General features: G+C 26.7%; 57 protein-coding genes and 1 riboswitch (1 of these 58 running past the window's edge). Of the genes, 6 read left to right on the plus strand and 51 right to left on the minus strand.

Annotated features, from left to right (window positions below; all coding sequences use genetic code 11):
• Positions 1–570: 570 nt before the first annotated feature.
• Both I2H23_RS04910 and I2H23_RS04915 read right to left on the minus strand, forming a co-directional pair.
• Positions 571–1,257, minus strand: a complete 687-nt coding sequence (locus I2H23_RS04910) for a GntR family transcriptional regulator (protein ID WP_092925126.1) — start codon at positions 1,255–1,257, stop codon at positions 571–573.
• Positions 1,258–1,575: 318 nt separating this feature from the next.
• Positions 1,576–3,423, minus strand: coding sequence for a sensor histidine kinase (locus I2H23_RS04915; RefSeq protein ID WP_195581191.1), 1,848 nt, complete (start codon positions 3,421–3,423; stop codon positions 1,576–1,578).
• Between the two features lie 160 nt (positions 3,424–3,583).
• Here I2H23_RS04915 and I2H23_RS04920 point away from each other — a divergent pair, with 160 nt between their 5' ends.
• Positions 3,584–3,772, plus strand: a complete 189-nt coding sequence (locus I2H23_RS04920) for a hypothetical protein (protein ID WP_092925122.1) — start codon at positions 3,584–3,586, stop codon at positions 3,770–3,772.
• Positions 3,773–3,874: 102 nt separating this feature from the next.
• Here the strand turns inward: I2H23_RS04920 and I2H23_RS04925 are convergent, their stop codons facing one another.
• From I2H23_RS04925 to I2H23_RS04965, 9 genes are all read right to left on the minus strand, one after another.
• Positions 3,875–4,429: an NAD(P)H-dependent oxidoreductase gene (locus tag I2H23_RS04925; RefSeq protein WP_195581193.1), complete on the minus strand. Its 555-nt coding sequence runs from the start codon at positions 4,427–4,429 to the stop codon at positions 3,875–3,877.
• Between the two features lie 145 nt (positions 4,430–4,574).
• Positions 4,575–7,022, minus strand: coding sequence for a cell wall-binding repeat-containing protein (locus I2H23_RS04930; protein WP_195581195.1), 2,448 nt, complete (start codon positions 7,020–7,022; stop codon positions 4,575–4,577).
• A 119-nt stretch (positions 7,023–7,141) separates the two neighbouring features.
• Entirely contained in the window at positions 7,142–7,609 is a 468-nt protein-coding gene (locus I2H23_RS04935; RefSeq protein WP_195581196.1) for a HugZ family pyridoxamine 5'-phosphate oxidase, read from the minus strand.
• 16 nt (positions 7,610–7,625) lie between these two features.
• Complete coding sequence (locus tag I2H23_RS04940; RefSeq protein WP_195581198.1) at positions 7,626–8,834, minus strand: nitrogenase component 1; 1,209 nt, start codon at positions 8,832–8,834, stop codon at positions 7,626–7,628.
• Positions 8,821–10,110 (minus strand): nitrogenase component 1, encoded by a 1,290-nt coding sequence (locus tag I2H23_RS04945; protein ID WP_195581199.1) that lies wholly within the window; start codon positions 10,108–10,110, stop codon positions 8,821–8,823. Before I2H23_RS04945 ends, I2H23_RS04940 begins: the two co-directional genes overlap by 14 nt.
• A gap of 72 nt (positions 10,111–10,182) precedes the next feature.
• Positions 10,183–10,980 carry an ABC transporter ATP-binding protein gene (locus tag I2H23_RS04950; RefSeq protein WP_166505657.1) on the minus strand — a complete coding sequence of 266 codons (798 nt, stop codon included), beginning with the start codon at positions 10,978–10,980 and terminating at the stop codon, positions 10,183–10,185.
• Positions 10,980–11,963, minus strand: a complete 984-nt coding sequence (locus tag I2H23_RS04955) for a FecCD family ABC transporter permease (RefSeq protein WP_092925110.1) — start codon at positions 11,961–11,963, stop codon at positions 10,980–10,982. Before I2H23_RS04955 ends, I2H23_RS04950 begins: the two co-directional genes overlap by 1 nt.
• Before the next feature lie 2 nt (positions 11,964–11,965).
• Complete coding sequence (locus I2H23_RS04960; RefSeq protein WP_195581200.1) at positions 11,966–12,871, minus strand: ABC transporter substrate-binding protein; 906 nt, start codon at positions 12,869–12,871, stop codon at positions 11,966–11,968.
• 89 nt (positions 12,872–12,960) lie between these two features.
• The gene (locus tag I2H23_RS04965; RefSeq protein ID WP_092925102.1) at positions 12,961–13,707 is read right to left on the minus strand and encodes a nucleotide-binding protein; all 747 of its coding nucleotides are present in this window, start codon (positions 13,705–13,707) and stop codon (positions 12,961–12,963) included.
• A gap of 204 nt (positions 13,708–13,911) precedes the next feature.
• On the opposite strand from I2H23_RS04965, the gene I2H23_RS15340 reads away from it, so the two are divergent.
• Positions 13,912–14,616 (plus strand): helix-turn-helix transcriptional regulator, encoded by a 705-nt coding sequence (locus tag I2H23_RS15340; protein ID WP_195581201.1) that lies wholly within the window; start codon positions 13,912–13,914, stop codon positions 14,614–14,616.
• Positions 14,617–14,704: 88 nt separating this feature from the next.
• On the opposite strand, the gene I2H23_RS04975 is transcribed toward I2H23_RS15340, so the two are convergent.
• The 34 genes from I2H23_RS04975 to I2H23_RS05130 form a co-directional block, all read right to left on the minus strand.
• Positions 14,705–15,085, minus strand: a complete 381-nt coding sequence (locus tag I2H23_RS04975) for a hypothetical protein (protein ID WP_195581203.1) — start codon at positions 15,083–15,085, stop codon at positions 14,705–14,707.
• A gap of 122 nt (positions 15,086–15,207) precedes the next feature.
• Entirely contained in the window at positions 15,208–15,993 is a 786-nt protein-coding gene (locus I2H23_RS04980) for a tyrosine-protein phosphatase (RefSeq protein ID WP_195581205.1), read from the minus strand.
• A gap of 142 nt (positions 15,994–16,135) precedes the next feature.
• Positions 16,136–17,527 carry a glycosyltransferase family 2 protein gene (locus I2H23_RS04985; RefSeq protein WP_242871309.1) on the minus strand — a complete coding sequence of 464 codons (1,392 nt, stop codon included), beginning with the start codon at positions 17,525–17,527 and terminating at the stop codon, positions 16,136–16,138.
• A gap of 32 nt (positions 17,528–17,559) precedes the next feature.
• Positions 17,560–18,693 (minus strand): HEAT repeat domain-containing protein, encoded by a 1,134-nt coding sequence (locus I2H23_RS04990; protein WP_195581207.1) that lies wholly within the window; start codon positions 18,691–18,693, stop codon positions 17,560–17,562.
• An 11-nt stretch (positions 18,694–18,704) separates the two neighbouring features.
• The gene (locus I2H23_RS04995; RefSeq protein ID WP_195581208.1) at positions 18,705–20,807 is read right to left on the minus strand and encodes a hypothetical protein; all 2,103 of its coding nucleotides are present in this window, start codon (positions 20,805–20,807) and stop codon (positions 18,705–18,707) included.
• Between the two features lie 12 nt (positions 20,808–20,819).
• Positions 20,820–22,328 carry a CotH kinase family protein gene (locus I2H23_RS05000; RefSeq protein WP_207741699.1) on the minus strand — a complete coding sequence of 503 codons (1,509 nt, stop codon included), beginning with the start codon at positions 22,326–22,328 and terminating at the stop codon, positions 20,820–20,822.
• Between the two features lie 9 nt (positions 22,329–22,337).
• Positions 22,338–23,006, minus strand: a complete 669-nt coding sequence (locus I2H23_RS05005) for a DUF4956 domain-containing protein (RefSeq protein WP_092925088.1) — start codon at positions 23,004–23,006, stop codon at positions 22,338–22,340.
• Between the two features lie 18 nt (positions 23,007–23,024).
• On the minus strand, positions 23,025–23,717 hold the full coding sequence (locus I2H23_RS05010) for a polyphosphate polymerase domain-containing protein (RefSeq protein ID WP_092925086.1): 693 nt from the start codon (positions 23,715–23,717) through the stop codon (positions 23,025–23,027).
• 140 nt (positions 23,718–23,857) lie between these two features.
• Positions 23,858–25,549, minus strand: coding sequence for a phospho-sugar mutase (locus I2H23_RS05015; protein ID WP_195581209.1), 1,692 nt, complete (start codon positions 25,547–25,549; stop codon positions 23,858–23,860).
• 175 nt (positions 25,550–25,724) lie between these two features.
• Positions 25,725–27,272 (minus strand): murein biosynthesis integral membrane protein MurJ, encoded by a 1,548-nt coding sequence (gene murJ, locus I2H23_RS05020; RefSeq protein WP_092925082.1) that lies wholly within the window; start codon positions 27,270–27,272, stop codon positions 25,725–25,727.
• A 364-nt stretch (positions 27,273–27,636) separates the two neighbouring features.
• The gene (locus I2H23_RS05025) at positions 27,637–28,089 is read right to left on the minus strand and encodes a VanZ family protein (RefSeq protein WP_092925080.1); all 453 of its coding nucleotides are present in this window, start codon (positions 28,087–28,089) and stop codon (positions 27,637–27,639) included.
• A 135-nt stretch (positions 28,090–28,224) separates the two neighbouring features.
• A complete protein-coding gene (ispG, locus tag I2H23_RS05030) occupies positions 28,225–29,277 on the minus strand; it encodes a flavodoxin-dependent (E)-4-hydroxy-3-methylbut-2-enyl-diphosphate synthase (RefSeq protein WP_195237489.1) in 1,053 nt (350 codons plus the stop codon).
• A gap of 110 nt (positions 29,278–29,387) precedes the next feature.
• Positions 29,388–30,401 (minus strand): RIP metalloprotease RseP, encoded by a 1,014-nt coding sequence (gene rseP / locus I2H23_RS05035; protein ID WP_166505696.1) that lies wholly within the window; start codon positions 30,399–30,401, stop codon positions 29,388–29,390.
• 44 nt (positions 30,402–30,445) lie between these two features.
• Positions 30,446–31,597, minus strand: coding sequence for a 1-deoxy-D-xylulose-5-phosphate reductoisomerase (locus I2H23_RS05040; protein ID WP_195581210.1), 1,152 nt, complete (start codon positions 31,595–31,597; stop codon positions 30,446–30,448).
• A gap of 274 nt (positions 31,598–31,871) precedes the next feature.
• Entirely contained in the window at positions 31,872–33,443 is a 1,572-nt protein-coding gene (locus tag I2H23_RS05045; protein ID WP_195581211.1) for a gamma-glutamyltransferase family protein, read from the minus strand.
• Between the two features lie 39 nt (positions 33,444–33,482).
• Positions 33,483–34,625, minus strand: a complete 1,143-nt coding sequence (locus I2H23_RS05050; protein WP_195581212.1) for a CapA family protein — start codon at positions 34,623–34,625, stop codon at positions 33,483–33,485.
• A gap of 11 nt (positions 34,626–34,636) precedes the next feature.
• Positions 34,637–35,086, minus strand: a complete 450-nt coding sequence (gene pgsC / locus I2H23_RS05055) for a poly-gamma-glutamate biosynthesis protein PgsC (RefSeq protein ID WP_195581213.1) — start codon at positions 35,084–35,086, stop codon at positions 34,637–34,639.
• Positions 35,087–35,138: 52 nt separating this feature from the next.
• Complete coding sequence (gene pgsB, locus I2H23_RS05060) at positions 35,139–36,407, minus strand: poly-gamma-glutamate synthase PgsB (RefSeq protein WP_442970790.1); 1,269 nt, start codon at positions 36,405–36,407, stop codon at positions 35,139–35,141.
• A gap of 414 nt (positions 36,408–36,821) precedes the next feature.
• A complete protein-coding gene (locus I2H23_RS15445) occupies positions 36,822–36,950 on the minus strand; it encodes a hypothetical protein (RefSeq protein ID WP_271932930.1) in 129 nt (42 codons plus the stop codon).
• Between the two features lie 384 nt (positions 36,951–37,334).
• The gene (locus I2H23_RS15450) at positions 37,335–37,460 is read right to left on the minus strand and encodes a hypothetical protein (RefSeq protein ID WP_271932932.1); all 126 of its coding nucleotides are present in this window, start codon (positions 37,458–37,460) and stop codon (positions 37,335–37,337) included.
• Positions 37,461–37,550: 90 nt separating this feature from the next.
• Positions 37,551–38,330: a phosphatidate cytidylyltransferase gene (locus tag I2H23_RS05065; RefSeq protein WP_092925072.1), complete on the minus strand. Its 780-nt coding sequence runs from the start codon at positions 38,328–38,330 to the stop codon at positions 37,551–37,553.
• Positions 38,331–38,342: 12 nt separating this feature from the next.
• The gene (locus tag I2H23_RS05070; RefSeq protein WP_092925070.1) at positions 38,343–39,065 is read right to left on the minus strand and encodes an isoprenyl transferase; all 723 of its coding nucleotides are present in this window, start codon (positions 39,063–39,065) and stop codon (positions 38,343–38,345) included.
• Positions 39,066–39,094: 29 nt separating this feature from the next.
• Positions 39,095–39,298, minus strand: coding sequence for a hypothetical protein (locus tag I2H23_RS05075; RefSeq protein ID WP_195581214.1), 204 nt, complete (start codon positions 39,296–39,298; stop codon positions 39,095–39,097).
• A gap of 2 nt (positions 39,299–39,300) precedes the next feature.
• A complete protein-coding gene (frr, locus tag I2H23_RS05080) occupies positions 39,301–39,858 on the minus strand; it encodes a ribosome recycling factor (protein ID WP_092925066.1) in 558 nt (185 codons plus the stop codon).
• Between the two features lie 86 nt (positions 39,859–39,944).
• Complete coding sequence (gene pyrH / locus I2H23_RS05085; protein ID WP_092925064.1) at positions 39,945–40,649, minus strand: UMP kinase; 705 nt, start codon at positions 40,647–40,649, stop codon at positions 39,945–39,947.
• 139 nt (positions 40,650–40,788) lie between these two features.
• Entirely contained in the window at positions 40,789–41,694 is a 906-nt protein-coding gene (gene tsf / locus I2H23_RS05090; protein ID WP_092925062.1) for a translation elongation factor Ts, read from the minus strand.
• A gap of 72 nt (positions 41,695–41,766) precedes the next feature.
• Positions 41,767–42,489, minus strand: a complete 723-nt coding sequence (gene rpsB, locus I2H23_RS05095) for a 30S ribosomal protein S2 (protein WP_092925060.1) — start codon at positions 42,487–42,489, stop codon at positions 41,767–41,769.
• Positions 42,490–42,738: 249 nt separating this feature from the next.
• Positions 42,739–43,938 carry a D-alanyl-D-alanine carboxypeptidase family protein gene (locus I2H23_RS05100; RefSeq protein ID WP_271932934.1) on the minus strand — a complete coding sequence of 400 codons (1,200 nt, stop codon included), beginning with the start codon at positions 43,936–43,938 and terminating at the stop codon, positions 42,739–42,741.
• A gap of 140 nt (positions 43,939–44,078) precedes the next feature.
• Positions 44,079–44,666, minus strand: a complete 588-nt coding sequence (locus I2H23_RS05105; protein WP_092925056.1) for a 3D domain-containing protein — start codon at positions 44,664–44,666, stop codon at positions 44,079–44,081.
• 250 nt (positions 44,667–44,916) lie between these two features.
• Positions 44,917–45,747 (minus strand): substrate-binding domain-containing protein, encoded by an 831-nt coding sequence (locus I2H23_RS05110; protein WP_240275692.1) that lies wholly within the window; start codon positions 45,745–45,747, stop codon positions 44,917–44,919.
• Positions 45,748–45,765: 18 nt separating this feature from the next.
• Positions 45,766–46,452, minus strand: coding sequence for an ATP-binding cassette domain-containing protein (locus I2H23_RS05115; protein ID WP_195581218.1), 687 nt, complete (start codon positions 46,450–46,452; stop codon positions 45,766–45,768).
• Between the two features lie 9 nt (positions 46,453–46,461).
• Positions 46,462–47,103, minus strand: a complete 642-nt coding sequence (locus tag I2H23_RS05120; RefSeq protein ID WP_195581220.1) for an ABC transporter permease — start codon at positions 47,101–47,103, stop codon at positions 46,462–46,464.
• A gap of 15 nt (positions 47,104–47,118) precedes the next feature.
• The gene (locus tag I2H23_RS05125; RefSeq protein ID WP_092925050.1) at positions 47,119–47,325 is read right to left on the minus strand and encodes a TOBE domain-containing protein; all 207 of its coding nucleotides are present in this window, start codon (positions 47,323–47,325) and stop codon (positions 47,119–47,121) included.
• 214 nt (positions 47,326–47,539) lie between these two features.
• Complete coding sequence (locus tag I2H23_RS05130) at positions 47,540–48,484, minus strand: protein kinase domain-containing protein (protein WP_092925048.1); 945 nt, start codon at positions 48,482–48,484, stop codon at positions 47,540–47,542.
• A gap of 471 nt (positions 48,485–48,955) precedes the next feature.
• Here I2H23_RS05130 and I2H23_RS05135 point away from each other — a divergent pair, with 471 nt between their 5' ends.
• Positions 48,956–50,023 carry a hypothetical protein gene (locus tag I2H23_RS05135; protein ID WP_195581222.1) on the plus strand — a complete coding sequence of 356 codons (1,068 nt, stop codon included), beginning with the start codon at positions 48,956–48,958 and terminating at the stop codon, positions 50,021–50,023.
• 66 nt (positions 50,024–50,089) lie between these two features.
• On the opposite strand, the gene I2H23_RS05140 is transcribed toward I2H23_RS05135, so the two are convergent.
• The 3 genes from I2H23_RS05140 to I2H23_RS05150 are packed head-to-tail and all read right to left on the minus strand — an operon-like array spanning position 50,090 to position 52,981.
• The gene (locus I2H23_RS05140) at positions 50,090–50,947 is read right to left on the minus strand and encodes a potassium channel family protein (protein ID WP_195581224.1); all 858 of its coding nucleotides are present in this window, start codon (positions 50,945–50,947) and stop codon (positions 50,090–50,092) included.
• A 6-nt stretch (positions 50,948–50,953) separates the two neighbouring features.
• Positions 50,954–51,703: a nitroreductase family protein gene (locus I2H23_RS05145; protein WP_166505702.1), complete on the minus strand. Its 750-nt coding sequence runs from the start codon at positions 51,701–51,703 to the stop codon at positions 50,954–50,956.
• A gap of 27 nt (positions 51,704–51,730) precedes the next feature.
• Complete coding sequence (locus tag I2H23_RS05150) at positions 51,731–52,981, minus strand: cation:proton antiporter (protein WP_195581226.1); 1,251 nt, start codon at positions 52,979–52,981, stop codon at positions 51,731–51,733.
• A 52-nt stretch (positions 52,982–53,033) separates the two neighbouring features.
• Positions 53,034–53,092: riboswitch (Fluoride riboswitch) on the minus strand.
• Between the two features lie 148 nt (positions 53,093–53,240).
• Here I2H23_RS05150 and I2H23_RS05155 point away from each other — a divergent pair.
• The 3 genes from I2H23_RS05155 (at position 53,241) to I2H23_RS05165 (ending at position 55,423) form a co-directional block, all read left to right on the plus strand.
• A complete protein-coding gene (locus I2H23_RS05155) occupies positions 53,241–53,747 on the plus strand; it encodes a thioredoxin family protein (protein ID WP_195237459.1) in 507 nt (168 codons plus the stop codon).
• Between the two features lie 80 nt (positions 53,748–53,827).
• Positions 53,828–55,045, plus strand: a complete 1,218-nt coding sequence (gene gltS, locus I2H23_RS05160; RefSeq protein WP_271932939.1) for a sodium/glutamate symporter — start codon at positions 53,828–53,830, stop codon at positions 55,043–55,045.
• A gap of 72 nt (positions 55,046–55,117) precedes the next feature.
• Entirely contained in the window at positions 55,118–55,423 is a 306-nt protein-coding gene (locus I2H23_RS05165) for a DUF1540 domain-containing protein (protein WP_195581228.1), read from the plus strand.
• Between the two features lie 173 nt (positions 55,424–55,596).
• On the opposite strand, the gene I2H23_RS05170 is transcribed toward I2H23_RS05165, so the two are convergent.
• The 3 genes from I2H23_RS05170 to I2H23_RS05180 all read right to left on the minus strand — a co-directional run.
• Positions 55,597–56,853, minus strand: coding sequence for a cation:proton antiporter (locus I2H23_RS05170; RefSeq protein WP_092925034.1), 1,257 nt, complete (start codon positions 56,851–56,853; stop codon positions 55,597–55,599).
• Between the two features lie 218 nt (positions 56,854–57,071).
• Complete coding sequence (locus tag I2H23_RS05175; protein WP_092925032.1) at positions 57,072–57,494, minus strand: MarR family winged helix-turn-helix transcriptional regulator; 423 nt, start codon at positions 57,492–57,494, stop codon at positions 57,072–57,074.
• A gap of 21 nt (positions 57,495–57,515) precedes the next feature.
• Positions 57,516–57,671 carry the end of a hypothetical protein gene (locus I2H23_RS05180; protein WP_092925030.1) on the minus strand. It continues 405 nt past the right edge of the window, so only the last 156 of its 561 coding nucleotides appear in the window; the start codon falls outside the window, past its right edge; it ends in the stop codon at positions 57,516–57,518.

Genomic DNA, 57,671 nt, shown 5'->3' on the forward strand with positions numbered 1-57,671 from the left:
TTAGCTTCACAAGCTTCTTTTCCAAGTGCAAGTATAGCTACTTTAGCTCCACATTTAGCTAAAGCTTCAACCATAGCTCCGCAAAGTACTCCTGTTCCACCTGTTACTACAACTACTTTATCTTTTAGATCAACATTAAATGGTAATTTCATGTTATTGCCTCCCCTTTAGTCTTCTATACTTGTATACTAGCATATCCTTCCCAGGAAAACAATATCTTTTTCATTTTTTTATAAAATATTTTATATTCCGTTTATTTTCTACATAAAATAATTATTTTTTACTAAATTTATTTAGTTTACATTACAATTAATATAATTTAACATTTACTTAGTAGGTTTTAGTTCATAAAAAAATTCTCTTCACCTAAGCGACGTGTCGGCGAAATGCTTCATGTCCCCAACGACTTCGTCCGTTGCTCAAAATGTCATTTTTTAAGCCACTGTGTGGGCGAATCCATTTACATTTTCAAGCCTATTGAAATATCTTATTTTTATAAGTTATGAACAGTTTTATACTTGATATAATTTCCTTATATGTAAAAAAATAAGCATCTGTAATTACAGATACTTATTTAAAATAAATACTTACATCATCATTGTCTTTTATCAATGTTCTCCATTCTTTAGCTGGTAATACTATATGTTTTTGTATATAATCATCTATCTTATCTACTTCTTTGTTTTTTATTATGTTTAGCATTTCTTCATGTTGACTTATTATTTTATTTCTATTAGTTTTCATTTCAGATAATAATCTCATTCTATTATAATGAGTACTTATATTCATTATACTATCCCATATGTTTATTTTATTACATCCTAAAAATATTAACCTATGAAATTTTTTATCTAAATTATGAAACTCTATTTCTTTTCCTTCTATATCACATAATAACTTTTGTGCAAATAGATTTTTTTCTAATTCTATAAATAAATCCTCTGGAAAATATTCGCAAGCTTCTTTTAAAACTTCTTTTTCTATAGTAGATCTCATAAATATAGCTTCGTCTATTATTTTACTATCCATTAAAGAAACATAAGTACCTGATTGCGGCTTAACCTCTATCAAGTGCTCATTTTTTAATTTCATTAAAACTTCTCTAATAGGTGTTCTTGATATATTTAGTTTTTCTGATAAGTCAGACTCGCTAAGTAGTTCTCCTGGCTTTAGTTCTAAAGACATTATATTGTCTTTTAAAATTCTATATGCATATTCTTTACCTGTTTCTTTGTATTTCTTTTCGTAAAGTATCATTATTTCCTCCAATTGGTTACTTTTTATTAGTGTTGTATATTAGTATATTAGTAAATTCACAATATAAATCAAAAAACTCTAAGATTATAAAATAAAATTTTACCATAATTATTGATTATTGACAAAAATAAAATAATTCCTCACTTTTATTGTAACAACTATGTGGTGATAATACTATATAATTCTTTATAAATTATAAATAAATTTTACTTTCGTAGAATTTTAGCTAAAAATTCTACGAAAATAAAATTAATATATTATATATAATTAATACTTAGTTAATTTTTTAATTATATATAATAAAATTTTAATATATGTCTATCTTACAGAAGTATATATATCAGAAAACTCTATATCTATATTCTCTACATATTTATTATATTTAAATGCATTCTGGCTTACATAGTTTTCTTCACATAACCTTATTGGTATAACTATCTTAAACTCACTTCCTACCTTTTCTTCACTATCTACTTTTATAGTACCTCCATGTAAATCCACTAAAGATTTAACTATTGATAAACCTATTCCACTTCCTTCGCTAGGTTTTGTTATTCTATTATTTACTTGCTTAAATAGAGTAAATACCTCTTCTAATTTATCTTTTGGTATACCTATTCCACTATCTTTAATACTCATATTTAAATTTTTATCATCTATATCTAATTTTACGTATATAATTCCATTTTCTGTATTATATTTTATTGCATTAGATAGTAAGTTTAATATAATCCTATCCATTTTTTCTAAGTCAAACGCCATTATTTTTTCTTCTACATTTGTATCAAAGATTAATTTTATCCCCTCTTCTTTTGCATAGCTTTGTACAGAGTCACATATATTTTCTATAAACTCTACTATATTATAATTTTGCGGATTATATTCTAAGCAGCCTGCATTTAGCCTTGTACTGTCAATTAAATTATTTACCATTTTTAATAACCTATAGCTATTTTGTCTTATTATATTTGTATATTTTTTATATTCTTCATCATGGTTATTTCGTTTTGTAATAGCTTCCATTAACTGTATAGAACTAAATATAAGATTTAATGGTGTCTTAAATTCATGAGATAAATTAGCAAAAAATTCCATTCTAAGGCTTTCAAATTCAAGCTCTGCCTCTTTTCTATGAGATATATCTCGAGATATTCCAAGCACCCCAGATACAACTTTATTGCTATCTAACATTGGTACCTTTACTGTTTCAAAATATCTAACTCTTCCATCATCTGATATAGATGAATTATTAGATATAAGCTTACTTTTAGTTTTCATTATATTTTTTTCTTCTATCTCATATTTCTTTATTTTATCATGAGGTGTATTTATATCTTTTTCAGTTTTTCCTATGATATCTTCTTTAGTCATATTTCTATTTTCTGCAAATACTTTATTACAATGTCTAAATACTCCATGTTTGTCTTTTAAAAATATACTATCTGGAATATTATCACTAATTAAATTTAACATTTTAATAGCTGACAATTGATTATTATATTCAATATTTTCTATAACCTCTAAGCATATTCCTATGGTTCCTAATATTTCTTTATTTTCATTTTTTATAAGTTTTATAAATCCATTATAAAATTTTCCATCATAAGAAAATAGCCCATATTTAGATTCTTTACTTTGTTTAATAATATATTCTTCTCCTTTTGAGAATAATTTTGCTACCTCCTCTGGATATATCTCTTCATCTGTTTTTCCTATCATATTTTCAGTTGTTGTATATTTACCTTCTGTTATTTCTTTATTTGTATATACATACCTGCCATCTCTATCTTTTAGCCATATAACTCCACCTAATGCATTCATAAGTTCTTTTATATTTTTATCTATATCAATTTTTCTTTTAAACCATATTAAATATCTATTTTCTGATATTTTTATTATCTCTATTTCATAAAATGACTTTATATCTTTTATATATATTTTTTTAATTTTGTCTTCTATATGCCTATCTATTTCTAGAAAAGCTTCTTTGTATCCTATATTGTCAATACTATAAATATTTCCTTTAATTATCTTATCCCCTATTAATTCATTAAATCTTTTATTTATATCTATTACTTTAATTTTGTTTATTTCATCCATCTCTATATATACATATGGTATAGGGATGTAAGAAATCATTTTCAAGTATTCTTCTTTATTTAACATAATTTCCTCCCCCGTTAGACATTATCCTATGATAGATTATAGTATATTTTAAATTAAAATGGTATTTTTATATTTTTTTTGTTTAAAATTTCTAAATAGTGTGTATATATAAAATATAATAATTTCAAATTATTTTAATATAAATTAGGAGGATATAATTATGATAAGAGTTTGTTCAGCATGTTCTGGAATGAGTATAGATGATTTAAGAGAGGCTTTACTAGGTAGAGAAATAGAAAATGAATGTATAGGTGAATGTGGTGCTGAGTTTACAGCATACGTAGGAGATGAACTAATAACAGCATCTTCATTTGACGATTTTGTTAATCAAGCTAAAGAAGTAAAATAGTTTACAAAACCTCTAAAAAATAAATTTCCCTTTAATAAAAAAAGCTATCTTGTTTATAGATAGCTTTTTTGTAATTTAAAATAAATTTCTAAATAACTTTTATTATTTGAAGTAGCTTTCAAATACATCTTCTTTTTCTTTATCTTCTACATTTAAATTTATATATTTTATATTTTTCATTCCGCAAACTTCTAATGTTCCTTTTATTATTACTGTTTCTATTGGGTTATTTAATTTATCTTTTAAATAGCTTGTGTTTGATTCTGATGTAGTTATAACCATACCTGATTTTATATTGCTTAAAAGTCCCTTTGTTTTATTATCTTCTTCACTAAATGCAAAGTTTTTTATAAATACCTTATCAAAAAAACCTTTTAGTATTGCAGGTACATTGTTAAACCAAACTGGAAAAACTAGAATTATCTCATCACTATTTCTTATACTTTGTTGATATTTTTTAACTAATTCATCATCAGTCTTACCTTCATTATATAACTGTTCTTCTTTTTCAGTCATTACAGGATTGAAGTTATCTTTGTACAAATCTATTATTTCATATTCTGCTCTATTTTCAATCAGCTTTTTTGATAATTTTTCTACGATTTTTTTACTAAAAGATTTTTCACTTGGACTTGCTACTATTATTGTAGTTTTCATAAAATACATCCTTTCTTTCTTTATATGTACTTAGTATAAATAATATATTAATTTTATATTCATACAATATAAATATGTAGATACTAAATACATAAAAAAATAGAGCGAAAGATTTTTTTAATCTTACACTCTATTTTTTAATAATTTATTTTATTGCATTTATACATTCATTAACTATAGACTTGTCTATACCGCCTACTTGTATAAGTTTTGTAGCATTTTTTATTACTGACTTATCACTGTTGTTATGAACTAATACAACAGGATAATTCTTAGCAAGTGGAGATACTGTTAAGGCATCTACTAATGTATATCCTTTAGATATATAAAACTCATTAGCATTAGGATAAAACTTTTCTACAACTAGCTTATTAGTAGCAAATCTATCACTTCCTCCAAGTCTAGTTGCATTTGTTTTATTTACTATATTATCACTCATTGATATACTAGATCCTATAACATAAGTACTTTTGTTATTAGTGTTAAATGGTATGTCTTTTCCATTTGTTAATATTATTGGTACTCCATCACGACTTGCAATTGGAGATACACTCATAGCATCTGGTTCTCCTTTATATCCATTTACTAAAAATACTTTATCTATATTTGGATTTATTTTTTTTATTTCATCTGCAACTTTATAACTTGTTTCTTCTCTGCTATTTCCAGAAAGTCTTATAACTTCTTTTCCTTGTGATTTTAAATCACTTTCTATTTTTGGTGATATAACACTTTTTCCACCTATTAAATATACTTTATTAACTCCATTTAATCTTTCTTTTGTTTCATTTGGTATAGAATCTACTTTTGTTAAAAGTATTGGTGATTTAGTTATTCCTGATAATCCACTTGCACTAAGTCCATCTGCTAATGTTTTATCTCCATTAACAAGTATTGCACTAGTATAGTTTTGGTTATCAGATATCATAGCAGCTGTCTCATATCTATCATTACCTATTATAGTATCTAATATTACCTTATCTTTTTGATTATTTATAATATTTACATCATTTTTATTTACATATCCTTTAAATGTATAGTCATAACTTCCTGGTATAGGATTAGCTACATTAGATGGAGTTATTCTATCAGGATTTATCTCAATATTTGAGTTTCTATCATCAGATATTAAAACTACTTCACCTTTATCTGATGTATATAATCTATTTCCATTTTTATCATTTATATTTGATGACTTATTAAGTATTCCTATTTTATATCTATTATAGTCATCTCCTAAACCTCTAGATGATAATTCTACATCCATTTCATTCATATAACTTGATGCTTTTTCTGACCAATATGGATCTGATGCATATCTAACATTACATCCAATTTCTTTATTTCCAAGATTATTACCATTATATTTCCAACTATTTGGATTTAAATATTCATTTGACATCCATTCTTTTGCAAACTCATTTATACAATTTTCTATGCTTTTAAAGTAATTTGCATTATTTGGATTGCTATCCTTTGCATTTATTCCAAATATATTATTTTTTTGTTTAGCTAAAGTAGACGTTCCCTTAGCTGATTCATTCATAGCTATTCCAACCATAACTGATGCATTTACTCCATATTTATTTTGAGCTTTTATAAAATATTTTCCTGTATTTCTAAGAACACTGTCACTTGGTATTTTAGCTTTAAAATACTCATTTATATCATTAGCATCATATGAACTTTTACTTCTACCTGGTAAATATTGATAGTAGTTATAGTATGGTTCATTAGTATTTACTGCATTGTTATGATTATTTTCTTTTGCATCGCTTATAAGTTTGTTTATATCATCATAAAAATAATTTCCATCATAGCTATAATACTTTACTTCATTTTTCATAAATGAAGGTGCTTGTCCTATTGTTCTATAAGTTCCTGTATTTCCTTGTACATTCGAACTTATATAATGGCTTAATCTTCCATTTACATTTTTATAGTAGCTTAAGTTTTGAGCTTGATTTATAGGAAGTACTACTATATTTGTACCTTTATCATCTTGCTTTTTAATCCATCCGCTAAATCCAGCAACTTCTATCTTTGCCATAGTTTCAGTTTCTTCTATAACTGGAACATCTTCTATATATCCATGATTTATATATGTGTATTCATTAGTGTCGTTTGCATTTTTATACAACTTTGCAGTATAGTTTATAGAACTTTCAGATATACCATCTCCTAATTTTATAATACGGCCTATAGAATTTGTACTATATACCACTAAACCTTCTTTATTTATAACTGATGGTATTATATTTTCATCACTATACTCATTTTGTATGTTTTTTGCTATATTTACAGCTTCATCATAAGTATTAGCTTCTTTGTAAAATATATATTTTCCATCTTGGCTAGCTAGTGCTACTTCATAGTTTGAATCTGTTTTAGTTTTTAGATATTTGAAATTATTAAGTTCCTCTATATCTTGTTTGACTTCTGTAGGCATCTCTGACATGTAATTAGATATGCTATGTGATTTAGGCATTGGTTTTGTATATGTTTCATATTCATTAGAATTAGCATAAGAAACATTTCCCAACATTAAGCCACTTATAGCTAATGATAAGTATACACTTTTCTTTAATTTCATATATTTTCCCCCTATTTTTGTATATATATACTAAATTATAACATATATGTTTTATATTCTCAAAGTAAGTTAATAGTATTAAAAAAACACTTAGCATAATATTATGCTAAGTGTTTTTTCTATTTATCCTTATGATTTATTTCTTTTACTTGGATTAATTCAAATTCTTTATTTTTTATATTTATATCAAAAGCCTGTCCAAATCCTTTTACTAATCTTCCATTTTTTATATTTAACTTAAATATATCAAAGTCTAAAGTTTTTAATACCATCATCATAGATGAATCATGTACTTCATCAAACTTATTATATATAGCTCCATCTGCATTTTCTAATTTAGTAGCTTCACATTCAAATGACACTCTTTTTCTTGCAAATATAGTTTTTGAATCTTTTTCATCTTCTATTATCATAACTGAACAATTTTTATCATTTGCTAAGTTGTAATAGTGATTTGCTGCTTTACTTAAGTATACATATATATCTTTATCTATCATAACAAATGGTGCATAACTTATTTCTGGTAATTTGTTTTCATTTAATGAACTTATCATTAAGCTTTTTTGATTATTTATTAAATTTTTCATATTAATTATCTCCTGTCTATAACTTTACGTTAAGTATTCTTTCTATTATATATACACATCCCCTAAAACCTATATATGGAGTATATGGATATATATTTACTTTATTTAAGTTTGGATTACTAACTTGTAATTTCATCTTAGCGTTACTTTTCATGTCTAAACTTGGTCCATCACCAAATAATCCTAGAAGTTGTGTATTTTTTAGATATTTCATTCTATCCAATTCACTTCCTGTAGAAACTAAATCTTCTTCACTGTCTATTTTATGTAGCACTTCTTTTCTATCTACACATAAATTTAATTCACTAAGCATATCACTTATTCCTAGTACAGTATCATAATCTCCAAATAGTGCACATTTTTTACTTTCTTTGTAGAAGAAAAACTTACGCTTTACACTAAACATGTTATTTTTAACAAAGCTTATTTCTTTATTGTATAATTCTTTGTTTAGCTCATACCCTTCTATTTCATTTACTGCTTCTATAAATTCCATAGTATTTTTAAGACCATATAAACTTTTATATACATATGGTATATTGTACTTTTCTTTCATATATTTAGCAGCTTTTAATCCTTCTTTTCTAACTACTACATTAAGAGATGCTTTCGCTGCGTTTTCTATGTCTTCTATAGAAGTATCACAAGTAAACATTGTATTTAAGTCTTTATTAAATAGCTCTTTCATAATTCTTTTTAATTCATAGCTATCACTTAAGAAGTTGTATTTATCTATGTTATATCCTATAATGTTGTACTTATTTATATCTTTAGTGTTGTCTTTAGTTATTTCTTTTACTAATAATTCTAATATATTTTCAACACCTATGTTGTAGTCGTCCTTAAGCCCACCTGTAGTTATAGGTATTAATTTTGCTTTTACTTTATCTTTAAGTACTCTACATACACTTTTAATATCTGCACCTATTATAGATGATATAGATGATGCCATTACAAATATGTATTTAGGCTTTATATTTTCATCTAATTCTATTATTGCATTTTCAATTCTATCGTACTTTCCAAATGTAACATCACTTTGATCCATATGAGTTGAATATATTTTTGCTCTTTCTTCTCCATTTAAGCTTCCTATTGCCTCTATTGAATAGTGTGTTGTTCCTGCTGGTCCAAATTCTATAATACATGCATTATTTATTGATGACAGTGTCCATATTGTTCCCATTCTATCATTTGCTACGGGGAAATATTTACATACCTTCATACATCATTCCTCCCATTTTGCTAGTTTCTAATTCATATAGCTTTATTAAGTCTTTCATCATATCTATAGGTAGTTCATATCCTATTTTTTGTGCATGAGAGTCTAGTGTTATTTGCATTAACCCTTTTTCTCTAAGTATTATAGGGCTTTCGTGACCTATATATACATCTGCTCCTATTGTTTCATATAAATGTCTAAGTGGTGCTATATTTGCTATTCTACTTATGTATGGGTTATATCCTTTTTTAGATATATTTTCCTTGTACTTTATATCTTGTTCATATAACTCTCTAATTTGTACAAACACTGGTATCATACCTAAATCACTTAAAAAGTCTACAGTTTCAAAAGCCATCATAGGTGTATTTCCATATATAAGTTTTTTTCCTTTTAAAATATCACTACACTTTCTAAAAAGCTCATCATATTCATTTATCTTATCTTCTAATTTATTTAATAAATCTACATTTAATAATTCTTCTAATCTCTTGTAGTTTTTATATATTGTACTTTTATCCATATGCTTATCAAAGTATATATAGTCTATATCAAACTTTTTCTTCATAGCTTTAGCCAAATCTAGTGCTATCATATCTGTTACTATATTTACTTTTGATTTTGATGCATTTTTTATAGCATCTATATCACACTTTGATGGTATCACAGTATTAATGCTAACCCCTTCGCTTTTTAATAGTTTCACAAGTTCTGTAGATTCAACATTTTCTTGCCTATGTCCTAGTATGTTTATTCCTTCTTTTTCTTTTGATTTTTTCATACAGGTACTTAGTGCTTTTAAGCTTCTAGACATTCCTGGTATATGAGAGTTACACTTAAAATGTTCTGTGTTTACTACAAATATAGGTACATCAACTTCACCATCTAAGCTATATTCTATTGAAGAATAATCTTCTCCTATAAGCTCTGGTACACAAGTTGTTACTATCATTATTGCATCAGGTTCTTCTATTTCTATTATTTGTTTTATAGCTTCTTCTACCTTTTTTTGCCCACCAAATACTATATCTTTGTCTTTTAAAACTACTGAATAAACACTATCATTTCCTTTTTGTCTATGATATGCAAAGTTTTTAGTGTAGTAAGTACATTCACTAGTTCCTACTACAACTAGTGGCATATTTTTTATATAACTTGCTGTAAGGGCTACCCCAAATAATGGACAATGTGTCCCTGGAAATATTGCATGAGATAAACTTTTTATATCTTTATCTTCATTTATTTCATCTAATCTATTTAAAATATCTAAAGTATACATACTTCTCCTCTTATTATGTAAATTTTGATTTTGACTCTTTCTTATATTTGTTGACTTATTTAATCATTAGCTTTAAGACACTAGTCTTTGTGCCTTTATAGTTTTTATAGGGTGTATTCTAGGTTTATTACTTTGTGGATCATTATCTATATCACACTCTATTTTATAAACTTTTTTTATAACATCCTTATTTACAACATCATTTGGTCTACCATCACTTATAATTTGACCATCTTTCATAATTATAAGCCTATCGCTATACTTACTAGCTTGGTTTAACTCATGTAGTACCATTACTATTGTTATTTTAAACTTTTCATTTATTTCTCTAACTAACTCCATAAGCTCTAGTTGATATGATATATCTAAATATGTAGTAGGCTCATCAAGAAGTAATATGTCTGGCTTTTGACATAGTGCTTGTGCAATATACGCCCTTTGTCTTTCTCCTCCTGATAATGCCCCTATTGGTGTATTTTTATATTTACTAAGCCCTGTATTTTCTATTGCCCAATCTACTATTTCTTTGTCATTATTTGTCTTAGTTTCAAACCATTTTTTGTGAGGGATTCTTCCAAAGTAAACAAGTTCTTCAACTGTTAAATCCATAGGTGCATTGTTGTGTTGAGATAATAAGCACACCTTTTGAGCTATTAATTTTCCCTTTAAGTCTTTTATTCTTTTTCCTTCTAAAAAAACTTCTCCACTTAAAGGTTTTATCATCCTAGATAAACTCTTTAATAAAGTTGATTTTCCACATCCATTTGGACCTATTATGGATACAACTTCTCCTTTATTTATTTCTAAGTTTAAATTCTCTATTATAACTTTATCTTCATATCCAACTTTTAAATTACTAGCACTTATCATTAATAATCTCCTCTCTTTCTTAGTAAGTATAAGAAAAACGGCCCTCCAACTATAGACATAATAACTCCAACTGGTATTTCTATAGCTCCACCTATTGTTCTTCCTAAAGTATCTGCAACTAATAATACTATACTCCCTAGTACCATACTAAAAGGTATAGTGTATTTATGATCACTTCCCATAATCATTCTAGATATATGAGGAACAATAAGTCCAACAAAGCTTATAACTCCTACAACTGATGTTGATATAGCAGCTAAAAATACTGCTACACCTGAAATTAATAGTCTAGTTAAGTTAACATTAAATCCAAGATTTGTTGCTGCTTCATCTCCAAGTTGTAAAACATTTGCACTTCTTATAAGAAGTAGTGATACTATAAGTGCTATTATAGAATATCCAAATAACATATTAACATCTACCCAAGTTTTAGTAGCTAAGCTTCCATTTAACCAAAGCATAGCACTTTGTATCCTATCACTATACATTGTTGATAAAAATGATATAACTCCTCCTAATATAGTATTTACAGCAACCCCTGCTAATACTATTCTTCCTGGCTTTATTCCATTTTTATAAGCCATTAAAAATACTAATATACATGCTATAGCACCACCTACAAATGCAACTATAGGTAGTATATTCGTATACTTTGGAGCTAATAAAAGTATTATAATAGCAGCTACACTAGCACCTGTTGATACTCCTGTTATACCAGGGTCTGCTAGTGGATTTTTCATAACTGATTGAAGTAATATTCCTGCTACTGCTAAGTTTGCTCCAACTAATGCTGCTAGTATATTTCTTGGTAGCCTCATCTTATAGACAATAGTAGTTACTACTTTATTATCATCATTTATAAGAGCTTTAATTATTTCATTAAAACTTAAATCTACACTACCTATAGTAGAAAGCAGTACTAAAAGTACTGCTAACATTATAAAACTTATACCAATAGTTAAATATTTTTTATTTAGCTTCATACCTAGTTACCGTATAATGTATTTCCTAAAGTTTTTATAGCTTCTTTTACTTGTAGGTTTGCAGATACATTAAATATAGCAGGGTCTAAATCTATTACTTTTCCATTTTTATATGCATCTAACTCTTTGTATGCTGGATTTTTATCAAAAGCATCATCAAAAGCTTTTTTAGTTTCTTCTATATTTCCATGCGCAAATCTAAGTATATAATCAGGATTTTCTTTTATTATTTGCTCTAAACTAAATTGAACATAAGGTGAACTCATATCTCCCTCTAATTTATTAGTTATATTTTCTGCTCCCACAGTTTTTGCTAAATCCCCTAAATAAGAAGTCTCTGTAGCTAACATGAAGTTTTCTCCTCCACCAAATATTATTGCTACTGTCGGTGCTTTTTCACTTTTATTAGCTGTAGCTTCTTTTTCAACTTCTTTTAATTCGTTTATTACTTTAGTCGCTTCTTCTTCTTTATTTATTTCTTTTCCTAGCTCTTCAATACTTTTTACAAATTCTGTATATGTTCCTGTATTAAAGTAGAAAGTATTTAAATCATACTCTTTCATACTATCTTTTACATTTTCTTTAAACATACTATCCATTATAAATACATCAGGCTTTAGAGATGCTACTATTTCTAAATCAGGATTCATTGCTTGACCTACTTCTGGTAATCCTTTAAACTTTTCTGGTATTTCCATTTTAGTTGTAGGTATTCCTATAACATTTGCATCTAATTTATCTAATACTTGTGTAGCTGAAACTGTCGCAGCTACTACGTCTAATTCCTCAACTTGAGCACCTTTAACGGCTGTATCACTTTCTTTTTCACTTTGACTACTATTATTAGTACACCCTGTTATAAATAATGCTGATACTAAAAATACTGATGCTAATTTTCTAAATTTCATAATACTTCCTCCATTTTGTTTTAATTTTATATTTAATGTGTTTATTTTTATATAATTTTTATAAGCTAAATTGCTGTTTTACAGGCTAGTTATTCACTAACTATTTTTCTAGCCAAATTCATATATATACTTGCCATCTCGCTCTCTTTATCTTTTTCTATAACTGTTTTCCCATCATTTTCAGATATTTGAACTATTTGATTTCTAGGTATATAGTGAAAAACATTACTATTTATTTCATTACATAAATTTTCTACTAATTCAACTTCACCATCTACATTTTTGGCATTTAATATAATACCTTTTAATGATGCATATCCTCTACTTTTAAATTGATTAACTGCTGTAGATATATTACTCGCTGCATACATAGACATCATCTCACCAGATGTTACTATATAAACATCCTTAGCGTATCCATTTCTTATTGGCATTGAAAATCCTCCACATACAACATCTCCAAGTACGTCGTATATGACTATATCTGGCTTGTAAACTTCAAAAGCCTCTAATTCTTCTAACTTCTCAAAAGCTGCTATTATTCCTCTACCAGCACATCCAACACCAGGAGTTGGTCCTCCAGCTTCAACACAAAGCACTCCATTATATCCTTCAAATACAATATCTTTAAGGTCTATATCATCACCTTTTTCATTCATTACATCTAATACTGTAGGTATAAACTTTCCTTTCATTAGATTTTTAGTTGAATCTGCTTTTGGGTCACACCCTATTTGCATTACCTTATATCCTAATTGTGAAAGAGCCGCTGATAAATTCGACGTTGTCGTAGATTTACCTATGCCTCCTTTACCATATATCGCTATTTTTCTCATTGACTTTCTCCTCGTTTTAATAGATAATATTGATGATATTGATTATCATTTACTCTTTAAGTATATTATAAAAATTTTTATAGTTCTTTAATTATATTTGCTATTTTTATAAATATTTTTAGTTTAAAATATTTCAATTCTAAATTTTAAAGTTAAAATAATTTGATTATATTAACTAGTTTTAATCAAGTTTTGGAGGAGATCATGAGTAATTTGGAAAGTATATTGAAAGATTTTTATGACTGTCTAGATATTCCTATACAGTTTGTCAACGAAAAGTTTATCCCTATTTATAAAATGGGATTTTCAAAGGATATTGATTTGGTATTAGAAAAAACAAACATATATAATAATTTAAAAGAAAGTACTATTTCAAGTATAAACCTTACATATTTTGAAAATATACACTTTATAGTAACACCTTTAACGGATACTAGATTTGATGGATACTTTATAGTTGGACCATTTAAATCAAAATATATATGTAGTGAGTTAAATATTCCATTTAAACCTTATTCTTGCATTAACTACATATTAACTATGCTAAAAAGCATTATAAAAGGTCAAATTAATAAAGATAATAAATTTAATCCATACATTAAAGATAGTATTGATTACATACATAAAAATTACGCTTCTACTAATATGGATGATGTTTGCAGTTATCTAAGCATTAATAAAAGCTATTTTTGTTCTATATTTAAAAAAGAAACTGGATATACTTTTACTAATTTTTTAAATAAATTTAGAATAGAAAAAAGCAAAGAGTTTTTGAAAAATAAAAATTTTACAATATTAGATGTTGCTTTATTGGTTGGATATAATAACCATAACTACTATACAACACTTTTTAAAAAACTAAATGGTATAACACCTATTGAATATAGAAATAATCTTAAAGCTAGTTAATTAATTTTATTATCTAGCTTTTTATATTATTTAAATAATCAATATTTGTATTTAAAAATAAAAAATGAGTAGCTTGAGTGCTACTCATTTAATTTAATAAAAATTTTTCTAATTCATCATATAATTCTATATCTTCCTTAACTATAGCTATAACTTCTTCATTAGCTTTTAAGAAATAAACTCCTATTACTTCTTTATCTTCTTCTAGCTGAAATTCTATGTCATCTTTATACAATTCTTCTTTTTCTTCTTTTAATTTCTCAGATAAGCAAAGTATACTTTGGTCATATACTACTTTTTCTATAATACTAGCGCTAGATACTTTTGTAGATGTTATCATATATATTGCTAATTCCGTTATGTAAAGTATTAATAATTCTTTTGTAAAATTATCTTTTATAAATTTTCTTATCTTATTGTTCTTATCATTTATTGGATAAAGCTCAGTGAGTAATTCTTCAAACTTCATAGATAATTCTCCTTATTAAGATATTAAAGTCTTAATAATATGTATGAATATTTAAAGAATAATATACTCTTAAGTATTATTTCATTTAATACATAATTATAGATGTAATATAATTATATTATTTATTTTCTATTAAATATTTTTTTTATAAATCCTACCTTTTTTCTATTTTTTGGCTCTATTTCTTTAAATGAAATCTCTTCATCATTTATTATTTTTAATGGATTTTCTATTAGTAATGTTTTAGCTCTATCTTCACCGTAGTATTTACTTATATATGTGAAAACTTCTTTGATATATGGTTTTCTTCTTTCTTTATCATGTGCATCACTAGCTATAAACTGTACTAAATTGCGATCTAATAAATATTTACAAACTTCAAATGACTTAGAACCTTTTTTTAATACACTTGAACTATTGATTTGAATAAGTGCCCCTTCATTTATAGCATCTTTTAAAATACTATAATTTTTTTGTATTTCTTTATATCTTTCTACATGTGCAAGTATAGGTATATATCCCCTTATTTTAAACTCAAATATAACATCACTTAGTTTTTTAGGAAAATTGCTAGGAGAAAATTCAACTAATACATATTTACTATTGTTTATACTTTTAAATTCTTTTTTATCTATATATTCTAATATATTTTCATTGTAATATATTTCATTTCCAACTAGCACATTTACATCTATATTATTTTTTTTTAATTCATTATTAAAACTTGTGGCTATATCTAAAAGTTTATCTTCCATTATATAATCTTCAAATGCTGGATGATAATGTGATGTGTTTATTATAGTTTTTATACCTTCAGCTTGAGCTATTTTTGCCATTTCTAAAGCTTCTTCAAGGCTCTTAGCTCCATCATCCACTCCAGGTAATATGTGACAATGTATATCTATCATTTTTTATTCCCCCAATATTTACTTATATATTTTAATATATATCAAAATATTTATATAATCTACATGTTTGTATCAATATTTTAAATTGTTTTTTACATTCATTTGCAAAAAAAAAAGAATTTGCAAAATAAATTGCAAATCCTTACTCTTTTGATGTTTCTTTTTCATATTTAATTCTATTTTGCTTAATCCTAGTTATTTTGTTCCATTTATTTTTATATTTTTTATATCCTATAAATCCAGTTAACCTATAAAAAGAACATAATTGCCTATACCCAAAGCTCTCAACTATTGAAAATAGTATTAATTTTAATAGTGTAGTTATACTTGGTATATGTCTAAATACATAATTTTCAAGCATTACAGATGTTACAGATATTATAACACTATATAATATATATACTAGTAAAAATGTTGCTAAAAACTTTATATTTAAATATCCTGCAAAATATGAAACTATTATTATTAATAATCCAAATATATCTATTACACAAGAAAATAGCTCATATACTACAAAGTACATAAAAGAAAATATACCTACAAACCCATATTTTGGATTTAGAAATATATACTTATGGTTAAATAAACTTGTCATAAGCCCTATGTGCCATCTTCTTCTTTGTCCTTTCAGGTCTTTAAATGTTTCTGGTACTTGTGACCAGCAAATAGCATCATAAGCATATTTTATGTTATATTTTATCTTATTTTTTCTATAAAAAGAATGAAGTTTAACAACAAGGTCCATATCTTCACCAATTGTATTAGTGTCATATCCTCCAACATTTATAGCACAACTTTTCTTAAAAAGCCCAAACGCACCAGATATTATAAGATTGCCATTAAAACTATTAAACCAAACTCTAGTTGTCAAAAATACACGATAATATTCTATAGTCTGAAATATTACTAGTAACTTTTTTGGTGGCAATATTTTTTTTACTCTACCATTTTCTAAAACAACTTGATTTGCAACCTTTATATTTCCGCCTACTGCTATAGTAGTATCATCTTCCATAAATGGTGCTACTATATTAGTTAATGAATCATATTGAAGTATAGAGTCTGCATCTAATGATACAAATAGTGGATATCTAGATACATTAATTCCCATATTGAGAGCATCTGCCTTCCCACCATTTTCTTTTCTAACTAACGTTAATTTTATATTGTTTATAAATCTTTCATATACAAACTCTTCTTTTTTACATTTTACTAATCTTCTTATTGGCCTTGCTACTCTTTTTAGTTTAAATTTGTCTATAATTACCTTAGAAGTATCATCATTTGAACCATCATCTATTACTATTATTTCAAATTCTTTGTAGTCCAAACTAAGTAGAGATTCTATACAATCATTGACTGTTTTCTCTTCATTGTATGCTGGTACTAATATAGATATAGGAATATAATTTTCCTTATTATCTATTGCTAAAGCTTCTGAAAATCCTCTTTTTCTTTTACTCTCATTAAGCTGTAATACAGAGTATACTGTGGATATAAAAAATACAACAGCATATATAAATATATAATACATAAAGAAAATGTTAATATATCCAATAATTATCTCTAACATGAGTACACAACATCTCCTATCTCTTCTAAATATTTTTCATAAGATATTTTATCTTTTACAAACATAGCATAAAAAAGTATATCTCTTGAATATTTGTCTTCTTGTTTTATTATTCTTTCTTCTATATAGTCTTTGTCAAATCCAAGAAGAGACATGGCTGAGTTGTACCTTACATACCAATTTTTATCGGTTATTGTTTTAAGTAGTATCTCTATACTTTCTTCGCTATTATAATTTCCAAGAGTGCTTGCACACACAGTTCTATACTCCCAATCTTTACTATTTATTATATCTATTATAATTTGCTTCGCTTCTTTGTATTTAACTACTGCAAAATATTTTATTATACTTATCTTAACTTCTTTATGAGTATTTTCGCTTTTGAGCATGTTAAGTAAATCTAATTTTACATAATCTATCTTATTGTTTTTAAAGTGCTCTATTATAACCTTTTGAACTTCATAGTTAAGCTCATTAAACATTTTAATTAAATTTTTATTTAGTAGATTTTTGTTTCCACAAAACATATTAATTATATCTATAAACATTTTATTATTTACATATTTTCCATTATCTGATATATACCTTATAAAATTTATTAAATAATCTAAGTTTCCTATTTTAGATACACTCTTTAGAGCTAATGTTCTTAATTGAGTTGAATTTGTATTTAGACAATTATATAAAAAGTCTTTTATCTCTATATTAGATAATTTATATTCACCAAGCAACATAACATAATAAGATTTTATAATATCATCCTTTCTCTTACATGCCTTTATTTCATTTATTATAATATCCTCAAAGTTTTTTGCGTAAATCTTTGTGTATTTATGATTATTGTAGTCTTTATTAAATTCAAATAAGGCATTATGAAAGGAGTCTTTGTATCTTCTCTTTTTAATTTTATTTCTTACATACTCAATATTTATTTTTGTTATATTTTTTTTATTTTTTATATCTTCAAGCTGTTTTAATATTTCTTTTTTAAAAGTGTTATCTAAGTCTTGAACTTTCCTTTTGTGCCTTTTGTTATACATATCATTTACTATCATATAAATAACTGAACAAGAAATTATATATGTAAAAAAGGCTAACACTATATATATTATTGTTATATTTTTCATATCTCCCCCATTTAATTAGAGATTTTTGTTAATTCTTTTTGCAATATATAATAAGATTCTTTTAATCTTTCATGATAATTTGGCATTAACCAAGTATCTAGTTTAAAGCTTTCACTTTTTAGTCTAACTTTTTTATATTCACTATTTAAAGTCATGCCTATTTTAATGTCTTTTATTTTTATTGGTTTAATCTTGTATACCTCATAAAAATCATCTTGTATTTGTCTAGTTGATGGATCCATAAAATTAATAATCCCCCAAGGTATTCTTATTTCTACATAATCCTTGCCAACATAAAAGTCAGAAGCTGAGTTATAATCTAAGCTATTTGGATTACTATTTCCATAAACTAATTTACCTGTTTCATGTATTATAGCTTCTTCTTCACCATTTGATGTGTTATACATTTTAGGCCTTACCTCTATATAGATTGGTGAAAAGACATCCATATCTTTTTTGTGATTTATAAGATCTGGTCTTTTTTGATTATCTTTTTTATTAAGATAAAAATTAAATCTATTATAATATTCATGTACATAAATAGCACTATTATCTATATCATTTATATGTATTATAAAATCAACATTATCTTCAAAATTCAGCATAAACTGTGAGCTTTTTTTAACACCTGATTTAGGAGTTGTATCTAAGTCTATATAAATATCATCTTTTGATAAGTCTATATCTTTTGATAATTTTGCCATAAGATATAAATACTTTTCATCACTTTTAGCATATAAACTCATATCTTTATTTTTGCTTACAATGTCTTTTTCACTCCACTCATCTATACTATCATCTACATAACTTACACTTTTACCACTTCCTGGGTCAAATGCCATAAGACCAAAACTTTGGCTATAAGTTTGTGCATCACTCCAATAAGCTGATCGGTCTAATATTTTACTATCTGCTGTATTTGCTGAAGACCTACTCCAACTATCTTGAAATTCAAATAAAAAGCTTCCTGCACATCCTGAACTTTTTATAGCCCTATATAAGGATACTAAAGCATTTCCTTGTTCTTTTTCATCTATATATTTAATTTTATCAGAGTTCATATTAAAATCTCCACCAGTTCTAGATGATGGTATCCCATATTCCCCTATAACAACTGGTATTTTATGATTATTATTTAACTTTTTAAAATAATAATCCATCTTATCTACATATTCTTTTACTTCGTTGTAAGACGGATATATATTATAAGTTGCAAATAATCCTGTTTTTAATTTGCTTTTAGATTTTATATTTTCAGGATTAAAATAATAATTTTGATTTTTTATTCTATCATCTTTTTCTATAAAAGTATTTTTTCCAGGATTTTTTTGACCGCTGACTATATTATATGAAGATGAACCTATATAACTTATAAGACTTTGCTTTTTATAACTTTCTAGTTCATAGTCTAATAAATAATCTCCCATACTAGCCATATAAGATTCAAAAGATGATGCTTTATCATTTGTATATAAATATTTGCCATTATACTTTTCTTTCTCATTCATAATTTCATTATATATTATGTCATGCTTTGCAAACTCTATGCCTAGCGTATATCCTATAACATAATCTGAAACATCAGTATTGTAAAACTGTACTATATCTGGCTTATTATAGTTGTATGGATTACCATGTACTGAATCTACTATAAGCTTTATATTTGTTATAAATCCATCGTTTAAGTTACTACTTTGTGGATTTTCTCCATCCTTTAAATATTTTTCATCAAAGTATATTCCTTGCATTAAATATATTGGACTTTCTCTATTTTTATTGAATTTATCAAGTGCATTATAAAAATTATGACTCATAAGATTAGATACTTTTATGCAATTTGCTCCCATATTGTAGATATTACTTATCCATCTTAAATAATCATCTTCTGATACTAAATTATCACTTGGAAATGTTCCTGGTTTAGCTGAGTTTAAATTAACTCCTACTATATCTAGTTTTTCCCATTTTCCATTCTTTGCTATATATATTTCCTTTTCTTTAACTTTAGTGAAATATGTATCATTTTGTCCTACTAATTGATTAGTAGCTATTGAACTTATAAGATTATATATAAGTACAAATGCTATTATACAAATAAGTAAAAATTTCTTCATATCAATCTCCTACTAACTCGCCCATTTAGATAAGCTATCTATGTTTTCATCCATCCACTTGCCTCTATTTTTTATAAAATTTTTCATTAAATTTATTTCTTCTTCATAAGAATTTGCTTTTCCTGTAGTGTCTTCTAACAAATCTTTATTATTACCTAAGAATTTATTAAATGCATCTTCTCCATTACCATATTTTTGTATTATATTCCAATACATTCCAAAAACATCAGATTGATTACTTAGTTCAAATGACCATTTATCAAAGTTCCGTTTTACTGAAGTACCTAGGTAATTCTTAGTTTTATCTATAAGATTTATAAGATATTCATCACTAAGATAGTTTTTTCTTAATTCTTTATATCTACTTACAACTTTATTAGCAAATGCTCTATCCTCCATAAGTCTATCAAACCAATACCTTTGCAACATAAAAAATCCTTCATACTCAAAAGCTCTACTATCTTTATTTACTTCGTTATTTCCAAGTGATCTATTAAAATCCCATATAGGACCTGCTTTCATTTTTTCATTATAATCCTTATACATATATGTACTAAATATACCTGCATCAGTATTTAAGAAGAACTCATTAATAATATAAAAGTCTACAAAATAATCTACATCTATATACTTTCTATATCCATTTTTAGGGTCATTAAATTTATCTGAATATAGTATTCTTTCAAACTCACTAATATATTTGTTGATATAATTATATTTGCCTGGTGTTAAATCTTTTTTAGGATATTCAATATTTAACGCATAGTCATATAAATGAGTTTCATATCCATAATTTCCAATTACAATATTATCTTCTTTATTTCTGTCCCTACTTATTATAAAACTAGTTTCATCGGTATTATCATGAGTTTTAACTATATCAACCCTGTCTTCTCCTCGTTTTATCTTTTCTATTAATAAATACACTCCCTTGTAGTGCTTTTTTTGTATAGTACTACTTCCATCATCTATAACAAAAACTTCACAAAACCTCACATCAGGTGCATACTCCATAATATTACTACCTACAGTATATGCTATATAATTTCTCATAAGAGACTTATCAGCAAAAGGACCATTTAATACCCAATCTGAATCCTTATCCATACCTAGCATTTTTTTATCTTTTTCATTTCCTTTTTTGTTTACAAGCTTTAGACTATACTGCTTTTTAGGAAAATATTTTGTTGTATTTCCTCTTATATTAATCATTGCACTACTTTCTAAACTTGGATTATCATTTAAATAATTATTTTCTTTATCTGAATTGTAAACTTGAATATTTGAAACTGTCTTTTCTTTATTAGATATGGATTTTCCATTAGTATCTATTACTATTAAAGGAAGGTTAAAACCATAATCCCCATAAGTATTTTGATATATTTTTTCATATTCTTTTGATCTATTCTCTTTGTATTTATAACTTGCTACTTCTTTAGCTTCTTTTAAATATGATGCTCCAATTAGTGATATAAAAATAAAACTAAGTGCCATAAATGCTTTAAATATATCTTTTTTCATTCATATCACCTATCCTATTGTTTCTCCATTTTGAGCAACTAAATTAACTGCACTAACACCTTCTATCTTGTATAAATTGTCTAATATATTTTTGTCATTACTATTTTTAAACTTTATTTGATAAATTATCTCTATATTATTTCCTACAGAGTTTTTAGCCCTTAACTGACTTCCTTTAAATGAGTCAAATACACATCTCATTATTTCTTCTTCTCTTTCTCTTTCACCTCTTATAATAAGAATGTATCTTTCTTCTTTGCCAATTCCACTAAAGCTAAACATAGAAAGTACTATAAATAAAAATAACGACCCAACTATAGCTATCATATAGTTTTGACTTCCTACACTAAGGCCTATAGCTATACACCAAAATATATATCCTGTATCTCTTGGATCTTTTATAGCTGTTCTAAAACGAACTATAGATAATGCCCCAACCATACCAAGTGATAATGCTATATCACTACCAATTACTATCATTACCATAGTAGTAACTAGTGTCAGCATTACAAGTGATACATTAAACTTTCTATTATACATTACTCCACTAAATGTTATTTTATATGTCCAAAATATAACCATTGAAAGTATAAATGCCATACTCATCATTTCAATAGCACTGAATAGATTTATATTTCCGCTAGGTGCTGTTAAGTATTTATATAATGTTTCTTTCATATTTCTCTCCCTTATTACTTAAAATATATAATTTTCATAAAACTTTCTAGAACTACAATACTTACTTAAAGACTGATTTGTAGTATATAAATTAGATAAAGCCTGTGATATCCAACAAAATAATTCTCCATCAAATTTAACTTCAAGTAGTGCATTATAATAGTTGACTATAGGATTCATAATAATATCATCATTAAACATATCAAAATCAAATTCATTACTTCTTATATCACTATCTAATGTAACTCTTATATTATTTTCTTCATGTATATATGCTTTTCTATTATAATCAACTAAAACTACTGGTCTATATTGCCCTATTGTCATAATGTTGTATGCTGATTTTGCAGTTTCATTATTATATTTTAATAAAACACTATAATCTTTATTAATAAGTCTAATGGCATCCTCTCTACTTATTGTAACAGTCTCTTTTCTTTGGTTTATATTCATTTTTCTTTTTATTTCAAGCTTGACTTTCTCTGTTTTAGTGTCATATATTCTAAGTCTAATCTTTTTTCTAACTTCTTCTCCATTAATCTTAGAATAATAATCACAATTGTCTATGCTATCAAAATAAAGACTTCTTATTTTATATCCAAAACAATTATTATTTTTATCTTCTTTAAGGACATCTTTAAACAAATTGTCTACCTTATAATAATCCACTTCACTAATTGGATATTTTAGCTCTCTTCTATTTACTATCAAATTTTCACCTCCCGATTTTTATTTTATATATAAATGATTTTAGATTAAATTTTTTATCCAATTAATTTTATACCTTAATTATAATATTGTAAACTAATAAAAAAAGGATATATAAAAATATATCCTTAAAAACATATATATTAAACTAATTTTTCTAAAACAATATCTACAAATGCTCTTATACCGTCGACATTTTTAATAGCATCACTTTCAGTATTACCCTTAGTAGCTATATAAAACTTTAACTTAGGCTCAGTACCAGATGGTCTAATAGCAAGCCAAGATCCATCTTCTAAGAAGTACTTAACTACATTAGCACTTGGAAGATTATCTATTCCTTTTAAATAATCTTTAAAATCAATAACTTTAGAGTTGTTTATTTCATTTATATCATTTTCTCTAAAGTATGTCATTATATCCTTAATTTTTGCTATACCTTCTATACCTTTTAAAGTTAAAGATTTAGTTTCTTCTTTAAAGTATCCATACTTTTCATAAAGCTTAATTAATCCTTCATATAAGCTCATATTATTAGAAGCATAATAAACTGCCATCTCTGCTATTAAAAGTGATGTAACAACAGCATCCTTGTCTCTAGCATGAGTTCCTACTAAATATCCATAGCTTTCTTCATATCCAAATAAGTATGAATTAGACTTAGTCTCTTCAAATGACTTTATCTTCTCTCCTATAAACTTAAATCCTGTAAGTACATTTAAAACATCTATATTGTTATCTTTAGCAATATCTGCACCAAATTCAGATGTAACTATAGTCTTTATAAGTACTGGATTTTCTTCTAGTCTATTAGCTTCCTTTCTTCCTTCTATTATATAGTTTGTAAGCATTCCACCAATTTGGTTTCCTGTAAGCATTTGATAATCACCATTTACAGTCTTAACAGCAACACCAACTCTATCACAATCAGGATCAGTAGCTATTACTAAATCAGCTCCTACTTCTTTAGCTAAATCAATTCCTCTAACTAATGCTTTTTTATCTTCTGGATTAGGATACTCTATACCAGAAAAATTAGGATCTGGCTTTTCTTCTTCACTAACAACTATTACATTTTCAAATCCAATTTCTTTTAAAGCTCTTCTTATAGGAACATTTCCTGTTCCACAAAGTGGAGTGTATACTATTTTAAAGTCTTTTCCAAACTTATCTATTAAATCTTTTCTTATAACTTGAGTTTTTACAGCTTCTATAAAATCAGTATCTTCTTTTTCATCAAGCTTAATAACTAAATCTTTATTTTCATCAGTAAGTGTTGGTATAGTACTATAATCTACTATAGAGTTTATTTCATCAGTTATAGCACTTGCAATGTGTGGCATAACTTGTGCTCCATCTTCCCAGTATACTTTGTATCCATTGTATTCTGGTGGATTGTGACTAGCAGTTATAACAACACCTGCTATAGCATTTAAATTTCTAACTGCAAAAGATAATTCTGGTGTAGTTCTTAAAGAATCAAATATATAAGCTTTTATACCACAAGCTGCTAGAGTATTTGCTGTTTCTATACAAAATTCTCTAGACATATGTCTATTATCATGTGCTATAACAACACCTCTGTCTTTTTCACTGTTTGCATTTTTTAATATGTAATTAGCAAGTCCAAAAGTAGCTCTTCTTACTGTATATATATTAATTCTGTTACTACCAGCAGCTATAACTCCTCTAAGCCCAGCAGTACCAAACTCTAAATCCGTATAAAATCTATCTTCTATTTCTTTTTCATCATTTATGCTTAGTAATTCTTGTCTAGTTTTTTCATCAAAATATGGATTGTTTATCCACTCATTGTATTTTTCCTTGTAACTCATAAATACTCCTCCATGTGTTTGTATTTTTTGTATATAATTTAGTAATATGTTACATAATCGCTGAAATAATTTTATCATAAATTTATCACAAAATTTGTAAATATATATATTTTTTATAAAAAATATTATAAAAATAAAAAAAGAGAGCTTATGCCCCCTTTTTGTTTAATGTATTTTATGCTCTATTTAATTTCTTCATAACCATCTTCTTAAGCATCTTAACTTCTCTAACTCTAAATTTACTAACAAGTACACCATAAACAATAGCACCTACTAATACAGATATACCTGTAGCTATAACGTCTTGTACAAATCCACTACCTAATATACCACTAGATAACTTGTACACAAAGTATGTCGCAATACCCATTACAACAGAAGCTATTAAAGATTTTACAAATGTTCTTAATATTCTATCTTGTCCATAGTAACTTATCTTTTTCTTTAATCCTCTAAATAATAATAATATACATATTATAGAAGATAAACTAGTAGCAAGTGCTAGTCCACCAAGTCCAAATACTTGCATTAAAGTAACATCAAAGAATATGTTAGCAATAACTGCTATTATACCATTTATCATAGGAGTTTTAGTATCCTTTAATGAATAGTATACCTTACCTAATATATCTCTAAGTCCATAAGCAATCATACCAACAGAATAACACATAAGAGCAATAGCTGTCATTTGAGTTGATGTTTCATCAAAAGCTCCTCTTTGAAATAATATTCTAACTATAGGAGTAGCAAGTACTATTGCCCCAACAGTTATAGGTAATATTATTAAACTTACACAGTTTACGCTAGTTGATACTGCTTCTGCAAACTTTTTCTGATCATTAGTAGTGGATAGCTTTGCAAGTGTAGGATATATAACAGAACCTATAGTAGTTATAAATAATCCTAAAACAAAGAAATTAAGCTTGTTAGCACTATTTAAAGCTGCTATAACACCATCACCTAAACTTGAAGCTAAACTTCTATCTGCCATAGCATTTACTTGGTTGACTGCAACCCCTATTAAAACAGGCAGTATTAACCATATCATCTTTTTAAGATATTTATCTTTAAAATTAACAATAGGCTTAAACTTATATCCATGCTTTATAGCAAAAGGTACTTGGAATAAAAACTGTGAAGCCATACCAATAAGTGCCCCTATTGCTAATATATCAAAGTTATCAGTAACTGCACCTATTATCATAGATATAATTATTATAATATTATTTGGAAGTTGCACCATACCTGGTATAGTGAAGTTTCCTTGTATTTGTAAGTAAGCTGTCATTATATTACTAAGACCTATAAATAAAACACCAACTATTATTATTCTTACAAAATCTACAGTTAGTGCAAGCTTATCCCCAGTAAAACTAATAGCAAATAATTTTACTATAGGCTCTGCAAATATATAACCAAATATACTTAAAATTATACTTATTATACTAACTATACATAATATATTGTTTGCAAAATTTTGAGCTCTTTTTTCTCCACCATTTTCAAGTGCTTCTTGATATAGTGGTATAAATGTAGTAGAAAGGGCTACCCCAACAGCAGCAAACACCACAACAGGTATATTCATAGCTGTTATATATACATCACTATAAGCACTCGTTCCATAAAAATACATTAGGACTATATCTCTTGTAAATCCTAGTATCTTTGATAGCATAGTAACTACCATAAGCCAAAATGCCGATTTTGCTAAATTATTACTCATAAAATCCTCCATGAAGCTTATATTGAAAATGATATTAAATCATTTTTCATCGTCAATATTCCTAGTATATCACTAGTTTAATGATTTGAAAATAATTTTATTATATTTATACAAATATTCCAATTTAACTAATCTTTAACTTAAAAATTATTTTTATAAAAATCATAATTTATGCACTTATGTATCCTATAATAATCTAAAGTTTTAATTACTATATAGATATAAGTAAAAGAAATTGCTAAAAAATAGATAATAGGTAATTAAAATAGCTGTAGAGTTATATGATAGTATATAGTATCAATTTCTTAAAAAAAATAAGTTTCCATAATGAGCTTATACGTATAAAATAAAAGACTATACTAATTTATAGCTTTTTTTTATTAACAAATTTTATAATTAATACTAAAACACAAAGTCCAATAATAGCCCCTGTAGAATCTACTAAAATATCTCTAATCTCACCACTTCTACCTGGTATAAATAATTGATGAACTTCATCAGTACAAGCATATATAAAAGTAAAAAATAAAGATGTAATAAATGTCTTTTTAATATATTTGTTACTTTCATATATACTCATAAACCAAAGTATAGCAAGAATTGCATATGAAAACATATGGGCACTTTTTCTAATAACAAACTGAGCAATACCATTGACCATCATAATATCTATAGCAGCGCCTATTACAGGTACATTGCTAAGGGCGTTTATAACACCACTAGACTGAGCTGATGATATGTGAGATGGTTGATTAGACATATAAAAGATTACACACATCCATAATATAGCTAAGGTTAAAAATATTTTCTTCCTCATAACCTCCTCCAATCTATAAAATAATAGTTATATGATAGCATATATTAAAATATTAAAAAAGTATACTTAAAAGATTAAAAATAAAACTAATAATACTAATAAAAAAAGAGTACTTTTTCAAGTACCCTCCTATTATTAATATTTATCAATTTCATCCATTAGCTCTTTTACTAAATCATCGCCTTTTATTTTTCTAACTATTTCACCTTTTTTAAATAATAGTCCTTCACCTTTTCCACCAGCTATTCCAATATCAGCTTCTCTTGCTTCTCCTGGACCATTTACTGCACATCCCATTATAGCTACTGTTATATCTTTATCCATTTTGCTTATTTTTTCTTCTACTTCATTTACCACGCTTATTAAGTCTATATTACATCTTCCACATGTTGGGCAAGATACTACTTTTATCTTATCATTTAATAAGTCTAAGCTTCTTAGTATTTCTTTTCCAACTACTACTTCTTCACATGGATCTCCTGTTAGTGATATTCTTACAGTATCTCCTATACCTTTAAGAAGTAATGCTCCTACTCCTATTGATGATTTTATAGTTCCTTTTTTAACACTTCCTGATTCTGTTATACCTATATGAAGTGGATAGTCTACTTTTTTAGATATTAATTCATATGCTTCTAGTGTTTTGTATATATCTGATGATTTTAATGATATTACTATATTTCTAAAATCTAAGTCTTCTAGTATTTTAACATGGCCCATTGCACTTTCAACTAGTGCTTCTGCTGTTGCACTACCGTATTTTTGAAGTAGTTCTTTTTCAAGTGAACCACCATTTACGCCGATTCTTATTTTTAAGTTTTTCTCTTTACATTTATTTACTACTTCTTTTACTTTTTCTATGCTACCAATATTACCTGGGTTTATTCTAACTCCATCTACTCCTTGGTCTATTGCTTCTATAGCTAATCTATGGTCAAAGTGTATATCTGCTATTACTGGTATGTTTACATTTCTCTTTATTTCACCTATGTTTTTTGCTGCAATCATATCAGGTACTGCTACCCTTACTATATCGCATCCTACTTCTTCTAGTCTTTTTATTTGTGCTATTGTAGCATTTGCATCTCTTGTATCACTGTTTGTCATTGATTGTATACTTATTGGGTTATTCCCACCTATTTTTACATTTCCAACGCTTACTTCTCTACATTGTCTTCTTTTATACATGTCTTCACCTCTTTAGTATTTTATGTATTATTTGGCCCTATGTAGTATTAAAGAGGTGGATTATAGATTTGTATCTATCCACCCACCTCCTATTTATTATACTATTTATTTTAGAATAATCTAAGTATGTCTTTGTATGTTACAAATAGCATAAGTCCCATTAATAACATAAAGCCTGCTGTATGTATCATAGCTTCTTTGTTTGGGTCTAGTTTTTTCCCACCTCTTAGACCTTCTATTCCTAGCATTACTAATCTTCCTCCATCTAGTGCTGGTATTGGAAGTAGATTAAGCACTCCTAAGTTTAGACTTATCATTGCTCCTATGTACATAAGATTTGGTATACCCATTTTTGCTGCATCTGAAACTATTCCTATTACTCCAACTGGTCCTGCTACAGCATTTGCAGCTCCTCCAGGTACTGAATTTGTTACTAATTGTCCTAAGAATAATACCATTTGCTTAAGCATTTCATATGTTCCAGTAAATGCACTTGGTATTGCATTTAGTATACTTTTATCTCTTTCTGGTGCTATTCCTATTACATATCTTCCTTGTTCATTTTTTTGGGGTTGTATATTAAAGTCTTTAGTCTTACCGTCTCTATCTACTGTTATATTTATTTTTTTACCATCTGTAGTTTGAAGTGTATTTAATATATCTTCCCATGAATTTATTTTTTTACCATTTATGTCTAATATTTTATCATTAGCCATAAGTCCTGCCTTTTGTGCTGGACTATTTTGAGATATTTCTCCTAATACATTTGAATTAGTTGGTGTCCCTATAAACATAAATACTGGTATTAATAATATTACTGTAAATATTATGTTAAAAAATGGCCCTGCAAATAATATACTTGCCCTTTGTAGTAATGTTTTTTTACCAAAGGCATTAGGGTCATTTGTTTCTCCATCTTCCCCTTCCATACTTACATATCCACCTAATGGAAGTAATCTTATTGAATACATTGTATTGTTTTTAGTTTTACTGTATATTTTAGGTCCCATACCTATTGAAAATTCATGTATTGTTACCCCTGCTTTTTTAGCAAACAGGAAATGTCCTAATTCGTGTATAAATACTATTACACCAAATAATAGTATTGCTGCTATTATAGTCAATTTACCACCTCTTTTTTATATTTAATTAACTTAATCTATAAAGCTTATTTTATTAAGCCGCTTACATATTCTCTAGCCCATTTATCTATATCTAATATTTGTTCTAGAGTTGGCTTTTCTATGCTAGTGTGTGCTTCTAGGGTCTTTTCTATGTATTTTGGTATATCGTAAAACCCTATTTTATCTTCTAAAAATTCACTAACTAATATTTCATTAGCACTATTTAATACAGCTGAATATGTTCCACCCATTTTTAATGTTTCATATGCTAGTTTTAAGCATGGGAATGTATCCATGTCTGGATTTTCAAATGTTAATGTAGCTATTTTTGCTAAATCTAATCTTTCAAAGTCACATTCTATTCTATTTGGATATGATAGTGCATATTGTATAGGTAGTCTCATATCAGGGCATCCTAGTTGTGCTATTGCTGAACTATCTATGAATTGTACCATTGAATGTATTATACTTTGTGGATGTACTACTACATCTATTTTGTCATGTTCTACACCAAATAGCCATTTTGCTTCTATTACTTCAAGCCCTTTGTTCATTAGTGTTGATGAGTCTATACTTATCTTTCTACCCATTGACCAGTTTGGATGTTTTAATGCTTGATTTTTAGTTACATTTACAAGTTCTTCTTTAGTTTTTCCTCTAAATGGTCCACCTGATGCTGTTAGTATTATTTTTTCTATTTCTTTGTTATTTTCTCCATTTAAGCATTGGAATATTGCACTGTGCTCGCTATCTACTGGAAGTATACTTACTCCCATTTTTTTAGCTTCACTCATTACTAAATCCCCTGCACATACTAATGTTTCTTTGTTAGCTAGTGCTATATCTTTTCCAGCTTTTATTGCTTCTAGTGTAGGGACAAGCCCTATCATTCCTACTATCGCAGTTAATAATACATCTATTTCAGGAAGTGATGATATAGTTTTTAGTCCTTCCATACCACATAATACTTCTATATTTATGTCTAATGGTATCATCGATTTTAATTTTATGTATGAACTTTCGTTGTATACTGCTACGTATTTTGGTTTAAATTCTTTTATTTGTTCTAATAGTAAATCTACACTACTATTTGCACTTATTGCTACTACTTCAAATTTATCTTTATGTTGTCTTACTACGTCTAGTGTTTGTTTACCTACTGATCCAGTTGACCCTAGTATTGATATTTTCTTCATTTTAATACCCTTTCTATAATTTACTATTTACATTATTATATTATAACACTATTTATGTTTTTTTCATCATATTTAAATTTAATTTCACTTAAAATTGTTTTTATGAAAAAACTCCTCTAGAAAAATTAATAAGTTCACGAATAAAGATCAAAGTATAGAGAAATAAATTTTTATTTATAGTGCTACTTATATTAATAGTATTATAAATGAAAAATAATTTAGTAACCAAATAAACCTGATTCATCTTAATAAAATTTAAGATGAATCAGGTTTATTATTTCTTTAAAAATCTTCCAGGTCTTCTTATATCACATCCTCCATACATACCTAAATATTTATTATACCCTATTGCTTGTACAGAACCATAATATGCCCTATCTTCATTTTCATTAAATCTAAAATTTTCTTCCTTAATAATTTCATTTTCTTCTATTATTACCCTAGGTTTATTTATTGCCTCTTGTATATCTGTTTTTGAACAAATATTATCAATTATTACCTGGGATAAGATTTGAGGGATTCTATTTCCTCCTGATGAACCTAGTGCTAGTATCTCTTCTTCATTTTTTATTATGGTTGGACTTGTGAATGTTCTTGGTCTCTTACCAGCTTCATAGCTATTTATATTATCTTCTTTTTCTGAAAAATTATTTAACGTAGCGTTCATAAAGAAACCATTTATATAAACACCACTTCCCCAAAAGTTACCTAAAGTGTTTGTACATGAAACTATTATCCCTTCTTTATCTATAACGGTAAAATGAGTTGTACTTTCATGTTCTTCTTCATTATAATTTTCTATATATGTAGATTTTCTATTTTTATTATAAAGTCTATTTATATATTTATCACTTGTTAAAACATCATAATTCTTTTCATAAAAATTAGGATCTCCTATTTGTTTGTATCTATCTTTATATGTTATTTCCTTTATGTCTTTTATTTTTTTCATATAATATTTATTTTCTCTATCTACAGATGTTATTTCAAATAGTTCCGATAATTTAAGTGTTTGTATTAAGGTTATTCCTGAAAATGGTGGTGGTGCTGATATTATTTCATAGCCTCTATACATTCCTCTTATTGGCTTCTGTTTTACTACTGTATATTGTTTTAAATCTTCTTTAACTATGTTAGTATTTTTTTCTATTTCATTTGATATTTTTCCATTATAAAATGCTTCAATACCATGTTTTTTTATTTCAGTCAATGTATTGCCTAGCTCTTTTTGAATTAATTTTTCACCTATGTTTATAGATTTATTATCTTTATAAAATATATCTAATTTTTCTGTATCTAATCTAAATTTCGACCTTTTTAATCTAGTATACAAACTACTATCCACCCTAAAACCATCATTAGCATAATGTATTGCCGGTTCTATCAACTTAGATAATTCTATTGTTCCATAATCTTTATGTATAACCTCCATTCCTTTTACAAAGCCAGGAACTCCTATTTCGCTATTTTTATTTTCTTGAGTTATAGGCGCTGTTTCTCTATAATTATAAAAACTTAATTCTTCATTTTCAGGTGAATATATCAACATCCCTCCACCTCCACCTATTCCTGATGCATATGGCTCTACGACCCCTAGTGTATATGCTATAGCAATAGCCGCATCTACTGCATTTCCTCCTTGTTCTAAAATTTCCATACCTACATTTGTTGCTATTTCATTAGATGCACTTACTCCATATTCATTATTATACATTTTATTATTAGTATTGATTTCAATTTGCATATCCTTAATTTTATTTTGATTTGGTATTATTATTGTTATTAAAACAATTATTAAAGTTATTATTAATATTGTTTCTGGTATCCCATTTTTTTTTCTACTCAATTTTAAACTCCTATATTCAAACTTTAATAAAGCTAAAATCTATATTCCCGTTGCATCTATAATTAGCTTGTCTTCTTCTATCCTCCAATTATCACTTTCCTTTAATTCCTTTGTTAATATACCTAGTATTCTACTAGTATATAATTTATTGTTAGTTATAACAGGTCCACCCTCAACTATTCTTAGTGGTACCACTTCAAATTGGCCTTTTCCTTCCTTGCTTAATGTATAATTTATTATTATACTATCCTTAGTTCTACTCCACCCTTGGTCAAATATAAAATTTCCAGCACTATAAAATATTATTCCATCCTTATACGTTTCAATGCTATGTATAACATGTGGATGATGGCCAATTATTATATCCGCTCCCATATCTATCATTTTCCTAGCAAGATTTTTTTGGTACTCATTAGAATTTAGAGAGTATTCTTCTCCCCAATGAATATTTACAACTACTAAATCAGCTTCTTTCTTTGCTTTTTCTATAATTTTTAGATTCTCTTTATTAGTAGAAGTTAATATTCCTTCTTTATTCTTCATTGCACTAGCTTCATATGGGATTACGTCTGAAATACCTATATTAGCTATTTTTACTCCATTTACATTCTCTATATCATATACTCTTGCTTCTTCTATGTTTTTACCTGCCCCTACATACTTAATATCATTCTTTTTTAGTAGTTCTATGGTCTCTTTTAATCCTTCTTCTTTATAATCATATGCATGATTGTTCGATAAACTTACTACATCAATACCTTCTTGTTTTATAACTTCTGCCCTTTCTGTCGTAGAGCTTAAGTGTATATTCTTATTCGCCTTAGTATATTCTGTATATTCTTTTGTAAGTATCGGCGTTTCAAAGTTTCCACTTATATAATCTGAATCTTCATATATTTTCGATACATTCTTAAATAGTTCTGAATATCCAACTTTATCCCCTAATTTTTTTATATTTCTTCCCATAATTATATCTCCCATGAAACTAGCTTTAAATATTGAATCTCCCTTAGTACTTTTATATTCTATTTTCTTATCAACATATATGTCTCTTAATTCACTAATTACTATGATTGAAGTTGTGCATATTAATAATATAGATATAGCTCCTTTTAAACTTAACTTTTTCTGATTTTTAATATATATCTGTAATTTTTCTTTTAATTTCAACTCTCTATCCATATTATTTCTCCTTAGGCTATATATGATATATTCATTATTCCAAAGATCACAAAGCTAACTAATAATGTACTTGCTATAGTTAGTTTTGTACCTTGCTTATATATCGCTCCTGCTATTAACCCTGGAACTATACACCCAATTCCTCTAAATTCATATATTTCAAATGGCATATATGGATACATAAGGTCAAATATTAATTTTAAACATATCCCTACTATTATTATGGCTACAAACCTTCTTCGCCCATATAATATCACATATTTTGATATTCCAAAATTCACAATTATATATGTTAATATTGATATTATAAATACTAATATTATAGATATAGGTTGGTCTATTATTAAAGATAAATATCCTGGCACGATCAGCCCTGATGGTGTTATTCCTGTTACTTCTGCAAATATCAAACTAAGTGTCAATCCTAAAACTATTGCTATATATAAATCTGTTCCAAACATATAATTCTCCCCCAAAAACGATTTTAAATGTATATTACTTAACATCTTAGCTTTAAACTAACTGTTCTTCTAAGTCTTCACATATATAGTTTTCAATATCATATAAAGCTTCTATAAAAGTTTCTCCCTCACCATGTATATTACCTATTCCATAAAGTATATTATTATTTATAATTGGTATTATCTCTTTAATAACTTCATCAGTTGAATAGCCTTCTAAATTCATATATTTATTTATATTAGGAAATTTACCATCTATAAATGCTTGTTCAATTGGAGATGTTAATCCTCCTATTGATATCAATGTTCCTATTTTTATATATGGTAGTACATCTTTTACAAATTGTTTAGTTCTATCAACTCTATCAGATCTGCAATTCATTACTATTATAGGATTTTCTACATTATAACCTTTTTCACATACATTTTCCCATATTGAAAGCGTTGATGATGGATCATTTGCTGCAAATCCATTTACAAAATAAGCTTTTATTAAGTCATTGCCTATTTGAGTGATTCTCATAGCTCCTGGATCAGGATGTGCATTTTTCATTCCACTAAAAGCAGTTTCTTCATCTATACCTAATGCTTCTGCTACCGCCAATGCTAGTGAAGCATTCTCCGGAAATACCACATAATCAAAGCTGTCTAAAAATTCTTTACTTATTTTTGAATTGTCTGCAATTATGGTTTTGGTATTTCTTTGAGTTGCTATCTCTTGGAAATATTTTGTGTACGGGCCATCTATAGTAATTAAATATCCATTATATGGTATGGTATTTGTGAATGCTTGGGCAACTTGATCTAATGTTGGTCCCATTACATCCATATGATCTTCTAATACATTAACAATTACACCAATATTTGCTTTCAATAGTTTATTTTGAAAGTCATATTGATACTCAGGGTTTACTGCCATACATTCACATACTAATGATTCAGCACCTAGTTTAGCTACTTCTTTAACTACTCTAATCTGTTCTCCTATATTAGGTCCCTGTGGTTTTCTTTTTATTATTTTCTCTTCTTCTTTAAACCAATAAATCATTCTTGCTGCTGTACCAGTTGTTTTTCCAATATTTTTGTAACCTGCTTCATTTATTATTCCTGTTATTAGCCTTGTTACAGTAGACTTTCCTCTTATTCCATTTACATTTATTCTGGTTTTTATTGATTTTAAATATTTTTCGTGATTATATTTCTCTATTACTCCTAGTGTCAGAAGTATAAACACACATAAAACTATAATATAAATTTTAATTCCCCCTTCTATACAATTCGGTTTATCACGTGATAAAAATCTTATTACAATTCTTTTTATTATTTCTATTTTTATGTTTAATGCATATACATCCACTCCTTTATATAGTACAAAACGAATTCTTTGTATAAATAAATTGTTTGTATAATCATTTTATTATATGATAAAAATATCAAAAAAATGATTACAGCTTTTATATCTAATAAATGTACAAATATTACTCTAATTTTACAGACTAGTAGGTTTACTTTTAATATTTATTATTTTTATATTTGTTAGCGCTTATATTATTTACTATAAATCAGATAAATTTCTATAAAGAATAAATCATACTAAATATAAAAATATATTGAAATAATTCAAATGATAATTAATAAATTGATTAAAGAAATAAAAAAATCCCCTAAGGGGGATCTTGAGTTGTTAGCGCCACTTTTATTTTAACTATCTTTATAATAAAAATCTGCATCACAATTAGTACATATCAAAATTGACATGCCTTTCGCTTCGGTACTCTATTGTACCATCATCTAATTCAATTTCTTCATATTCACCTAACTTATCTACACAAATTTCAGGAACTTCTTCTTCATATTTACACACCTAACAATAATAATTATACATTCTGTCTCTATTTATTAGATAATAAAATTCTTTCTCTTATGGAGTCATTCTCTTTAGCCTCCTTATGGCTATTGTCTTTTATATGATACCATAAACCATACCTTCTTACTGTTTTAAATCTCTTTTTATGTATTTACTGTGTTATCTTTCCTATAAATTCTAATACTGACATAGATACCTCTACTCGTTTATTATCTTCATCTTTGTACCAAAATTCCATATTTTTACCATCATATGATTTTATTCTATATTAATTTGTAGCTGCTTCCTAAATATCTACCTATATATTTAATTGCTTGACTAGTATCTCTTAATAACCTTAGAGCATTAACATAAAATCTATTCGGCTATTTTTTGTACATTCTATTTATTAACCTTTTCATCTATATGGCTTCTCATTCCTTTTGGAACTCTATGCCACATATCTTTCTTAAATTCATCATACCTATCTAATAATATTTCTTTTATTGTCTTTTTTGTATTTCTCATTATACTCTTTATTATATATCAAAACTTACCACAGGTCATTTTTTATAATACATTAGTATATAAAAATAAGCCTTAGTATTTAACTAAGACTTATATTATAAAAAATGATATTGCATAGTATATAAATGGTGCTACTAGTATAACACTATCAAATCTATCTAATACTCCACCATGACCTGGTATTAGTTTACCATAGTCTTTTATTCCTACGTATCTTTTTATTGAAGATGCAAATAAATCTCCAAATTGTGCTACTATACTTCCTACACTCCCAATTATAACTAATGGTAATATATTTATATTAAATATATATCCAAATACTATACAACAAATTGTGCTTCCAAGTATTCCACCTATGCTTCCTTCTATGGTTTTTTTAGGACTTACTTTTGGTATAAGCTTGTGCTTACCAAATAAATATCCGCTGAAGTATGCAAATGTATCTGTTGCAAATGATATTATAAATATTAACCATACATATAAATGTCCAAATTCAAAATCTTTAAATGTTAATACTATAAAATCTAAAAATATTGCTATGTATATAATACCCATAAAAGTTATAGCTATATCTATAATGTTATTTTTACATCTTAATAAGCTAATTATTGATATTAAAAATAATATAAATGCTACTGCATATGTATACTCTAATCTTAAATTAAATATATTTTTAAATGTCAAGTATATAGAAAATATATATCCTATATAATAAATTGGATGTATTTCCTTTGATTTAAAAGCTTTATAAAATTCATTAAGTGCAATAGATACTACTAAAAGTTCTGCTAAATATAGTGGTATTCCCCCAATTATAATGAATATAAATAATGGTACTAATGCTAAACCTGCAATAATTCTTGTACGCATAAATTAATCTCCTTACTTTAGGCCACCAAATCTTCTGTCTCTTTTTTGGTACTCATATATGGCTTTTTGTAGTTGTTTTTCGTTAAAGTCTGGCCAGTGAACATCTGTAAAGTAAAATTCAGAATATGCTGCTTCCCATAATAAGAAGTTACTTAATCTCTCTTCTCCACTAGTTCTTATTATAAGATCTGGATCACTTATAGACTTTGTACTTAAATAACTAGATATTGTATCTTCTGTTATTTCATCTATACTTAGTTTACCACATTTTTCATCTTTTAGTATATTTACTAAAGCATCTTTTATATCATTTCTTGCACCATAATTAAGTGCTAAGTTTAGATTAACTCCAGTATTGTACTTAGTTAATTCATATGCTCTTTCTAATTCATCTATGCATGCCTTTGGAAGTTTAGATGTATCACCTATTGTTGTTATTTTAACATTGTTTTTGTGAAGTTCCCTTACCTCATTTTTTAGATATGTTGAAAGTAGGGTCATTAAAGTATCAACTTCAAGCTTTGGTCTTTTCCAATTTTCAGTTGAAAATGCATATAATGTTAAAGTTTTTACCCCTAGTCTATTACATTCTTTTAGCACTTTTCTAATAGTTTCTACACCAGCTTTATGTCCTGCTGTTCTTGGTAGAAATCTAGCCTTTGCCCATCTTCCATTTCCATCCATTATTATAGCTATATGATTAGGTACTCTGTCTAAATCTATATCATAATGCATATTGTACCTCCTAAATACGAATCTGACTCCTATTTTAAGGAGTCAGAAAAGTATGTTACTAATATTTTTATACCTTCAGAAGTCTCAGATATTTTTATGACCTTAGGAACTATTAAAGCTTCTTGATCTTTTTTACCCTTTATCTCTTCTATGGTATATTTTATGTTTTTGTCTTTAAATGTGTCTAAAACATCATTTAAGTGAAGGCCTAATAGGTTATAATATTTTTCCAATATTATACCTCCATTATATCCTTTTCTTTAGCAGCTGCAACAACATCTACTTCTTTTATGAATTTATCTGTTATCTTTTGAACTTCATCTTGTGCTTTTTTAAGTTCATCAGCAGTTAATTCTCCATCTTTTTCCATTTTCTTTAAATTATCGTTAGCATCTCTTCTTTCATTTCTAAGTCTTACTTTGAAATCTTCAGCTGTTTTATGAGCTTTTTTAGCTAACTCTTTTCTTCTTTCTTCTGTTAATGCTGGTACTGATATTCTTATAACTTCACCATCATTTGTTGGGTTAAGTCCTAAATCAGAGTTTCTTATAGCTTTTTCTATTTCAGCCATAGAAGATTTGTCCCAAGCATTTATCATTAAAGTTCTAGCTTCTGGAACAGATACTGCTGCCATTTGGTTTATTGGAGTTGGTGTTCCATAGTAGTCAACTCTTATTTTATCTAACATTTGAGCATTAGCTCTTCCTGTTCTTATTGTAGTGTATTCATATTTTAATGCTTCTATTGTCTTAGCCATTTTAGCTTCTAAGTTCTTATGTATATCTAATTTCATATTTTTCCTCCTAAATATTTTTATCTATATAAACATTATATGCTAATTTTACATTATATAAAATACTTTAGCCATAATTTTAGTTTCTATTTTACTGTTGTACCTATATTTTCTCCCATAACTGCCTTCATTATGTTTTCTGTTGATAATTCAAATACTTTTATAGGTATTTGATTATCCATACATAAAGATGTAGCAGTTGAGTCCATTACTTTTAATTCTTTTTGAAGTACATCTAAGTAAGTTAATTCATCAAATTTAACTGCATCAGCATGAACCTTTGGATCTTTATCATATACTGCATCAACATTTTTAGCAAGTAATATTACTTCAGCTTCCATTTCTGCTGCTCTAAGTGCTGCTGCTGTGTCAGTTGAGAAATATGGATTTCCAGTTCCTGCACCAAATATTACTACTCTTTCTTTTTCTAAGTGTCTAACAGCTTTTCTTCTTATATATGGTTCTGCTATTTGTCTCATTTCTATAGCAGTTTGTACTCTAGTTTGTACATCCATATTTTCTAGTGCATCTTGAAGTGCCATAGAGTTCATAACTGTAGCTAACATTCCTATGTAATCTGCAGTAGTTCTATCCATTCCTTCAGAAGTTCTTCCTCTCCAGAAGTTTCCTCCACCTACAACTACAGATACCTCTACACCTATTTCTCTTATTTTCTTTATAGCAAGTGCTATATCATTTACTATATCGTTATTTATTCCAAATCCTCTATCACCAGATAATGCTTCTCCACTAAGTTTTAGTAGTACTCTTTTGTATTTTGGCTCGATCATTAGAAAATCCTCCCTAAATTTACATTTATCTTATTTTGCTATTGTTTTTGTATTTTTTTAACATTATATAAAGCTTTTAGCTTAATATAATGTCTTTTCCTTAAAAAAAGGAGAACACTTAAGTGTTCTCCTTTGGTCATTACTTAAGTTGCTTAGCAACTTCTTCTGCAAAGTTTTCTTCTTTCTTCTCTATACCTTCTCCAACTTCGAATCTAACTACGTTTCCTAAAGCTATTTCAGTTCCTAACTTCTTAGCAGTTTCAGCAACTAATTGCTTTATAGTTAAATCTCCGTTTTTAACGAAAGGTTGCTCTAATAAGCAAACTTCTTTTAATTGCTTTTCAAGTCTTCCTTTTATCATCTTCTCAACTATGTTAGCTGGCTTTCCTTCGTTTAAAGCTTGTTGAGTTAATATTTCTGTTTCATGTGCTATGTATTCTGGATCTACGTCATCTCTTGAAACGTATTTTGGGTTCATAGCAGCAGCTTGCATTGCTATATCTCTTCCCATTGCTATAACTTCTGCATCTCTGCATGGAGTTATCATTTCAACTAAAACACCTATTTTTCCTCCACCGTGGATGTATCCAGCAACTTGTCCGTTAGTAGATATCTTAGCGAATCTTCTTACGTCTAATTTTTCTCCTATTGTAGCTATTCTGTTGTTTAATACTTCAGAAAGTACACCTTCAGCATGATTTTCAGCTAATAATTCAGCAACTTCTGTGTTTTCTGTAGCTAAAGCCATTAAAGCAACATCTTTAACGAAAGTTTTGAAATCTTCGTTTTTAGCAACGAAGTCAGTTTCTGAGTTTACTTCTACTATTGAAGCAACAGTGTTATCTTCATTTATTTCTATAGCAACTAAACCTTCAGCAGCTATTCTATCAGCTTTCTTAGCAGCTTTAGATAAACCTTTTTCTCTTAGTATATCTATAGCTCTTTCCATATTTCCTTCAGCTTCTTGTAAAGCTTTTTTACAGTCCATCATTCCTGCGCCTGTAGATTCTCTTAATTCTTTAACCATTTGTGCAGTTATAGCCATTTTGAGTTCCTCCTATATACTAGTAAAGGTAAGGGTGACCCTTACCTTTTAATTTTGTAGATTAGATTTAGATTATTCTTGATCTTGTGCTTCTTCTTCTACTTCTTCTTCAGCACCTTGTCTACCTTCTATTATAGCGTTAGCCATAGCTCCAGTTATTAATTTAACTGCTCTTATAGCATCATCGTTACCAGGTATAGCGTAATCTAATTCATCTGGATCACAGTTAGTATCTACTATACCGAATACTGGGATTCCTAATCTGTGAGCTTCTTGTATAGCTATGTTTTCTTTTCTTGGGTCTACTACGAACATAGCTCCTGGTAATTCAGGCATATCTTTCATACCGTTTAAGTATTTTTCAAGCTTTTCTTTTTCAGCTCTTAATTTTATAACTTCTTTTTTAGGTAAAACGTCGAATACACCTTCGTTTTCCATTTTTTCTAATTCTCTTAATTTGTTTATTCTTGTTTGTATAGTTTTGTGGTTTGTTAACATTCCACCTAACCATCTTTCGTTAACGTAGAACATTCCACATCTTTCAGCTTCTTCTTTTATAGCATCTTGAGCTTGCTTCTTAGTTCCTACGAATAAAACTGGCTTTCCGCTTTCAGCTATTTCTTTCATAGCTTTGTAAGCTTCTTCAGCTTTCTTTACAGTTTTTTGTAAGTCTATTATATATATTCCGTTTCTTTCTGTGAATATAAATTTAGACATTTTAGGGTTCCATCTTCTTGTTTGATGTCCGAAGTGAACACCAGCTTCAAGTAATTGTTTCATTGATATTACTGACATTTTTTTCCTCCTGGTTTTTAACCTCCGGCATGATCAACTCCCAAAAAAACCTATTAGGCACCTTTTTAGGATCCCATTGCCGTGTGTGATTTTATTTTTTTACCTTTAGTAGTATATCATATCAAATTTTAAAATACAATATATTTTATGATTGATTTTATGTTTATTTTTTTCATTTGTTTTTGTTTGAAAATTTCTATCTCTTCTATTATAAATTATTCTTTATTTTTATATATTCTATACATATTATTAGTCAGCAAATATCATCTTTATTCTATTTTTAAAGCTTACTTTATCTATATCATTATCACTTACTATATTTACACTACCTAATACTTCACCACTATCTGTAAAATATTTTATAACCCCTAATACATCTCCCTTTTTAACTGGGTATTTTATTTCTTTAAAAGTTATTTGAGATTTTAGCTTTTCTTCTTTAGATAATATTGTATATAATTCTTTGTCTGTTACTAATTTAATTTCTAGTTCATCTATGCCTTTTATATACTTTTTACCTATTAATTTATTTTTGTCCATTACCTTTTGGGTGCTAAAATTTTCTTTTCCATAGTTTAGCATACTAAGAGCTGCTGATAATCTTTTTTGCTTATGATTTGCACCTAGTGTTACTCCTATTAGTCTATGCTCTTTTTCATTATTGTTATCTTCTTTTACCATCATAGAAAAAGATAAACAATATCCAGCATTTCCTGTATATCCTGTTTTAATTCCATCTACATTTGGTGATGTACTCATTAATGCTGAGTTTGTGTTATTTTTGCAAAAATCTCTTTCTGGATAACTATATGTTCTCATATTAGTTATACTTACAACTTGTTTTTCATAATTATCAAACATAAACTTTCCAAGCTTTGCAATGTCTCTTGCGCTTGATATATTTTCTTTTGGTGGCTTTGTTTTATCATTAAGATCATATATAGGAAGTCCATGTGGATTTACAAAGTGAGTATTTGTCATACCTAATTCTATACACTTTTCATTCATAGACTTTACAAATTCCTCTTCACTTCCTTTTATATGTTTTGCTATTGCCACTGCTGCATCATTTCCTGATACTATCATTAGACCTTTCATAAGTTCAATTAAAGGTATTTTTTCACCTTCTTTTAAATGATAACTAGATCCTCTTACTTTAGCTATAGATTTGTCTACAGTTATAATATCATCTTTTTTAACCTTTCCTTCTTCTATAGCTTCTATAGCTAGTAAAAAGGTCATCATCTTACTTAAACTTGCTAGTGGTCTTTTAGCATCTGCTTCTTTTTCATACAATACTCTTCCAGTTAACTGGTCTATAAGTATTGATGATTTTGAAAACTTATCTACTCTATTGTTGTCATCAGAATAACTAAAAGTAGGAGTTAAAAATGCACAGATGACAATACTTACAATTAATTTTTTTACTCCTTTTTTCAATAACTTCACCTTCTTATATTGATTAATAAGTCTATATTATTTTTTTCCTATTTTGAAAATAATATATCAGTTATTATTTTACATAATAAATTTTTCAAAAAAAAAGCAAACAGAAAACTAAAAATTTTCTGTTTGCTTTTTTGTAGTATTTATTTTCCTAGTATTTGAATTTCAATTGTTCTTCTTCCCCAGTTATAACATTCACTTTTACTATTCATATATATATCTATTTTATTTCCTTTTATAGCTCCACCACAATTATTTGCTATAAATGTTTTATTAAAATAAGGTATATATACTTTTGTTCCATATGGTATTACTTTAGGATCAACTGCTATTGTTCCCCATACTGGTTTTTGGCCTGTTGATGTTATACCATACCCTGTATAAGCAGTTGCTACGACATTCATTTTTTTATTTGTTGTTCCTGTTGATGCGTTATTGTTTTGATTATTGTTTGATTGATTTTGATTTGCTTTTATATAACGAGTACTTGACCACCCTATTTTTCCATCATGTAATTTTACTTTATACCACCCATTGCTGTTTTGAAGTATTGTTACTTTTTCATTTCTTACTACTTTATCAACTACCCTATATTTTGTTGATGGACCACTTCTTACATTTAATCTTGAAGTTGTTACTACTCCTAGTGTATCTGCAAATGTATTAGTCATTCCTAGTGCAAATATACATATACTAAATAGAAAACCCAATATTATCTTTTTATTTTTCATAGAAGCATTCCCCCATTTATAAAATTAATTTGTAACTATTTTGTAACTTTATATTTATATAGTAGCTAACTATTATCCATTTGTAAACTATTTTTAGGAAATTATTTACAAATAAGTTACATTTTTAGAATTTTAAAAAGGTCTACTTAATAAAAAATTTTTATTTATAATAAATTAAAAGCTACCTAAAACTTAGGTAATATTAACTATTTTATAGTTTAAAACCTATTTTAGATAGCTTTATTTTTATCTATTTAAAAGTATAAAATAATGACTTTCCATATTTATCTTTTCCATACTCTTTTATAGATTTTTGTACATCTTCTGACTTATAATAATCAACTAATTTATCTGTTATTTCTTTCATATTTTCTTCTAACCCATTTATTGTAACTATACTATATACATTTTTTAAACTTTCATCAGCATCTTTTACTAAACTTAAATCTAAATTTTCCTTAGTTGCTAAGTAAGTTCCTATATCTGTTAATGTATATGCACCCATTTCACTAGCAGTTTGTAAAGTAGATGCCATACCCTTACCTACTTCTTTGTAGTTCTCAAATGAATTTTCTTGTCCTATATTTTCCCATATAGATAATTCTTTTGTATGTGTTCCTGATTTATCTCCTCTAGATACAAAGTTTAGATTATTTTCTTTAATATATTTAAAAGCATCTTCAACGCTCATTTTGCTTATCTTTTCATTATGTTTTCCATCTTTTGGACCTACTACTACAAAGTAGTTATACATTATTTCATGTCTAGAATCTCCATAACCTTCCTTTATAAACTCTTCTTCTTTAGACTTAGCATGTACAAATAATACATCTGCATCTTTTCTCTTTCCTAATTCTAAAGCTTCTCCAGTTCCCTTTGCTACAACTTTAACATCTACATTATTTTCTTTTTCAAAATCTTTTAAAGTTTCTTCTAAAAATCCTGTATCATCTAAACTTGTTGTTGTAACTAATTTTATATCTTTTGGACTTTCACTTTCTTTTGTGTCTGTAGATGAACATGCTACCATAGATAAACTAAGTATACCTACCATTAATAATTTGGTTATTTTTTTATTCATTTTTTCTCCCCTTAATCTTTAAAATTTCATTACCCCATTAAAAAATACATCCGATTCATAAGTGTCTATATGTTTTAAGTTTTCCATAAATACTATGTAATCACTTATTTTTTTTGCTTGCATAAAATCATGTGTTACTAATATTACAGTTTTTCCTTCTTCTTTTAATTTAAGTATCTCTTTTTCTGCCTTTTTGATAGTGTTTAAATCCATGTTAGCCATTGGTTCATCTAGCAAACTGTACTCTTTATTCATTATTAAGCTTCTTATAAACTGTGCTTTTGCTATTTCTCCACCAGATAACTTCTTTACATTGGTACTTAATTTTTTATTTAAGTCAAACTTATCTATCAATTTATAAAGATAAGATTTGTCTTTTATAAATTGTTCTTTACCATATTCATATATATAATTAAAATTATCCATTAAGCTCCCACTTAAAAATCTACTTTCTTGTGGTGTATATGATAAATATTTATATATATTTTTATTATTCATACATTCATTATCTATATATTCATCATTTATAGTTATACTTCCATCTTGAAAATTTTCTATATTGTAGATTATTTTTATTAATGTGCTTTTCCCACTTCCATTGTGTCCAACTATGGAATATATCTTACCTTTTTGAAAATTTATATTGTCTACAGTTAATACGCCTTGATTTTCTATTTGTTTTTTTAATCCATAAATACTTATCATCTTTACTCCTTATATAACCGACTGCAATTTCTTTATAATAATTGTAGATATTGTGGATATTGTTAATAGTATAAATGCTATTACCAAAGATTCATCAAAATCCCCCATAGAAGTTGAAAGTGCTATATATGTTGTCATAACCCTAGTTAAGCCCTTTATATTTCCACCAACTAACATAACAGCGCCAACTTCTGAAATTCCTCTACTAAATGTAGTTATACAAACTGTTAATAGATGATACTTTATTTCCTTTAAAAATATTTTTGGTATATTTTTGTCTTCTATTTGAAGTACCTTGCACGTTGTTAAAATATCTCCTCCAAATTTATTTAGTAAATCTATTATTAAACTCATAGCCATAGGTATCAAAAGCATAGCTTGTGCTATTATCATAGCTACAGGTGTAAATAATAATTTAAATTCTCCTAAAGGTCCTTGTCTTGATAACATTAAAAACACTAAAAGCCCCATTATAACTGGCGGTGTACTCATTAGTGCATTTACAAATGTTATTATATATTTTTTAAATCTAAAGTTTTTTAAGTATATAACTATACTTAATACTATTGCAATTATCATAGCTATCATAGTTGCTGTTGTTGTTACTATTAATGATAAGCTAATTATTTGAATTATATCATTTACTTCCATATTATCCAAATTGTCTTAATCAACCATTAACATAACAGAACTTGATTTTATAACACTTGTTACTTCATCTCCAACTTTAATGCCTAGATCTTCAATAGCATCTATTGTAACAACAGATGTTAACATTTGACCATTTATATCTATTGTTACTTTGGCATTTATAGCGCCCATTTTTATTTCCTTTACTATTCCTTTTAATTGGTTACGTGCACTTAGTTTCATTTTTATTTGCCCCCTCATTTGCTACTTTATTATATTCACTTTGAAAGTATATCATCTACCTTTTTTTACAACAATATAGTTTCGTTCATCTTTTTCATCGTTTTTTCTGTTTTATTATTACTTTTTTTACTACAAATTAATTTTTTATAATTTTAATTTTTATATAATTTTATTTTTGCATTTAAACATATAAAAAAGACCACTTTTTGTGGTCTTATAATATACTAAGTATTGTTATAAATACTAAACTAATCATTGATACTGCTAATAATATTTTACGTTTTTTAATTTTTTTGGGCCTTTCTATTGTTTCTTCTATATCTTCATTAATTTCCTCAGTATCTATTATATCTGCTTTTTCATACATTACATTACTTAAATCTATTAATATATCTTGTAAATATTCATATTTTTCATTTCTACTTAATAATTTTTTTATAATATTTATAAATTTATCATTGCCATTGATCGCTATATTTTGGTTCCAATTAATACCTTTATCTATGTTTTTTAGCATTTCTTCCTCATTTTTACCTTCTTCAAAAGGAAGCTTTTTAAATATAGATTCAAATAGTATTATTCCTAAGGAAAATAAATCACTATCTAAGTCAGTGAAATTTATGCATAGCTGATGTGGACATAAATATCTAAACTCTCCCCCAGCTCTTATATTTATTCCATTATTAGCTTTTGTTGTTTGGAAGTTTAATAAGCGTATATTATAATCTTTATCTACAAGTATATTAGTTGGGTTTAAATTTCCATGATACACATTATTTTCGTGAAGTATTTCTAATGCTTTTACAATCTGAGTTGCTATATTTATTATAGCTTCTAGGTGTAAATAGTTCCCATTTATCATATTTACTAAGGTTATTCCATTATAATATTCACTTACCATATAATAAAGTGTTGTAAGTTCTGTACAGTGAACACCTACATCGATGGTTTTTGATATGTACTTTGAGTGTATGTTATTTATCATAGTAGTTTCGTCTATTAAGTTAGTTATAAAATTACTTTCCATATACTCATTATGTTCAACTACCTTTATAAGTACTTTTTTATTGTCAAATACATCTCTTGCTTTATATATTTTATTTAATTCAAGTTGCCCATCGCAGTTTAAAAGTTCATATCTATTACCTATAAAAGTCACATATTCCCCCCCTTTCTAAATTCTGCTATTAATATTATATGTTTAATTATATCAACATTTGTATCCTTTTTCCATATGTTATATATTCATATGATTTTTTATATTATTCGGAGGAATTTTGATATTTTTTAGTGTAACTTAAATTTTCTTATTATTTATTTTCTTTTAATACAATTATTTTAATAATATTTTTATATTTTATATATAAATATTTAATAATTATAAAATCTACTTAAGTATTTTTTTGTATACATATTTAAAATTTATTTTACTTATTTATGTACTATTTCTTACAAATTATAAAGTATTTATATAATTAATTTTACCCTTTTATAATCTTTATCTTTACTTTGTTTTATATTTAGATATTTTTAGGTATATTTTAACACAATTTATAATAATTTACTGTTGAACTGTTATAAAAGGAATTTAAAATATAAAATTTAATACTTATATATACTCTTATAAAGTGTGGTGATTTTAATAAAAAAAATACTAATTCCTATAATTACCTTTTTTAGCTTTTTTGCTTTAGGCTTTAATAACTCAACTTCTTCTAATTACAAGTCTGATATAGTTGTCAAGGGAATAACACTTAAAGTATCTCTTATTCAAACAGCTTATGAGTTATATAATGTCAATGTAAAAAATCCAAAAGAGTTTAATGAAGATTTATATAAAAGTACTTCTTACGATGCTTATAAGCATTATATATGGTTAAAAGATACTTATAATGATATGGATGATGATTTGAAAAATTCTCTTTATGATATATTTACTACAAATGATTCGTGGAGCTACTCTAATGCCGTTATAGGCTTAGATGATAATTCATCTTTAGAAGATATAATTAAAACTATATTAAATGATAATTATTTAAATTTATCTCCTTCTTTTTGTAGGGAGTTTGATAATTTTTTTACATCTTTTTATGAAGATTATTTTAAGTCTTATTTTTATAAAAACAAAGCTTCCTATGAAAAAAAAGCTAATGATATAAATAATCTTTTAGCATCTAAAGAAGTAGATATTATAAATTTTATAGAAAGTTCATCAGGATTAGATATTGATAATGGTTACTCATATACATTTTACTATTCTTTAAATCCTGTTGAATCACAAGGATTTAAAAGCAATAAAAAATTAATATCAACAATACCTAAAAATACGCCTTATAAAGATATAATAAGTATTCCTCTTCATGAGTTTTCTCATATAATATTTGAATACTTTGTTAATAGTGATGAGTTTTTAGATGCTTATGAAAAATTAAAAGATGATAAAAAGCTAACTAAAATGTATGATAAAGTAGGAAAATATGCTTATAATTATAAAGACTTTTGCTCAGAAAACTTAATAGAAGGTTTTTCTAAATTCTTAAACTATAGATACTTTCAAGGGGTTTATGAAGAAAACATATATGTTTATGATTTAGATTTTTATAGATATTTAAGAAAGTTAAATTTTAATCCGCAAGCTTCATCTTTAAAAGATGTTAGTATAAATTTTTTGGAAAAAACATTAAACTTATACCCTTAAGCATCAATTATATACCCTAATTTAATCCCCTCTATATTTATAGAGGGGTTATTTTTAGCCACCATATTATTTTAATGATAATAAAACCTTACACATTGTATTTATCTCTTCTTTAGATAAATCATCAAACTTAGATAACCTTTTTACAATATCTTTTATTAACTCATTTTTATAATTTTCTTTACTATATATTACATTATCAGTATAAATAATTTTAGATTTTCCAAGGCTTTTTTGAATCAATTTGCTATTTTTTTTAATCATTTCTGCTTTTCTTTTTCTTACCTCTTTTTTTATAAAGTAAGTTGATAGTGTAGATGTAACAGAACCTATAAAACCAATTCCCATTATCATAAGTATAGATGCAGTTAATTTACCTAATGTACTTATTGGATATACATCTCCATATCCAACTGTTGTAAATGTAACTATACTCCACCAAAGGGCAGCTCCTAAACTCATATTTTCAACAGATGACATTACGGTTGCACTTATTAGCACAATAATTATTGCTATACCTATAGTGTAATTAAAGTTATTAGTTTTCATAAATTCTGATAGTTCATTATTAGTACGTTTTATTATAGCAAGTAGTCTTATAACTCGAGTTATCTCTGATACTCTTGTTACCCTTCCTACTTTTAGTATATCTAAAGCTCTAAAGACTTTAAATATAGAGTAAAGAGGTATTATAGATATTAAATCTATTAAGTTTTTCTTAAAGAATTTTTTCTTATTTTTACTTTTATAAAGTCTAGTAAAATAATCTATTACAAATATTGACCAAACTATGAAATCTATAATTTGAAATACTAATCTAATTTGATAACTTAAATCTAATGTAAGTTCTAATATTAATATTATAGCTATAACTATAGATAAAATAGCCATAGCCAGATTATATGCAATATATTTTCGTCTCATATATTATTAATAGTATAAATAACTTCCATTTTCAAAGTGCCAATTTCCCTTATAGCCTTTTTCATATGCTCCTATTTCAAAATGAAGCATTGATATTCCTAAATCCACATCTTCATAGTTATGATTTTTTTCTTTTATTACTGCTTTTACTTTTTTATTTTTTAGTTCATATCCTATTTCTTTTTTATTTAAAGCACTTGGAGATTTTTTAGAAAGATTTATACCATTTAAAACCCAATCCGGTAATTCTTCATCTTTTTCTATTATAATATCAGAATTTTTTCCTTTGCTTATAGATTTTACAACTTTCTCTTTTATAGAAAGTTCTTTAGGTGAATGACCTATAGCTATTATACACACTAGCTCTTCTTTATCATTAAATTTAATATGTTTTTCACATTCTTTTTTATCATATGTTCCCCCAATCCAACATGTTGAAAGTCCCATAGCTACAGCTTGAAGTACTATCATTTCTCCATAATATCCTATTTTTTGCTTATAATTTAAATTTTTACTATTTCCAACTAAGCCTATATAAGATTTAGCACCACTTATAAGTCCATAAGATGCCTTAAATCCATTTAAGCCTTCATCTCCATTTTTTATAAATTGTATATTAAGTGAAGATTCCTTATTTATTTCATCTATCAAATTAATTAATGTTAATATATCACTATCACTTATTTCTCTATCACTAAAAGTTCTTCTAGATATTCTTTTGTCTACAGCCTCTATCCAAGCTTTTCTAATTTCCATATAATATCTCCTTTCTATACAGACTTATTATATAGTTTGTATATTTTTTTCTTTTATATTTATGTCCTCAAAAAAATCTTTATTATCACCTTTATGAAGTATTTTATCGCAAGTCATATTTATACCTATAGCTCCTATTGGTGCAGTTATAAGTACACTTAAAATAGCAATAGCTTGCATAATATCACCACCTGCAACTCCCATTTCTAAAGGTATAGAGGCCTTTGCTGATTGAACAGTTGCTTTTGGAAGATATGCTATCATACAAAATACTTTTTCTTTTATTGTTAAATTAGTTCCTATTAAGGATATAAATACTCCTATTGAACGAACACTTAATGATATTGTAAGTATTATAACTCCTACTATAAAATATTTTCCTACTAATGTAGGATTTATAGCTATTCCCACAAATGTAAATAAATAAAGCTTTCCTATTTTCCAAAGTCTATTCATTGTATCTAAGATTTCTTTAGAAATGTCTTTCATATAGTTTCTTATTAAAAATCCGTATACCATAACAGCAAGTAGTGAGTTAAATACCTCTACATGTAAGTTTTTTTCTATAAATCTCATACCTATACATGTTGAAAATGCTATTATTACTTTTATATTTTTATTATCAACTTTAGATATTATAAGCTTACTTATTTTAAATATTATAAAACTTAATACTAAGCTTATTATTATAGTAAGAGGTATTATCATAATTTGATTAAATATAGATACACTTTCTCCTATAGAACTTTTAGTGTATAGTGTTAAAAATGTAGTAAATAATGTTATAGCAACTGTATCATCACAGCTTGCTCCAACAAGTAACATCTGTGGTATAGCTTTATCTTGGCCTAACTTTCTCTCAATTAGTGATACCATAGCTGGAATAAGTACAGCAGGGCTTACTGCTGCTATTATAAATCCAAGTATAGCTCCTTGTGTAAAAGTAAAATCTAAAAATATAGTACACAAAAATGCTATTGTAAATCCTTCTAGTGTTGCTGGTATTATACTAAGTAGTACTGCTGGCCTTCCTATTTGCTTTATTTGAGATACATTTATCCCAAGCCCACCTATAAATAATACTGTAACTAATGCTATATCTTTTATACCTGAAGATACTTCTAGTGTTTCTTTTGGAACTAAATTAAATATAGATGGACCTATCACCATCCCTAATACCATCATTCCTATTAAAGATGGTAGCTTTACCTTTTCTACTAGTTTTCCACTTATATTTGCTAATATCCCTATTATTACCAAACTAATTAATATAATCATAACTTCCTCCTTTATTTTGTAATTCGCAAAAAAATAGACTCCTACCCTTATAAAAAGAGTAGGAGTCGTTAGCTTTCGCATTTAATGGCGAACTCCATCGCCTATTTAATTAATACTTATATATGATATCATACAATGTTTTTATAGTAAATTGTTTTTATAATACTTTATATTATCTTTAGTTTAAATGTTTAATATATTTTTTATATTAACTTGTTGTGATACTATATTTATATACTATTACTAGGGGAGGTTAGTTATGATTGAAATGACTATAAAGGAACTTTTTGATGTAGGAGTAAGTTTTGAAAGTGCTGTAGGGGAAGGTACTAAATCAGAAAGAGCTAGAATACCGAAAAATTATGCTAGAATAAATTTACCTAAAGAAATTGAATCAAAAATAATGAATATTGATTTAGAATTAAATTTTTTGATCTCAGGAGAAATATGGTGTCCTGATTTTCAAATAAATACAACAATACTTAAAAAGTTTTGTGATTTAAATCCAAACTTTAATATATCTGTTATAACTATGGCTCGTGGTAAAAAATTTCTATCTCCTATATTAAATATTGATAAAGAAAATTTTAAAGGTCCTACTATAGTAGTTTTAGATAAAAATTTTAATATTATAGGATACTTTGAAGAAAGACCAAAAGCTGTTAAAGATGTAAAAAACTTTGATGATATAAAACTTGATTACTATAAAGGAAAATATATACTAGATAGCGTTAATGATTTGCTTGATATAATATGTAATATATAATTTTTATTATATTTCCTAGCTAGTACTAATATATTTTAATAAATGGCTTATCTTTTAGCTATATTAGTACTATTTAGGGGGTGTTTTTTATTATTATAGAATTAAATATTTTACAAACATTAATATTAGCTGTTTTTATGCTTTTAATGGGTAGTATTATTAAAGATAAAGTAAGAATTTTAGATAAATTTTGTATACCTTCTCCCGTTGTTGGAGGTCTTTTATTTTGTATATTAAACTTACTTTTAAAATTCTTTAATATATGTACTATAACTATGAATACTAGTTTAATGAGCTTTTTTATTTCTTTTTTCTTTACTATAGTTGGTCTTTCTTTTAGCTTTTCATTAATAAAAAAAGGAGGCAAGGACTTATTTAAATATTGGATACTCTGTGGTATATTATCATTTTGTCAAAACCTACTAGCAGTAGTTTTAGCTAAATTTACTGGTATACATCCCTTACTTGGCCTTATGTGTGGGACTATATCAATGGAAGGTGGACATGGATATGCTGCATCCTTTGGCTTTACTATAGAATCTCTTGGAATTTCAAATGCATCTAGTGTTGGAATAGCATCAGCTACCTTTGGTCTAATATTTGCAGGGCTTTTAGGTGGACCTGTCGGAAAATTTCTTATAGAAAAAAATAACCTAAAATATAATAATATTAATACTTCTTTAATAAAAACATACACAAAAAACATATCTTTAACTAGAAGTACTTCTACTTTAAATTCTACTTCATTCTTAGAACAAATTTTAGTTGTTTTTCTTTGTATAAATATTGGTGAACTTATTTCTAATATAATATATACATCTACTAATATATTAATCCCTACTATAAGTGTATGCATATTTATTGCCGTAATATTTAGAAACTCTAATGATAAATTTAAAATTTTAAATCTTGATTTTAATATTTTAAATTTACTTAGTGATATTTCCTTGGGAATATTTTTGACCATGGCACTTATGAGTATTGATTTATTTAAGCTATCTAGTTTATTTGGCCCTATAATAATTATTGTTGTATCTCAAGCAATTTTTATAGTGTTATTTGCAATATTTGTAGTATATAAAGTTTTAGGTAAAAATTTAGATGCTGCTATTATGGTAAGTGGGCTTATAGGACATGGGCTTGGTGCTACTCCAAATGCATTAGCTAATATGAGTTCTGTATGTCAAATATATGGTGAGTCTAAAAAAGCATTTTTAATAGTTCCTTTAGTTGCTGCATTCTTACTTGATGTATTTACTATGCCTTGTATATTATTTTTTATAAATATCTTTTCTTAAATTTATTTAAATGATTAAAAATTTTTAAGTATTGCCATACTATAAATATAATTTGCTATAGGAGGTAATAATATGGAAACTAATTTACTATGTCTAGAAAAAGAATGTGCTTTCAATAAATCTGGTAGCTGCTATGCTTCTCATATAAAAGTAGAAGGATATGATGCTTACATAACACCTGAAACTTATTGTGATACATTTAGAGACTCTTCTTCTTTTAGTTTGTCAAATTATGGTGGAAATGTATCCTTAACAAGTACTCAAAATATTTCATGTAGTGCTAATAATTGCAAATATAATATAAGTGGTGGATGTAGTGCTTCGTTTGTTCAGATAAATCCACAAAATGCTAACTGCGAAACTTTTATTACAAAATAACAAAATTCGCTTCGCTCATGTCGCCAACGACTTTGTCCGTTGCTCAAAATATCATTTTTTACATTTTCAAACCTATTGATATATATTATTTTCATGAGTCATCAACAGTTTTATGCTTAATGTAATTTCCTTTAATGTAAAAAAAGGATAGATTTTATCAATCTACCCTTTTTTTATGCTACTTGTTTTAATTCTTCAACTTCTTCTAGTACCCCTAGTTTCTTAGCTACTAGTTTTGTTGTACTTGCTTGAACTATAAGAGTTACAAGTATTGTCATAAATACTACTGAAGATATTATTTCGTATCCAGGAAGTTTCATTGATACTATTATCCCTGATAATGCTGCTGGTATTACTCCTGTTTCTCTAACCCACATCATAAATAATCTTTCTTTAAATTTCCATTTAGCCTCTTTATCAAATGCTGTACATATTAAAACTACAAGTGGTCTTGCTATAAACATTAATACTAATACAACTATTAAAGATTCCTTCCAATAAGCAGAAAGTGATGTTAAATCAACTTGTGTTCCTAGTACTACAAATATCGCCATACGACATAATGCTCCTATACTCTCTCTAAATAAGTGCTCTGAATGGAAGTCATGTTCTGGTACCCAAAGTCCAAATATTTTTTTATTTCCTGCTATAAGACCTGCTATAAATACTGCCATATATCCACTACCATGTAATAATGTAGCTACTTCATAAGCTAATGCAACTTTAAGTACTGACATTATTGGTGCATATGAATGGAATATTCCCCATTTTTTGTCTGATATTAATAATGAGAATATATATCCAACTGCCACACCAACAACAACCCCACCTAATGCAGATATTAATAATTCACCTGCACTTTTGCCAAGAGAAAATTCTCCACTAGTTATTATTCCAAGTAAAGTTGAAACTATTATAGCTCCTACAGCATCATTAAATGCTGATTCACTAACTACAGTTTGCTTTATTTTATTTTTTATAGTAACTTGTTTAAATACTGGTATAAGTGCTGCTGGGTCTGTTGATGCTATAACTGCTCCCATTAAAAGAGCTGTCATAATTTCTATATTAAATATTTTTCCTGCAAATACTCCTACAACTACAGTAGATATTAAGACTCCAATAGTTGCAAGCATTCCTACACTTATCTTGACCTTGTTAAGTACTTTTAATTTAACTTCTCTACCACCTTCATATAATATAAATGCAGATCCAAATGTAAGTATTAAATTATTTTCAATAGGAAAAGATTCTATACTAATTAGGTTTAAGACTGCTGGTCCTATTATTATCCCTGCTATTAAGTATAATATAACATCAGGTACTTTTATTATTTCACTCACTTTTCCAAGTACAATACCTGTTATTGCAATTGCAGCAAATATTAGTAACAATCTATTAGTTGCAATTGCTTCTAATGTATTTTCCATAATACCATCTCCCTTTGTCGTTTTTGTAAGTTTTTTGTCGACAATTCTAATTATATTACCGCAAATTGACGTAGTCAACCTTTTTATATAAAAATTAATTTAATTTATTATATTAATATTTCTAACCTTTTATTTTATCAAAAGCTTATATATCTAAAGTCACTTTAGTTATTTTCAAAAAAAGTGTTAAGGTATTTATCTACCTTAACACTTTTTAATTATTTATATACTCTATTTTCATATACTTTTTTAATTAATTTCATATATATATCTTTTTCTTCTTCATCAAAATCATGAGTTACTTTATCAAACCATTCTTTAAATATACCACTTAATGAACCTAAAGCTTCCTCACCTTTTTTGCTTAGTGTCAGCCTATATACTCTAGTATCTATTTTATCTTGTTCTTTATTTACATAGCCAAGTTCTACAAGTTTTTTTATTCCTCTTGTTACCATAGCCTTATCTATATTAAGTTCTATAGCTATTTCATTTAAACTTATTCCACTACGTCTTTCTATTAAAAGTAAGTATCTTAAATTTGATATAGCAAAATCATAATCTTTTAACGCATTTTCTGCATACTTTCTAAAATCTTTATTTATTTCCATTTTATACTTATTTACTAACTCAATTTCCACCTTTTCACCTCTATAAAATTACTAGTTCACTCTATTATATATGATAGGATCTATAAATCCAAATGTTATTTTTGAGTTTTTGTAAAAAACTTCACTTACATATAATGTATCTTTTTCTATTCTCTCTTTTAACACAAATTTTACCTCTTTTGAAAAATAACTAACACTTTCTCCTTC

The sequence above is a fragment of the Romboutsia sp. BSD2780061687b_171204_C1 genome (genome assembly GCF_015560225.1).
GTDB classification, from domain to species: Bacteria; Bacillota; Clostridia; order Peptostreptococcales; family Peptostreptococcaceae; genus Romboutsia_C; species Romboutsia_C hominis.

Excerpts from the sequence above, each read along its gene's own strand:
- I2H23_RS04955 (WP_092925110.1), bottom strand. The coding sequence starts at position 11,963 with ATGAAGCTAAATAAAAAATATTTAACTATTGGTATAAGTTTTATAATG.
- I2H23_RS04910 (WP_092925126.1), bottom strand. The coding sequence starts at position 1,257 with ATGATACTTTACGAAAAGAAATACAAAGAAACAGGTAAAGAATATGCA.
- I2H23_RS05025 (WP_092925080.1), bottom strand. The coding sequence starts at position 28,089 with ATGAGGAAGAAAATATTTTTAACCTTAGCTATATTATGGATGTGTGTA.
- I2H23_RS04980 (WP_195581205.1), bottom strand. The coding sequence starts at position 15,993 with ATGATAGATATACATTGTCACATATTACCTGGAGTGGATGATGGAGCT.
- I2H23_RS04990 (WP_195581207.1), bottom strand. The coding sequence starts at position 18,693 with ATGAAAAATATAACAATAATATATATAGTGTTAGCCTTTTTTACATAT.
- frr (WP_092925066.1), bottom strand. The coding sequence starts at position 39,858 with ATGAAATTAGATATACATAAGAACTTAGAAGCTAAAATGGCTAAGACA.
- I2H23_RS05065 (WP_092925072.1), bottom strand. The coding sequence starts at position 38,330 with ATGCGTACAAGAATTATTGCAGGTTTAGCATTAGTACCATTATTTATA.
- I2H23_RS15340 (WP_195581201.1), top strand. The coding sequence starts at position 13,912 with ATGAGTAATTTGGAAAGTATATTGAAAGATTTTTATGACTGTCTAGAT.
- I2H23_RS05165 (WP_195581228.1), top strand. The coding sequence starts at position 55,118 with ATGGAAACTAATTTACTATGTCTAGAAAAAGAATGTGCTTTCAATAAA.
- I2H23_RS05170 (WP_092925034.1), bottom strand. The coding sequence starts at position 56,853 with ATGGAAAATACATTAGAAGCAATTGCAACTAATAGATTGTTACTAATA.
- pgsC (WP_195581213.1), bottom strand. The coding sequence starts at position 35,086 with ATGTTTGGAACAGATTTATATATAGCAATAGTTTTAGGATTGACACTT.
- I2H23_RS05110 (WP_240275692.1), bottom strand. The coding sequence starts at position 45,747 with ATGAATAAAAAAATAACCAAATTATTAATGGTAGGTATACTTAGTTTA.
- I2H23_RS05070 (WP_092925070.1), bottom strand. The coding sequence starts at position 39,065 with ATGCATTATGATATAGATTTAGACAGAGTACCTAATCATATAGCTATA.
- I2H23_RS05005 (WP_092925088.1), bottom strand. The coding sequence starts at position 23,006 with ATGAAAGAAACATTATATAAATACTTAACAGCACCTAGCGGAAATATA.
- pyrH (WP_092925064.1), bottom strand. The coding sequence starts at position 40,649 with ATGATCGAGCCAAAATACAAAAGAGTACTACTAAAACTTAGTGGAGAA.
- I2H23_RS04930 (WP_195581195.1), bottom strand. The coding sequence starts at position 7,022 with ATGAAATTAAAGAAAAGTGTATACTTATCATTAGCTATAAGTGGCTTA.
- rpsB (WP_092925060.1), bottom strand. The coding sequence starts at position 42,489 with ATGTCAGTAATATCAATGAAACAATTACTTGAAGCTGGTGTTCACTTC.
- I2H23_RS04960 (WP_195581200.1), bottom strand. The coding sequence starts at position 12,871 with ATGAAATTTAGAAAATTAGCATCAGTATTTTTAGTATCAGCATTATTT.
- I2H23_RS04945 (WP_195581199.1), bottom strand. The coding sequence starts at position 10,110 with ATGTATACTTTAGATATTTTAAATAGATTAGATGAAATAAATGAAGAT.
- I2H23_RS04985 (WP_242871309.1), bottom strand. The coding sequence starts at position 17,527 with ATGTATTATATATTTATATATGCTGTTGTATTTTTTATATCCACAGTA.
- I2H23_RS05145 (WP_166505702.1), bottom strand. The coding sequence starts at position 51,703 with ATGGAAATTAGAAAAGCTTGGATAGAGGCTGTAGACAAAAGAATATCT.
- I2H23_RS04935 (WP_195581196.1), bottom strand. The coding sequence starts at position 7,609 with ATGAAAAATTTAATAAATAATCAAAAAAGCTTAATGATAAGTTCATTA.
- I2H23_RS04950 (WP_166505657.1), bottom strand. The coding sequence starts at position 10,980 with ATGATAAGTGCTAGTAATTTAAAAGTTGGATATGAAGATAAAGTTATA.
- I2H23_RS05050 (WP_195581212.1), bottom strand. The coding sequence starts at position 34,625 with ATGGATAGAGAGTTGAAATTAAAAGAAAAATTACAGATATATATTAAA.
- I2H23_RS04965 (WP_092925102.1), bottom strand. The coding sequence starts at position 13,707 with ATGAGAAAAATAGCGATATATGGTAAAGGAGGCATAGGTAAATCTACG.
- I2H23_RS05125 (WP_092925050.1), bottom strand. The coding sequence starts at position 47,325 with ATGAAACTAAGTGCACGTAACCAATTAAAAGGAATAGTAAAGGAAATA.
- I2H23_RS05105 (WP_092925056.1), bottom strand. The coding sequence starts at position 44,666 with ATGAAAAATAAAAAGATAATATTGGGTTTTCTATTTAGTATATGTATA.
- I2H23_RS05040 (WP_195581210.1), bottom strand. The coding sequence starts at position 31,597 with ATGAAGAAAATATCAATACTAGGGTCAACTGGATCAGTAGGTAAACAA.
- I2H23_RS05155 (WP_195237459.1), top strand. The coding sequence starts at position 53,241 with ATGATTGAAATGACTATAAAGGAACTTTTTGATGTAGGAGTAAGTTTT.
- I2H23_RS05015 (WP_195581209.1), bottom strand. The coding sequence starts at position 25,549 with ATGAGTTACAAGGAAAAATACAATGAGTGGATAAACAATCCATATTTT.
- ispG (WP_195237489.1), bottom strand. The coding sequence starts at position 29,277 with ATGTATAAAAGAAGACAATGTAGAGAAGTAAGCGTTGGAAATGTAAAA.
- I2H23_RS04995 (WP_195581208.1), bottom strand. The coding sequence starts at position 20,807 with ATGAAGAAATTTTTACTTATTTGTATAATAGCATTTGTACTTATATAT.
- I2H23_RS05115 (WP_195581218.1), bottom strand. The coding sequence starts at position 46,452 with ATGATAAGTATTTATGGATTAAAAAAACAAATAGAAAATCAAGGCGTA.
- murJ (WP_092925082.1), bottom strand. The coding sequence starts at position 27,272 with ATGAGTAATAATTTAGCAAAATCGGCATTTTGGCTTATGGTAGTTACT.
- I2H23_RS04925 (WP_195581193.1), bottom strand. The coding sequence starts at position 4,429 with ATGAAAACTACAATAATAGTAGCAAGTCCAAGTGAAAAATCTTTTAGT.
- I2H23_RS05120 (WP_195581220.1), bottom strand. The coding sequence starts at position 47,103 with ATGGAAGTAAATGATATAATTCAAATAATTAGCTTATCATTAATAGTA.
- I2H23_RS05150 (WP_195581226.1), bottom strand. The coding sequence starts at position 52,981 with ATGATTATATTAATTAGTTTGGTAATAATAGGGATATTAGCAAATATA.
- tsf (WP_092925062.1), bottom strand. The coding sequence starts at position 41,694 with ATGGCTATAACTGCACAAATGGTTAAAGAATTAAGAGAATCTACAGGC.
- I2H23_RS04975 (WP_195581203.1), bottom strand. The coding sequence starts at position 15,085 with ATGAAGTTTGAAGAATTACTCACTGAGCTTTATCCAATAAATGATAAG.
- I2H23_RS04940 (WP_195581198.1), bottom strand. The coding sequence starts at position 8,834 with ATGAAGGTATGTAAATATTTCCCCGTAGCAAATGATAGAATGGGAACA.
- I2H23_RS05140 (WP_195581224.1), bottom strand. The coding sequence starts at position 50,947 with ATGAGACGAAAATATATTGCATATAATCTGGCTATGGCTATTTTATCT.
- I2H23_RS15450 (WP_271932932.1), bottom strand. The coding sequence starts at position 37,460 with ATGAGAAATACAAAAAAGACAATAAAAGAAATATTATTAGATAGGTAT.
- I2H23_RS05000 (WP_207741699.1), bottom strand. The coding sequence starts at position 22,328 with ATGAAAAAAGATATATTTAAAGCATTTATGGCACTTAGTTTTATTTTT.
- I2H23_RS04915 (WP_195581191.1), bottom strand. The coding sequence starts at position 3,423 with ATGTTAAATAAAGAAGAATACTTGAAAATGATTTCTTACATCCCTATA.
- I2H23_RS04920 (WP_092925122.1), top strand. The coding sequence starts at position 3,584 with ATGATAAGAGTTTGTTCAGCATGTTCTGGAATGAGTATAGATGATTTA.